Origin of the sequence: Streptococcus sp. BS35b (assembly GCF_000286475.1) — a bacterium.
Classification (GTDB): domain Bacteria; phylum Bacillota; class Bacilli; order Lactobacillales; family Streptococcaceae; genus Streptococcus; species Streptococcus oralis_W.
The window spans coordinates 1-56,162 of the sequence record NZ_ALKH01000011.1 but is presented as its reverse complement, the minus strand read 5'-3'; the positions used below and the strand labels follow the sequence as shown (position 1 = coordinate 56,162).

General features: G+C 41.5%; 57 protein-coding genes, 2 tRNA genes and 1 other RNA gene (1 of these 60 running past the window's edge). 45 read left to right on the top strand and 15 right to left on the bottom strand.

Annotated features, from left to right (window positions below):
* The 3 genes in view from HMPREF1149_RS08820 to HMPREF1149_RS08810 are tightly spaced (at most 18 nt apart) and all read right to left on the bottom strand, a layout consistent with a single transcriptional unit that may run on beyond the window.
* Window positions 1-650 carry the 5' portion of an NAD(P)H-dependent oxidoreductase gene (locus HMPREF1149_RS08820; protein ID WP_000673667.1) on the bottom strand. The gene continues 595 nt to the left of window position 1, outside the view, so only the first 650 of its 1,245 coding nucleotides appear in the window; its start codon is at window positions 648-650; the stop codon falls past the left edge of the window.
* A 17-nt stretch (window positions 651-667) separates the two neighbouring features.
* Window positions 668-1,273: an NADPH-dependent FMN reductase gene (locus HMPREF1149_RS08815; protein ID WP_000915933.1), complete on the bottom strand. Its 606-nt coding sequence runs from the start codon at window positions 1,271-1,273 to the stop codon at window positions 668-670.
* Window positions 1,274-1,291: 18 nt separating this feature from the next.
* A complete protein-coding gene (locus tag HMPREF1149_RS08810; RefSeq protein ID WP_025170456.1) occupies window positions 1,292-2,221 on the bottom strand; it encodes an FAD:protein FMN transferase in 930 nt (309 codons plus the stop codon).
* Window positions 2,222-2,528: 307 nt separating this feature from the next.
* On the opposite strand from HMPREF1149_RS08810, the gene nox reads away from it, so the two are divergent.
* The 3 genes from nox to pdxT all read left to right on the top strand — a co-directional run bounded on the left by nox (window position 2,529) and on the right by pdxT (window position 5,518).
* Entirely contained in the window at window positions 2,529-3,908 is a 1,380-nt protein-coding gene (nox, locus tag HMPREF1149_RS08805) for a H2O-forming NADH oxidase (protein WP_000036759.1), read from the top strand.
* Between the two features lie 152 nt (window positions 3,909-4,060).
* A complete protein-coding gene (gene pdxS, locus HMPREF1149_RS08800; RefSeq protein WP_000138521.1) occupies window positions 4,061-4,936 on the top strand; it encodes a pyridoxal 5'-phosphate synthase lyase subunit PdxS in 876 nt (291 codons plus the stop codon).
* Entirely contained in the window at window positions 4,937-5,518 is a 582-nt protein-coding gene (pdxT, locus tag HMPREF1149_RS08795; RefSeq protein ID WP_000689960.1) for a pyridoxal 5'-phosphate synthase glutaminase subunit PdxT, read from the top strand.
* Between the two features lie 19 nt (window positions 5,519-5,537).
* On the opposite strand, the gene trhA is transcribed toward pdxT, so the two are convergent.
* A complete protein-coding gene (gene trhA / locus HMPREF1149_RS08790; protein WP_001097970.1) occupies window positions 5,538-6,185 on the bottom strand; it encodes a PAQR family membrane homeostasis protein TrhA in 648 nt (215 codons plus the stop codon).
* Window positions 6,182-6,628 (bottom strand): DUF1836 domain-containing protein, encoded by a 447-nt coding sequence (locus tag HMPREF1149_RS08785; protein WP_001087584.1) that lies wholly within the window; start codon window positions 6,626-6,628, stop codon window positions 6,182-6,184. The genes trhA and HMPREF1149_RS08785 overlap by 4 nt, the downstream gene beginning before the upstream one ends.
* A 134-nt stretch (window positions 6,629-6,762) precedes the next feature.
* Between HMPREF1149_RS08785 and HMPREF1149_RS08780 the strand changes: the two genes are divergently transcribed.
* The 7 genes from HMPREF1149_RS08780 (at window position 6,763) to trxB (ending at window position 11,117) form a co-directional block, all read left to right on the top strand.
* Window positions 6,763-7,257, top strand: coding sequence for a GNAT family N-acetyltransferase (locus tag HMPREF1149_RS08780; protein ID WP_000405857.1), 495 nt, complete (start codon window positions 6,763-6,765; stop codon window positions 7,255-7,257).
* Complete coding sequence (locus HMPREF1149_RS08775) at window positions 7,254-7,769, top strand: methylated-DNA--[protein]-cysteine S-methyltransferase (protein ID WP_000810631.1); 516 nt, start codon at window positions 7,254-7,256, stop codon at window positions 7,767-7,769. The genes HMPREF1149_RS08780 and HMPREF1149_RS08775 overlap by 4 nt, the downstream gene beginning before the upstream one ends.
* 12 nt (window positions 7,770-7,781) lie before the next feature.
* Window positions 7,782-8,138, top strand: a complete 357-nt coding sequence (locus HMPREF1149_RS08770; protein WP_000889085.1) for an arsenate reductase family protein — start codon at window positions 7,782-7,784, stop codon at window positions 8,136-8,138.
* Window positions 8,139-8,294: 156 nt separating this feature from the next.
* Window positions 8,295-9,095 carry an amino acid ABC transporter permease gene (locus tag HMPREF1149_RS08765; protein WP_000219164.1) on the top strand — a complete coding sequence of 267 codons (801 nt, stop codon included), beginning with the start codon at window positions 8,295-8,297 and terminating at the stop codon, window positions 9,093-9,095.
* Complete coding sequence (locus HMPREF1149_RS08760) at window positions 9,095-9,838, top strand: amino acid ABC transporter ATP-binding protein (RefSeq protein WP_000590972.1); 744 nt, start codon at window positions 9,095-9,097, stop codon at window positions 9,836-9,838. Before HMPREF1149_RS08765 ends, HMPREF1149_RS08760 begins: the two co-directional genes overlap by 1 nt.
* Before the next feature lie 77 nt (window positions 9,839-9,915).
* Window positions 9,916-10,140, top strand: a complete 225-nt coding sequence (locus HMPREF1149_RS0102155) for a DUF4059 family protein (protein WP_000926603.1) — start codon at window positions 9,916-9,918, stop codon at window positions 10,138-10,140.
* A 65-nt stretch (window positions 10,141-10,205) separates the two neighbouring features.
* The gene (gene trxB, locus HMPREF1149_RS08755; RefSeq protein ID WP_000272331.1) at window positions 10,206-11,117 is read left to right on the top strand and encodes a thioredoxin-disulfide reductase; all 912 of its coding nucleotides are present in this window, start codon (window positions 10,206-10,208) and stop codon (window positions 11,115-11,117) included.
* 38 nt (window positions 11,118-11,155) lie between these two features.
* Here the strand turns inward: trxB and rlmB are convergent, their stop codons facing one another.
* Together rlmB and def are read right to left on the bottom strand one after the other, a co-directional pair.
* Window positions 11,156-11,884 carry a 23S rRNA (guanosine(2251)-2'-O)-methyltransferase RlmB gene (gene rlmB, locus HMPREF1149_RS08750; protein WP_000855725.1) on the bottom strand — a complete coding sequence of 243 codons (729 nt, stop codon included), beginning with the start codon at window positions 11,882-11,884 and terminating at the stop codon, window positions 11,156-11,158.
* A 44-nt stretch (window positions 11,885-11,928) separates the two neighbouring features.
* A complete protein-coding gene (gene def / locus HMPREF1149_RS08745) occupies window positions 11,929-12,540 on the bottom strand; it encodes a peptide deformylase (RefSeq protein WP_001272962.1) in 612 nt (203 codons plus the stop codon).
* 155 nt (window positions 12,541-12,695) lie between these two features.
* Here def and HMPREF1149_RS11395 point away from each other — a divergent pair, with 155 nt between their 5' ends.
* From HMPREF1149_RS11395 to ssrA, 4 genes are all read left to right on the top strand, one after another.
* On the top strand, window positions 12,696-14,015 hold the full coding sequence (locus tag HMPREF1149_RS11395) for a CapA family protein (protein WP_000415543.1): 1,320 nt from the start codon (window positions 12,696-12,698) through the stop codon (window positions 14,013-14,015).
* 23 nt (window positions 14,016-14,038) lie between these two features.
* Window positions 14,039-14,866, top strand: coding sequence for an HAD family hydrolase (locus HMPREF1149_RS08730; RefSeq protein WP_000152914.1), 828 nt, complete (start codon window positions 14,039-14,041; stop codon window positions 14,864-14,866).
* 1 nt (window position 14,867) lies between these two features.
* On the top strand, window positions 14,868-15,503 hold the full coding sequence (locus HMPREF1149_RS08725) for an SGNH/GDSL hydrolase family protein (RefSeq protein WP_000290630.1): 636 nt from the start codon (window positions 14,868-14,870) through the stop codon (window positions 15,501-15,503).
* Window positions 15,504-15,561: 58 nt separating this feature from the next.
* Window positions 15,562-15,909: a transfer-messenger RNA gene (gene ssrA / locus HMPREF1149_RS11390) on the top strand.
* Between the two features lie 230 nt (window positions 15,910-16,139).
* On the opposite strand, the gene HMPREF1149_RS08720 is transcribed toward ssrA, so the two are convergent.
* Window positions 16,140-16,227 (bottom strand) — tRNA-Ser (locus tag HMPREF1149_RS08720).
* 161 nt (window positions 16,228-16,388) lie between these two features.
* Here HMPREF1149_RS08720 and HMPREF1149_RS08715 point away from each other — a divergent pair.
* From HMPREF1149_RS08715 to HMPREF1149_RS08695, 5 genes are all read left to right on the top strand, one after another.
* Window positions 16,389-17,129: a DeoR/GlpR family DNA-binding transcription regulator gene (locus tag HMPREF1149_RS08715; RefSeq protein ID WP_000920630.1), complete on the top strand. Its 741-nt coding sequence runs from the start codon at window positions 16,389-16,391 to the stop codon at window positions 17,127-17,129.
* Entirely contained in the window at window positions 17,126-18,037 is a 912-nt protein-coding gene (gene pfkB, locus HMPREF1149_RS08710) for a 1-phosphofructokinase (protein WP_000640800.1), read from the top strand. Before HMPREF1149_RS08715 ends, pfkB begins: the two co-directional genes overlap by 4 nt.
* Entirely contained in the window at window positions 18,034-19,989 is a 1,956-nt protein-coding gene (locus HMPREF1149_RS08705; RefSeq protein WP_000701415.1) for a PTS fructose transporter subunit IIABC, read from the top strand. Before pfkB ends, HMPREF1149_RS08705 begins: the two co-directional genes overlap by 4 nt.
* Before the next feature lie 160 nt (window positions 19,990-20,149).
* Entirely contained in the window at window positions 20,150-20,938 is a 789-nt protein-coding gene (locus HMPREF1149_RS08700; RefSeq protein WP_001285302.1) for a HEAT repeat domain-containing protein, read from the top strand.
* Window positions 20,939-21,069: 131 nt separating this feature from the next.
* The gene (locus HMPREF1149_RS08695) at window positions 21,070-23,376 is read left to right on the top strand and encodes a DNA translocase FtsK (protein WP_002879063.1); all 2,307 of its coding nucleotides are present in this window, start codon (window positions 21,070-21,072) and stop codon (window positions 23,374-23,376) included.
* 43 nt (window positions 23,377-23,419) lie between these two features.
* On the opposite strand, the gene HMPREF1149_RS08690 is transcribed toward HMPREF1149_RS08695, so the two are convergent.
* On the bottom strand, window positions 23,420-23,845 hold the full coding sequence (locus HMPREF1149_RS08690) for a DUF6556 family protein (RefSeq protein WP_000073839.1): 426 nt from the start codon (window positions 23,843-23,845) through the stop codon (window positions 23,420-23,422).
* A gap of 137 nt (window positions 23,846-23,982) precedes the next feature.
* Here HMPREF1149_RS08690 and HMPREF1149_RS08685 point away from each other — a divergent pair, with 137 nt between their 5' ends.
* The 9 genes from HMPREF1149_RS08685 (at window position 23,983) to HMPREF1149_RS08645 (ending at window position 32,958) form a co-directional block, all read left to right on the top strand.
* On the top strand, window positions 23,983-25,125 hold the full coding sequence (locus tag HMPREF1149_RS08685; protein ID WP_000638950.1) for a cysteine desulfurase family protein: 1,143 nt from the start codon (window positions 23,983-23,985) through the stop codon (window positions 25,123-25,125).
* Between the two features lie 8 nt (window positions 25,126-25,133).
* On the top strand, window positions 25,134-26,348 hold the full coding sequence (thiI, locus tag HMPREF1149_RS08680; protein WP_001200086.1) for a tRNA uracil 4-sulfurtransferase ThiI: 1,215 nt from the start codon (window positions 25,134-25,136) through the stop codon (window positions 26,346-26,348).
* A 136-nt stretch (window positions 26,349-26,484) separates the two neighbouring features.
* Window positions 26,485-27,309, top strand: a complete 825-nt coding sequence (locus HMPREF1149_RS08675) for an alpha/beta hydrolase (protein ID WP_001016821.1) — start codon at window positions 26,485-26,487, stop codon at window positions 27,307-27,309.
* Between the two features lie 20 nt (window positions 27,310-27,329).
* Complete coding sequence (locus HMPREF1149_RS08670; RefSeq protein WP_000546815.1) at window positions 27,330-28,070, top strand: esterase family protein; 741 nt, start codon at window positions 27,330-27,332, stop codon at window positions 28,068-28,070.
* Between the two features lie 12 nt (window positions 28,071-28,082).
* Window positions 28,083-29,249: an ATP-grasp domain-containing protein gene (locus HMPREF1149_RS08665; protein ID WP_001108618.1), complete on the top strand. Its 1,167-nt coding sequence runs from the start codon at window positions 28,083-28,085 to the stop codon at window positions 29,247-29,249.
* Window positions 29,250-29,405: 156 nt separating this feature from the next.
* Window positions 29,406-30,275, top strand: a complete 870-nt coding sequence (gene gla / locus HMPREF1149_RS08660) for an aquaglyceroporin Gla (protein WP_000348119.1) — start codon at window positions 29,406-29,408, stop codon at window positions 30,273-30,275.
* A gap of 111 nt (window positions 30,276-30,386) precedes the next feature.
* Window positions 30,387-31,112 (top strand): CppA N-terminal domain-containing protein, encoded by a 726-nt coding sequence (locus tag HMPREF1149_RS08655; protein ID WP_000382987.1) that lies wholly within the window; start codon window positions 30,387-30,389, stop codon window positions 31,110-31,112.
* Window positions 31,109-32,044 (top strand): serine hydrolase domain-containing protein, encoded by a 936-nt coding sequence (locus HMPREF1149_RS08650; protein WP_000870778.1) that lies wholly within the window; start codon window positions 31,109-31,111, stop codon window positions 32,042-32,044. The genes HMPREF1149_RS08655 and HMPREF1149_RS08650 overlap by 4 nt, the downstream gene beginning before the upstream one ends.
* Before the next feature lie 8 nt (window positions 32,045-32,052).
* Complete coding sequence (locus HMPREF1149_RS08645) at window positions 32,053-32,958, top strand: DMT family transporter (RefSeq protein ID WP_000048004.1); 906 nt, start codon at window positions 32,053-32,055, stop codon at window positions 32,956-32,958.
* A gap of 44 nt (window positions 32,959-33,002) precedes the next feature.
* On the opposite strand, the gene HMPREF1149_RS08640 is transcribed toward HMPREF1149_RS08645, so the two are convergent.
* Both HMPREF1149_RS08640 and rsmG read right to left on the bottom strand, forming a co-directional pair.
* Window positions 33,003-34,286, bottom strand: a complete 1,284-nt coding sequence (locus HMPREF1149_RS08640; protein ID WP_000808281.1) for a uracil-xanthine permease family protein — start codon at window positions 34,284-34,286, stop codon at window positions 33,003-33,005.
* A gap of 273 nt (window positions 34,287-34,559) precedes the next feature.
* Complete coding sequence (gene rsmG / locus HMPREF1149_RS08635) at window positions 34,560-35,273, bottom strand: 16S rRNA (guanine(527)-N(7))-methyltransferase RsmG (RefSeq protein WP_000801953.1); 714 nt, start codon at window positions 35,271-35,273, stop codon at window positions 34,560-34,562.
* A gap of 93 nt (window positions 35,274-35,366) precedes the next feature.
* On the opposite strand from rsmG, the gene HMPREF1149_RS08630 reads away from it, so the two are divergent.
* The 3 genes from HMPREF1149_RS08630 (at window position 35,367) to HMPREF1149_RS08620 (ending at window position 37,536) form a co-directional block, all read left to right on the top strand.
* On the top strand, window positions 35,367-35,927 hold the full coding sequence (locus HMPREF1149_RS08630; protein ID WP_000219839.1) for a LemA family protein: 561 nt from the start codon (window positions 35,367-35,369) through the stop codon (window positions 35,925-35,927).
* Window position 35,928: 1 nt separating this feature from the next.
* The gene (gene htpX, locus HMPREF1149_RS08625; RefSeq protein ID WP_000895755.1) at window positions 35,929-36,828 is read left to right on the top strand and encodes a zinc metalloprotease HtpX; all 900 of its coding nucleotides are present in this window, start codon (window positions 35,929-35,931) and stop codon (window positions 36,826-36,828) included.
* 108 nt (window positions 36,829-36,936) lie between these two features.
* A complete protein-coding gene (locus tag HMPREF1149_RS08620; protein ID WP_229050626.1) occupies window positions 36,937-37,536 on the top strand; it encodes a CPBP family intramembrane glutamic endopeptidase in 600 nt (199 codons plus the stop codon).
* A gap of 190 nt (window positions 37,537-37,726) precedes the next feature.
* Here HMPREF1149_RS08620 and HMPREF1149_RS08615 read toward each other — a convergent pair whose 3' ends face one another.
* Both HMPREF1149_RS08615 and HMPREF1149_RS0102150 read right to left on the bottom strand, forming a co-directional pair.
* On the bottom strand, window positions 37,727-39,286 hold the full coding sequence (locus HMPREF1149_RS08615; RefSeq protein WP_025170455.1) for an ATP-binding cassette domain-containing protein: 1,560 nt from the start codon (window positions 39,284-39,286) through the stop codon (window positions 37,727-37,729).
* A gap of 330 nt (window positions 39,287-39,616) precedes the next feature.
* Window positions 39,617-39,946, bottom strand: a complete 330-nt coding sequence (locus tag HMPREF1149_RS0102150) for a hypothetical protein (RefSeq protein ID WP_000389541.1) — start codon at window positions 39,944-39,946, stop codon at window positions 39,617-39,619.
* A gap of 168 nt (window positions 39,947-40,114) precedes the next feature.
* Here HMPREF1149_RS0102150 and HMPREF1149_RS08610 point away from each other — a divergent pair, with 168 nt between their 5' ends.
* From HMPREF1149_RS08610 to HMPREF1149_RS08580, 7 genes are all read left to right on the top strand, one after another.
* A complete protein-coding gene (locus HMPREF1149_RS08610) occupies window positions 40,115-40,657 on the top strand; it encodes a YceD family protein (RefSeq protein ID WP_000773196.1) in 543 nt (180 codons plus the stop codon).
* A complete protein-coding gene (gene nth, locus HMPREF1149_RS08605) occupies window positions 40,658-41,287 on the top strand; it encodes an endonuclease III (RefSeq protein WP_000244434.1) in 630 nt (209 codons plus the stop codon).
* A 210-nt stretch (window positions 41,288-41,497) separates the two neighbouring features.
* The gene (pyrR, locus tag HMPREF1149_RS08600) at window positions 41,498-42,019 is read left to right on the top strand and encodes a bifunctional pyr operon transcriptional regulator/uracil phosphoribosyltransferase PyrR (protein ID WP_000850018.1); all 522 of its coding nucleotides are present in this window, start codon (window positions 41,498-41,500) and stop codon (window positions 42,017-42,019) included.
* A gap of 18 nt (window positions 42,020-42,037) precedes the next feature.
* Window positions 42,038-42,961 carry an aspartate carbamoyltransferase catalytic subunit gene (locus HMPREF1149_RS08595; protein ID WP_001293828.1) on the top strand — a complete coding sequence of 308 codons (924 nt, stop codon included), beginning with the start codon at window positions 42,038-42,040 and terminating at the stop codon, window positions 42,959-42,961.
* A 49-nt stretch (window positions 42,962-43,010) separates the two neighbouring features.
* Window positions 43,011-44,090, top strand: coding sequence for a carbamoyl phosphate synthase small subunit (locus tag HMPREF1149_RS08590; protein WP_000166844.1), 1,080 nt, complete (start codon window positions 43,011-43,013; stop codon window positions 44,088-44,090).
* A gap of 448 nt (window positions 44,091-44,538) precedes the next feature.
* The gene (gene carB, locus HMPREF1149_RS08585) at window positions 44,539-47,715 is read left to right on the top strand and encodes a carbamoyl-phosphate synthase large subunit (protein ID WP_001126415.1); all 3,177 of its coding nucleotides are present in this window, start codon (window positions 44,539-44,541) and stop codon (window positions 47,713-47,715) included.
* 220 nt (window positions 47,716-47,935) lie between these two features.
* Window positions 47,936-49,270 (top strand): Nramp family divalent metal transporter, encoded by a 1,335-nt coding sequence (locus tag HMPREF1149_RS08580; protein ID WP_000100450.1) that lies wholly within the window; start codon window positions 47,936-47,938, stop codon window positions 49,268-49,270.
* Window positions 49,271-49,385: 115 nt separating this feature from the next.
* On the opposite strand, the gene HMPREF1149_RS08575 is transcribed toward HMPREF1149_RS08580, so the two are convergent.
* Together HMPREF1149_RS08575 and HMPREF1149_RS08570 are read right to left on the bottom strand one after the other, a co-directional pair.
* Window positions 49,386-49,628 (bottom strand): type B 50S ribosomal protein L31, encoded by a 243-nt coding sequence (locus HMPREF1149_RS08575; RefSeq protein ID WP_000710762.1) that lies wholly within the window; start codon window positions 49,626-49,628, stop codon window positions 49,386-49,388.
* Window positions 49,629-49,723: 95 nt separating this feature from the next.
* Complete coding sequence (locus HMPREF1149_RS08570; RefSeq protein WP_000401793.1) at window positions 49,724-50,659, bottom strand: DHH family phosphoesterase; 936 nt, start codon at window positions 50,657-50,659, stop codon at window positions 49,724-49,726.
* A 103-nt stretch (window positions 50,660-50,762) separates the two neighbouring features.
* On the opposite strand from HMPREF1149_RS08570, the gene HMPREF1149_RS08565 reads away from it, so the two are divergent.
* The 7 genes from HMPREF1149_RS08565 to cas9 all read left to right on the top strand — a co-directional run.
* On the top strand, window positions 50,763-51,206 hold the full coding sequence (locus HMPREF1149_RS08565) for a flavodoxin (protein ID WP_001162125.1): 444 nt from the start codon (window positions 50,763-50,765) through the stop codon (window positions 51,204-51,206).
* Between the two features lie 117 nt (window positions 51,207-51,323).
* Window positions 51,324-51,590, top strand: a complete 267-nt coding sequence (locus HMPREF1149_RS08560) for a chorismate mutase (RefSeq protein ID WP_001046953.1) — start codon at window positions 51,324-51,326, stop codon at window positions 51,588-51,590.
* A complete protein-coding gene (crcB, locus tag HMPREF1149_RS08555; RefSeq protein WP_000712117.1) occupies window positions 51,587-51,961 on the top strand; it encodes a fluoride efflux transporter CrcB in 375 nt (124 codons plus the stop codon). The genes HMPREF1149_RS08560 and crcB (HMPREF1149_RS08555) overlap by 4 nt, the downstream gene beginning before the upstream one ends.
* Window positions 51,955-52,284, top strand: a complete 330-nt coding sequence (gene crcB, locus HMPREF1149_RS08550) for a fluoride efflux transporter CrcB (protein ID WP_000237391.1) — start codon at window positions 51,955-51,957, stop codon at window positions 52,282-52,284. Before crcB (HMPREF1149_RS08555) ends, crcB (HMPREF1149_RS08550) begins: the two co-directional genes overlap by 7 nt.
* 118 nt (window positions 52,285-52,402) lie before the next feature.
* A complete protein-coding gene (gene rplS / locus HMPREF1149_RS08545) occupies window positions 52,403-52,750 on the top strand; it encodes a 50S ribosomal protein L19 (protein ID WP_001068669.1) in 348 nt (115 codons plus the stop codon).
* A gap of 42 nt (window positions 52,751-52,792) precedes the next feature.
* Window positions 52,793-52,864 (top strand) — tRNA-Arg (locus HMPREF1149_RS08540).
* A gap of 218 nt (window positions 52,865-53,082) precedes the next feature.
* Window positions 53,083-56,162: type II CRISPR RNA-guided endonuclease Cas9 (gene cas9 / locus HMPREF1149_RS08535; protein ID WP_001013911.1), on the top strand; the 3,080-nt coding region annotated here is incomplete at its 3' end.

The following is a 56,162-nucleotide window of genomic DNA, read 5'->3' as shown; positions in this document are numbered from 1 at the left end:
ACTTTTTCTACCCATTCTGGATCGTCAGGATCAACTTCTGTAATGGTTGTAGCAATTGGTTTTCCACAATCCAAGTCTTCTGGTTCGATTGGTTTTGGTTTTTTCAATTTCGAAACGACTCCTACGTATTTTACAAAGTTATCTAAGCAAGTTTCAAGGAATTTAACAGTGCCTTCGTTGGTGATATTTCCGTCGTTATCAAAAGCTTCCTTAGCTTTACCAAGAAGGAATTCGTTACCTGGAAGCGTGTAGGCATTGACACCTGGAGCATCAAGGATTTTACGAAGGTGAACTTGGGCACGTGATGTTCCTTGGTCATAGTATGATGCACCCACAATCATAACAGGCTTGTTTTCAAATGGATGAACTTCGTATGAAAGCCATTCGAGCACAGATTTGAGTGAAGCTGAGATAGTGTGGTTGTGCTCAGGAGTAGCGATAATAACACCATCAGCACGCGTAATCTTGTTATACAAGAAGCGTAATTGGAAGCTTTCGTCCCATTTTTCGTCTTGGTTAAACATTGGAACTTCGTCGATTTCAAGGACTTCTAATTCAAATTTGAATTTGAAATTGCGACGAATAAATTCCAAGAGTTTGCGGTTATATGATTGATCGTAGTTTGATCCAACAAGTCCAACAAATTTCATTCTTTCGGTCTCCTATCTTACAAATTTTCCCAGTCAAATTCTTCTGCATCTTTACGAAGCAATTCTTGTGCGTTGCGCAATTTTTCAGTAATTTTCACGAAGATACGGAAGTCATCAAAAATGGCATCCAATTTCTTGATGACATCAAGGTCAACCAAGTCACCACTTGGGTTAAATGCTTGAAGAGAGTGTGAGAGCAAGAATTCATCTGGAAGAACATTTGCCTTAATTTCAGGAGCGTTCAAGATTTGACGAAGTTGCAATTGGGCACGAGATGAACCAAGTGTGCCGTATGAAGCACCAGTAATCATGATTGGTTTGTTCAAAAGTGGGTAGATACCGTAAGATAGCCAAGCAAGAGCGCTCATCAAAACTGCAGGGATAGAGTGGTCGTACTCAGGAGTACCGATGATGACACCATCAGAGGCTTCAATTTTAGCTGCAATCTCAAGAATTTCAGCTGGAAGTTGCTTATCTGCTGGTTTGTTGAAAACAGGGATGTCCTTGATTTCAACGAGTTCAATTTCAGCTTTATCAGCGAAGTGTTTTTGCATGTATTGGAGCAATTGGCGGTTTGTAGAACGTTTAGAGTTCGTTCCAACAATGGCAATAAGTTTTAGCATGAGATTTCCTTTCTCTTTTTACATAATACAATTTTGAAGGCCTGAAGAACATGCAAGGCGTCCCTCTTTGTCGATGAGAATGGCTTCGATACCATCTAAACTTTCGACTTGCCAGAGGATAGAAGCGCTACGTTCTCCGAAAAGGCGCGTTGTCCAAATCTCACCATCAACGGATTTATCAGAGACAATCGTTAGGCTAGCAAGATTGGTATCGACAGGGAATCCTGTCTCACTATCAAAGATATGGTGATAGTCTTTTCCATCTACTGTCAGGTGGCGTTCATAAATACCTGAAGTGACAACGGATTTGTTAGAAGCAGGAATGGTTAGGAGATGATTGCCACGAGGATTTCGCGGATCTTGAATCCCAATCTGCCAGGCTTTCCCTTCTTTGGCTTGGTTATTCCCGATGGTGAGGATATTTCCTCCGAGATTGATCAGGGCAGAGGTGACACCGTGTGCTTTTAAATACTGGGCAACCTTATCTGCACTATAGCCTTTGGCTAAGCAACCTAGATCAAGCTTCATTCCTTTCTTCTCTAAAAAAACAGTAGAGCTAGTCGGATCCAACTTGATAAAATGCGGGTCAACTAGGGGCAAGACAGCTTCGATTTCGTTTAACTCTGGAAGTCGTGCATCTGCAAATCCGATTCGCCAGGTTTGAATCAAGGGACCGATACTGATATTGAGATGGCTAGAGGGAGCTAGGCTGTGCTCCAGTCCAAGAGCAATCAGTTCAAATAGGTCAGGATGAACCTTAACAGGTGCGATTCCAGCCTGGTAGTTGATTTCCATCAGTTCGGATTCTTGACTGTTGGCGTTGAAGCGGTATTCGAGCTCTTTGAGCAAGTCAAAAGCACCCTGAAGTAGGCAATCAGCCTGTTCATCTACTAATGAAATCGTGATAGTTGTTCCCATTAGCCGTTCAGAACGTGAATGAAGAGGCAAGCTACCAGCTCCTTTCTTTTCATAGGAAATCATTCAATATAAGTTGGTTAAAGAAAAATTAAACCCCTTACATTTTCTTTCCATGTAACTAGCATACCATAAAGTCAGCGTTTTCACAAATGGATTTTGACAAAAAGTCAAGAAATATGCTCAAAATTAGCATGAAAACGATAGAAAAATAATGTTTGTTAATATTAAGTGTATTTTTTTCTGAAAAAAAGAGAATTCTGAGCAAATACCTTGTAAACGCTAACAGTAAATGATATACTAGAAAAGTAAATCAAAAATTAAAGGTAGGAATTTTTCTATGAGTAAAATCGTTGTAGTTGGTGCTAACCACGCTGGTACAGCTTGTATTAATACGATGTTGGATAACTTTGGTCATGAGAACGAAATCGTTGTATTTGACCAAAACTCAAATATTTCATTCCTTGGTTGTGGAATGGCGCTTTGGATCGGGGAACAAATTGATGGCCCAGAAGGTCTCTTCTACTCTGATAAAGAAAAATTGGAAGCAAAAGGTGCTAAAATTTACATGAACTCACCAGTTCTTTCAATTGACTACGATAACAAATTTGTGACTGCAGAAGTTGAAGGTAAAGAACACAAAGAGTCTTATGATAAATTGATCTTTGCGACAGGTTCAACTCCTATTTTGCCTCCAATCGAAGGTGTAGAAATCGTTAAAGGTAACCGCGAATTCAAAGCAACACTTGAAAATGTTCAATTTGTTAAGTTGTACCAAAATGCAGAAGAAGTTATCGAAAAACTTGCTGACAAGAGCAAACACCTTGAGCGCATTGCCGTTGTTGGTGGTGGTTACATCGGTGTTGAGCTGGCTGAAGCTTTCGAACGTCTTGGAAAAGAAGTGGTGCTTGTTGATATCGTAGACACTGTTTTGAACGGCTACTATGACAAAGACTTCACCCAAATGATGGCGAAGAACTTGGAAGACCACAACATCCGCTTGGCGCTTGGTCAAACAGTTAAAGCCATCCAAGGTGACGGTAAAGTTGAACGCTTGGTAACAGATAAAGAAACATTTGATGTGGATATGGTGGTTCTTGCAGTTGGTTTCCGTCCAAACACAGCTCTTGCTGACGGTAAGATTGAACTCTTCCGTAACGGTGCCTTCCTTGTAGATAAGAAACAAGAAACATCTATCCCAGGTGTATACGCTGTTGGTGACTGTGCGACTGTTTATGACAATGCTCGTAAAGACACTAGCTACATCGCTCTTGCATCTAACGCTGTACGTACTGGTATCGTTGGTGCTTACAATGCTTGTGGACATGAATTGGAAGGAATCGGAGTTCAAGGATCGAACGGTATCTCTATCTACGGTCTTCACATGGTTTCGACTGGTTTGACTCTTGAAAAAGCAAAAGCAGCAGGTTACAATGCAACTGAAACTGGCTTTAACGATCTTCAAAAACCAGAATTTATGAAGCATGACAACCACGAAGTTGCCATCAAGATTGTCTTTGATAAAGACAGTCGCGAAATCCTTGGTGCACAAATGGTTTCACATGATGCTGCTATCAGTATGGGAATCCACATGTTCTCACTTGCTATCCAAGAGCATGTAACGATTGATAAATTGGCATTGACAGACCTATTCTTCTTGCCACATTTCAACAAACCATACAACTACATTACAATGGCTGCACTTACAGCTGAAAAATAACAATAGCTGAACTATCTGACCTTAAATTAAGGTCAGATAGTTTTTTTAATCCATCTGTACCCAGACAATTATTGTTTTTCTATCTTGTGATTCCTTCTAATCTGGCTTAAAATGAAATGGTAGCTACCAATACAAATGATGAGGATTAAGAAATGACTGAAAATCGTTATGAACTAAATAAAAACTTGGCACAGATGCTCAAAGGTGGGGTTATCATGGACGTTCAGAACCCTGAACAGGCTCGTATCGCAGAGGCTGCTGGTGCGGCAGCTGTTATGGCCTTGGAGCGGATTCCAGCTGATATTCGTGCAGCTGGTGGAGTTTCTCGTATGAGTGATCCAAAGATGATTAAGGAAATCCAAGAAGCGGTCAGTATTCCAGTGATGGCCAAGGTCAGAATCGGGCATTTTGTTGAAGCTCAGATTTTAGAGGCTATTGAGATTGACTATATCGATGAGAGTGAAGTGCTGTCTCCAGCAGACGATCGTTTCCATGTGGACAAGAAAGAATTCCAAGTTCCTTTTGTCTGTGGAGCTAAGGATTTGGGTGAAGCCTTGCGTCGTATCGCTGAGGGAGCTTCCATGATTCGGACAAAAGGAGAACCCGGTACAGGAGACATTGTTCAAGCCGTTCGCCATATGCGCATGATGAATCAAGAAATTCGCCGTATTCAAAATTTACGCGAAGATGAACTTTATGTGGCTGCCAAGGACTTGCAAGTCCCTGTTGAATTGGTCCAATACGTTCATGAACATGGAAAATTACCAGTTGTCAACTTTGCAGCCGGAGGTGTTGCAACACCAGCAGATGCTGCGCTAATGATGCAACTGGGTGCAGAGGGCGTCTTTGTCGGTTCAGGTATTTTCAAATCAGGCGACCCTGTTAAACGAGCAAGTGCTATTGTTAAGGCCGTAACCAACTACCAAAATCCTCAAATTCTGGCTCAAATCTCTGAAGACCTAGGGGAAGCCATGGTTGGTATCAATGAGAGTGAAATTCAAATTCTCATGGCAGAGCGAGGGAAATAGATGAAAATCGGAATATTGGCCTTGCAAGGTGCCTTTGCAGAACATGCAAAAGTGCTAGAAAAGTTAGGTGTTGTTAGTGTCGAAATCAGAAATTTAGAGGATTTTCAACACCATCAGAGAGATTTGGCTGGTTTGATATTACCTGGCGGTGAGTCTACAACCATGGGCAAGCTCTTGCGCGACCAGAACATGCTGCTTCCCATCCGAGAAGCCATTCTATCTAGATTACCAGTCTTTGGAACTTGTGCGGGCTTGATTTTGCTGGCTAAGGAAATCACTTCTCAGGAAGAAAGTCATCTTGGAACCATGGATATAGTGGTTGAGCGCAATGCTTATGGACGCCAACTAGGAAGCTTCTATACAGAGGCAGAATGTAAGGGAGTCGGTCAGATTCCCATGACTTTTATCCGTGGACCGATTATCAGTAGTGTTGGAGAGGGTGTAGAAATTTTAGCAACAGTAGACGATCAAATCGTTGCAGCTCAAGAAGAGAATATGCTGGTGACCTCTTTTCATCCTGAGTTAACAGATGATGTTCGCTTGCACCAGTATTTTATCAATATGTGTAAAGAAAAAAGTTGAGAAAAGATTCTCAACTTTTTTATATGAAATAAACAATAGCAATGTACTGAAGTGCAGATGCTGCTAGGATAAAGAGATGCCAAATCATGTGGAAATAAGGTTTTTTCTTAGCGTAAAATCCAGCTCCAACTGTATAACAGAGCCCACCAGTTACCATGAGACTCCAGAAAATTGGTGTTGTTTGACTGATAATGGCAGGAATGATAGCCAGAACCAACCAGCCCATGATCAGGTAAAGGGCAAGGCTGAATTTCTCATTGACCTTTTTAGCAAAGATTTTATAAAGGATGCCAAAGATGGTCGTTCCCCACTGAATGGCAATGATCAGATAGCCAAACCAGTTATTCATCAAAGTCAATACGACCGGCGTATAAGAGCCCGCGATAGCCACGTAAATCATAGAATGGTCGATGATTCGCAAGACGTATTTGTGGGTCGAACCATAGGCCATAGAGTGGTAAATGGTTGACGAGAGGAACATGAGAAAGAGACTGATAACAAAGATTGAAACACCAAAAGATGATAAAAATCCGTGTGCTTCATAACTATAGGTGGATGAAATAGGGAGCAAGATGAGCATGATAACGGCACCCACAGCATGGGTCACACTATTAGCAATTTCCTCTCCAAAACTGAGTTTTTTACTGAGTTTTAGACTGGTATTCATTGGATTTCCTCCTCTTCTTTGATAAGGATTAAGTCTAGAGTTTGATGATAGAGTTTAACCGTTTGACAGCTAGTTTGGATAATAGGATTTTCTGGATCAATCCCATGGTTCATGTAGTCCACAAAAGCGTCGTAGAGCTGGTCTGAGCTTGCTTGAGTTTGCAGAGTATTCAGTGTTTGAGCGATTTCTTGGATCGAAAAGACAGACTTGAGAGTAGTAATAGCAATCAAACGTGCAATCTGTTTGCGTTGGTATTTTTTCTTGTCTGGCTTTGTCAGGTAACCATGTTTGACATAGTTATTGACCATAGATGCTGTTAACCCCTTGTCCTTATCTGGAGAGATAGGGGCACAGACTTGATTGACATAAAGCAAAACCTGATCCAGATAGAGGTCAATGTTTGGAATTTCTTCCCATTTTGGGTAGGAAAAGTTAGAATTCATTTCCAACTCCTTTTTATCTAGTTTCGATAACTAGATTATAAAATAATAAAAAACAAAAGTCAAGTTTCAACTGCTTGTAGAAAGCTTTAAATTATGCTATGATGAGAGAAATTAGTTAGAAATGAGGGGAAGAGATGGAGATTCGTTTAGCTTTTCCAAACGAAGTAGATGTGATTATGCAGGTGATGGAGGATGCCAAAAAGTGTTTAGCTAAGTCTGGTAGTGGCCAGTGGCAAAATGGCTATCCAAATGCTGACATCATTATTGATGATATTATCTCAGGCCAAGCTTATGTGGCCTTGGAAGAGGGAGAACTGCTAGCCTATGCTGCTGTGACCAAGAGCCCAGAGGAAGCCTATGAAGCCATTTATGAAGGAAGTTGGCAAGGGGGAGAGTCAGAATATCTGGTCTTTCACCGTATCGCTGTGGCAGCAGATGTACAAGGACAAGGTGTTGCTCAGACTTTCCTAGAAGGCTTGATTGAAGGTTTTGATTATCTAGATTTTCGTTCAGATACGCATGCACAAAACAAGGCCATACAGCATATCTTTGAAAAGCTAGGCTTCCAACAGGTTGGTAAGGTTCCAGTTGATGGGGAACGTTTGGCCTATCAGAAATTAAAAAAATGAAGCAGAAAAAGTACGCAAAAATGCTCTACTCGTCGCCAATTGGAACCTTGTCCTTGGTTGCTGACGAGCAATATCTGTATGGAATTTGGGTGCAGGACCAAACTCATTTTGAGAGGGGATTAGGGGATGAAACGATAGAAGAAGTTGCTAGCCATCCTGTATTAGAGCAAGTTATTTCCTATTTAGATACCTATTTCGAAGGCAGTGTTCAGGACCTATCAGACTTACCTTTGGCTCCCATTGGAACAGATTTTGAAAAGCGAGTCTGGACTTACTTACAGGCCATTCCTTATGGTCAAACAGTAACTTACGGACAAATAGCTCAAGATCTGCAAGTGGCTTCTGCTCAAGCGATTGGCGGAGCAGTGGGGCGTAATCCTTGGTCCATCTTCGTACCCTGTCACCGTGTGCTGGGATCAGGCAATCGTCTGACAGGCTATGCATCTGGAGTCGAAAAGAAAGCCTGGCTCTTGCAACATGAAGGTGCAGCATTTCAAGAAAATAAAAAATAGAAAGAAAAGCAAATGTTAGAATTTATCGAATACCCAAAATGTTCAACTTGTAAGAAAGCAAAACAAGAATTAAACCAACTCGGTGTGGACTACAAAGCTGTCCATATCGTAGAAGAAACCCCAAGTGAAGACGTGATTTTGAACTGGTTGGAAACTTCTGGTTTTGAAGTGAAACAATTTTTTAATACCAGCGGAATCAAATACCGTGAACTAGGCTTGAAAGGTAAGGTGGGAAGCTTATCAAAACAAGAAGCAGCTAAGCTTCTGGCTAGTGATGGCATGTTGTTAAAACGTCCAATTTTGGTGGAGAATGGTGCTGTTAAACAAATCGGCTATAGAAAAAACTATGAGGACTTAGGTTTGAGATAGTTTTTATTTATCTCCTTGATAGGTAAAATATATAGCCTCCCTGTTTTAAAGTGTGATAAACTAGAAGGTAGACAAAGTCTGCTTTTCCCGTAGCAAATAATTTGCTTGCGAGCAGAAGTATGATAGAATGAATCATTATCAGGAGAGGATGTTTTTATGACTGTTACAACATTTTTAGCATCAGATTGGTATCAAAGTTTGATGCAACTCATTCCGGATGGTAAACTCTTTAGTTTGCGTTCGGTCTTTGATGGAATTCCAAGGATTGTCCAACAACTGCCTACAACCTTGATGTTGACGCTTGGAGGTGCACTCTTTGGTTTGCTACTTGCCCTGATTTTTGCCATTGTTAAGATCAATCGTGTTAAGATTCTATATCCCTTGCAGGCCTTTTTCGTCAGCTTCTTAAAAGGTACTCCAATCCTAGTTCAACTTATGTTGACCTACTACGGAATTCCTTTAGCACTGAAAGCTATCAACCAACAATGGGGAACTGGTCTCAATATCAATGCGATTCCAGCGGCACTTTTTGCGATTGTGGCCTTTGCTTTTAATGAGGCGGCTTATGCAAGTGAAACGATTCGTGCAGCTATTCTTTCTGTTAATCCAGGTGAAATTGAGGCGGCGCGTAGTTTGGGTATGACGCGAGCACAAGTTTACCGTCGTGTGATTATTCCAAATGCGGCGGTGGTAGCGACGCCGACTTTGATTAACTCCCTTATCGGTTTGACCAAGGGAACTTCTCTAGCCTTTAGTGCAGGTGTTGTGGAGGTCTTTGCCCAAGCTCAGATTTTGGGTGGAGCCGATTATCGCTATTTTGAGCGCTTTATCTCTGTTGCTCTTGTTTATTGGGTAGTCAATATCGGAATTGAAAGCCTCGGTCGTTTCATTGAAAAGAAAATGGCTATTTCAGCCCCAGACACAGTGTCTACAGATGTGAAAGGAGACCTTCGTTAATGATTAAGATTTCGAATTTAAGCAAATCCTTTTCAGGACAGACTGTCTTGGATCATCTGGACTTGGATATCCAAAAGGGAGAAGTAGTAGCCTTGATTGGTTCATCTGGAGCTGGGAAGTCAACCTTTCTTCGTAGTTTGAACTACCTTGAAACTCCAGATAGTGGAACGATTCAGATTGACAATTTTAAAGTTGATTTTTCTAAGATTAGCCAAGAAGAGATCCTAACCCTTCGCCGCAAGTTATCTATGGTTTTCCAACAGTTTAATTTGTTTGAACGCCGAACTGCTCTTGACAATGTCAAGGAAGGTTTGGTTATCGTTAAAAAATTATCGGACGATGAAGCAACAAAAATCGCTAAGGAAGAGTTGGCCAAGGTTGGTCTTTCTGACCGTGAAAACCATTATCCTCGCCATTTATCAGGTGGACAAAAGCAACGGGTTGCCCTCGCGCGTGCGCTTGCTATGAAACCAGATGTCTTGCTCTTGGACGAGCCCACTTCAGCCCTTGACCCAGAGTTGGTCGGTGAGGTAGAAAAATCTATTGCAGATGCTGCCAAGTCAGGTCAGACCATGATTTTGGTCAGTCACGATATGTCTTTTGTAACCCAAGTGGCAGACAAGGTTTTATTCCTAGATAAAGGGAAAATCATCGAGTCTGGCACACCGGATGAAATCATCAATCATCCGAAAGAAGAACGGACAAAAGAATTCTTTGCTAGTTACAAACGGACTTATATTTGATATAATAGAAAAAGGAAAACTCAGTTAGTTGGACTAGCTGAGTTTACTCTTTAAAAAAGATAGAAACGAGAGAGATCATGCTGCTGCAACTGTTTTCCTTATATTTCGAGAGTTTGATCTTAACGACTATCCTTGTCGTGATTTTTCTGGGGATTTGGATTGGATTGAGAGCCATGTCTGGTGTGGACAAGACAGCCAAAGCTCGCCAAGCTCATCTCTATGATATGATTATGATTGGAGTTTTGGTCGTTCCGGTGTTATCCTTTGCCGTCATGAGTTTGCTCTTGGTTTTCAAGGCATAATCCTTGCGTGACTAGCAAGAATGAGTTAGAATAAAGATAGTTACAACAAGAAAGAAGGAATCAAAATGTACGATACGATTATTATCGGTGCTGGACCTGCGGGAATGACCGCTGCCTTATATGCTGCTCGCAGCAATCTGAAAGTGGCTTTGATTGAAGGTGGTCTGCCAGGCGGGCAGATGAATAACACATCTGATATTGAAAACTATCCAGGTTATGCCAATATCAGTGGACCTGAATTGGCTGAAAAGATGTTTGAACCACTTGAAAACCTTGGAGTGGAGCATCTTTATGGCTATGTTGAAAATATTGAAGACCAGGGTGACTATAAGAAGGTAATCACTGATGATCAAGTTTACGAAACCCGTACTGTCATTGTGGCAACTGGGTCAAAACACCGTCTTTTGGGGGTTCCTGGAGAAGAAGAACTGAACAGTCGTGGTGTTTCTTACTGTGCAGTCTGTGATGGAGCTTTCTTCCGTGACCAAGACTTGCTCGTAGTCGGTGGTGGAGATTCAGCGGTAGAAGAAGCCCTCTTCTTAACTCGCTTTGCCAAGACTGTTACCATTGTTCACCGTCGTGACCAACTTCGTGCTCAAAAGGTTTTGCAAGACCGTGCCTTTGCAAATGAGAAAGTCAACTTTATCTGGGACTCTGTAGTCAAGGAAATCAAGGGTGAAAACCGAGTAGAATCTGTCGTATTTGAAAATGTGAAAACAGGTCAAGTAACAGAACAAGCCTTCGGTGGTGTCTTTATCTATGTTGGTTTGGATCCTGTTAGCGATTTTGTTAAAGAATTGAATATCCAAGACCAGGCAGGCTGGATTGTGACAGATAATCACATGAAAACTGCCGTTGACGGTATCTTTGCGGTTGGGGATGTTCGCCAAAAAGATCTTCGCCAAGTAACAACAGCAGTTGGTGATGGGGCGATTGCTGGTCAAGAAGCCTATAAATTTATCACAGAACATAGTTAAGCAAAAAAGTTTCCAATCAACTTGATTGGAAACTTTTTTTATAGTCGGTTTCGGAAAACTTCGTACATGAGAATGGCTGCAGCCACACTTGCATTGAGGCTTTGAACATGTCCATTCATCGGAATGGTAATCATTTCATCGACCTGTTTTTTGATGTTGCTGGAGATGCCTCTTCCTTCATTTCCGATGATGAGGGCTATTTTCCCTTTTGTATTCCACTTGTGGCAAGGGGTACCGTTCATATCCGTTCCAAAGGTCCAGAAGCCTTCATCCTTGAGTTTGTCTAGGGTTTGACTGAGGTTGGTCACTCGGGCAATCGGTACATGCTCAATAGCACCTGTGGCCGTTTTGGCAACGACAGGAGTCACTCCGACAGCACGGTGCTTGGGAATGATGACACCTGAAACATTGGTCGCATCAGCAGTTCTTAAGATAGAACCTAGATTATGGGGGTCAGTTAGACCATCCAGAATCAATAGAAGTGGATTTTCCTCTTGACGTGTTTTTGCAAGGATGTGATCCAGCTCGCTATAGGCAAATTCGGACACTCGTAGAACAAAACCTTGGTGGACAGCGCCTTTGGTCATTTCAGAGAGGGATTTTTTTGGAGTCCAAGAGATGGAGACCTTTTTCTCAGCAGCCAGTTCCTTGACCTTCTCAACATTTTTACCTCGGAGATCATCTTGGAGGTAGAGTTTGTTTCCAGTATTTGCAAGGAGGGCTTCTGTAACGGCGTGGACGCCATAGACAATATCATTTGTTTTCATGCCTCTATTATAACACAAAACCCCGTCTTGCAACGGGATTTTCTTTATTCGAGGATGAGGAGTCCATCTTTGATAGCAAATGGGTCTTTCTCATTGATACGATCGTAGAACATGATTCCGTTGATGTGGTCAATTTCATGTTGGACAACGATAGAGTTGTATCCTTTAAGCTTGATGCGGTGTTTTTCTCCGTCCTTGTCAAAGTAATCAACAGTGACGCGAGCATGACGAACAACATAGCCGGGAACTACACGGTCGACAGATAGGCACCCTTCTCCTTCGCCAAGAGCAGCGTCCTGAACAGAGTGAGAGACGATTTTTGGATTGTACATAATAGCTTGTAAGTCGTAGGCTTCCTGTGGAGTTTCACCTTCTTCCACAATATTTGGCACTAAAACAGCGATAACACGTTTTGAGATATCGAGTTGGGGAGCAGCCAATCCAACACCACCGCGGAGCCCCATTTTCTCAGCCATAACAGGATCTTGGGAATGTTTGAGGAATTGCATCATCTTTTCTCCAAGGATGATTTCCTGGTCAGACAGTGGGAAAGTGACCTCCTCAGCAACCGCGCGTAAAGTTGGGTTCCCCTCACGGATAATATCGTTCATATTAATTAAATGAGCAGCTTTTGTAATACGTTCTATAGCAGACATTTTCTCTCCTTTCATTACCTCTACATGATAACACAAAATAGGCGAGAAAGAAAGTCACAGAAGTTCCTAAAAAATAATATAATAAACGGTATTCCTCTTTTGTCTGTGGTATAATAAAAGAAAAGACTTGCAGTAAAAGCAAGGGGGGAATAAAGATGGAAAAGCGACAAGATAGACGGTCTCATGGTCCTATTTTTGGATTGTTGAAGAGTAGTATTGGTTTCTTTAGGAATTATAAATCTTGGACAAATGCCCAGTTTATTACGGTGCTGTTGCTTGCAGTTTCCTTGTCTATGGGGCTGAACTTGTTGATCCAAGCAGTACAAGGTAACAAGGGAACAAGTCCGAGTGGTCAAACTCTTGATTCTGCTCAGATGTCTGGTCAGTCTAAGGAAAATCAGTCTGCCGAAACGACAGCTCGTATCATGGCAAATGGTGACCTTCTCTACCATATTCCTATCTACCGAACAGCTCTGAAAGAAGATGGAACCTATGATTTCCATGAAAATTTTGAGTATGTAAAACCCTGGCTCAAACAAGCGGATTTAGTGCTTGGTGACTTTGAAGGAACGGTGAACAAGGACCACTACTTGGCAGGTTACCCTCTCTTTAATGCACCTGTAGAAGTCATGGATGCTATCAAGGATGCAGGCTATCAAGTTCTAGACTTGGCTCATAATCACATCTTGGATTCTCAGATAGAGGGAGTGGTTTCGACAGCAGAAGCTATTGAAAAGGCAGGGATGACACCCATAGGAGTCTACACACATGAATCCCGTGACCAAGCTCCGCTAGTTATCAAGGAAGTCAATGGTATCAAGGTAGCTCTCCTAGCCTATTCTTACGGTTTTAATGGCATTGAGCAGTATATCTCTCAAGAGGATTATAATCGCTATCTTTCTGACCTGAATGAAGATAAGATGAAGGCAGAAATTGAGCGTGCAGAGAAGGAAGCGGATATTACTGTCATCATGCCTCAGATGGGAATTGAGTACCAGCTAGAACCAACGGAAGAACAGAAAACACTGTACCATAAGATGATTGACTGGGGAGCAGATATTATCTTTGGAGGGCATCCTCACGTCGTTGAACCTGCTGAAACAGTTGAAAAAGATGGTGACAAAAAACTGATCATCTACTCCATGGGGAATTTTCTCTCAAATCAGCGCATTGAAACCATGCAAGATGAGGAAAATGCCAAGTGGACGGAGCGCGGTGTTCTCATGGATGTGACCATTAAGAAAAAAGATGGCAAGACTAGGATTGAAACGGCCAAAGCGCATCCTACTTGGGTCAATCGAACACCCAAAGGGACTTACTCTCCAGAAGGCTATCCGCTCTTCCTCTATCAGACCTATATCCTAGAGGACTTCATTGAGGGAGGCAGTCACCGTGACAAGTTGGACGAGGCGACCAAGGAACGAATTGACACGGCCTATAAAGAAATGAATGAACATGTAGGGTTGAAGTGGTAGGTGCTCACCCTAAAGGAGATAGGATGACGATTAAATTAATTGCAACAGACATGGATGGAACCTTGCTAGACCCGAGGGGGCAGCTAGATCTGCCCCGCTTGGAAAAGATTTTAGATCAGCTGGATCAAAGGGATATCCGTTTTGTCATTGCGACAGGGAATGAAGTTCACCGTATGAGGCAATTACTGGAGCACTTGGCGAGTAGAGTAGTTCTAGTCGTTGCCAATGGGGCGCGTATTTTTGAAAACAACGAACTGATTCAAGCACAGACTTGGGATGATGCTATGGTTGACAAGGCTTTAGTTCATTTTAAAGGGAGGGAGTGTCGAGATCAATTTGTTGTCACTAGTATGAATGGGAGTTTTGTCAAGAAAGGAACTGTTTTTACAGAACTTGATAAATTTATGACTCCTGAGATGATTGAAAAACTCTATCGGCATACAAACTTTGTTGAAGAGCTCAGATCGGACCTCTTCGGTGGAGTGTTAAAGATGAGCATGGTCGTCGGTGAAGAACGTTCTAGTTCTGTTTTGCAGGAAATCAATGACCTCTTTGATGGGCATGTAAGAGCCGTTTCCAGTGGTTATGGTTGTATCGATATCCTACAGGCTGGTGTTCACAAGGCTTGGGGATTGGAAGAATTACTCAAGCGCTGGGATTTGAAATCGGAACAAATCATGGCTTTCGGTGATAGCGAAAATGATGTCGAAATGTTAGAACTGGCTGGAATTGCCTATGCTATGGGAAACGCAGCTGATGAGGTCAAGGCCGTTGCGACTGCCCTAGCTCCAGCTAACAGCCAGGCGGGCGTTTATCAAGTCCTAGAAAATTGGTTAGAGAAAGAGGGATAAGGTGGCAGTACAGTTATTAGAGAATTGGCTCTTAAAAGAGCAGGAAAAAATTCAAACCAAGTATCGTGAATTGAATCAAATTTCTGTCCTAGAGCCAGATATCATTTTTATTGGTGATTCGATTGTGGAATATTACCCTCTTCAAGAGTTGTTGGGAACTGCCAAGACGATTGTCAATCGTGGCATTCGAGGCTACCAGACGAGACTTTTATTAGAGAATTTGGATGCCCATCTTTATGGTGATGCTATCGATCAAATTGTTCTCTTAATTGGGACAAACGATATCGGAAAAGATATTCCCATGAATGAAGCCTTGGATAATCTTGAAGGTGTGATTCAATCGCTTAACCGAGATTATCCGCTATCACAAATAAAGCTTGTTTCTATTTTGCCAGTCAATGAAGGAGAAGAATACAAGCAGACAGTATATATTCGTACCAATGAAAAGATCAGAGAATGGAATCAAGCCTATGAGGCTCTAGCTTCCGCCTATATGCAAGTAGATTTTGTGTCGATTTATGATAGTTTGACAGATTCAGAAGGACAACTTAAATCAGCCTATACAACGGATGGTCTCCATCTAAGTGTAGCTGGTTATCAAGCCTTATCAGATGCTTTGAAAACGTATCTTTTCTAAAGAATTGGCTTGATTTTGCATTTTTTATGAAGATAGGTTATAATAGTTCTAACATCCTGGGGTCGTTACGGATTCGACAGGCATTATGAGGCATATTTTGCAACCCGTGTGGCGACGTAAACGCTCAGTTAAATATAACTGCAAAAAATAACACTTCTTACGCTCTAGCTGCCTAAAAACCAGCAGGCGTGACCTGATTTGGATTGCTCGTGTTCAATGACAGGTCTTATGATTAGCGAGATACGATTAAGCCTTGTCTAGTGGTTTGATAAGAGATTGATAGACTCGCAGTTCCTAGGCTTGAGTTATGTGTCGAGGAGCTGTTAAAACAATACATAACCTATGGTTGTAGACAAATATGTTGGCAGGTGTTTGGACGTGGGTTCGACTCCCACCGGCTCCATATATATTTTGCATTCTTTCGCAAACCTTTCTAAAACGTTGATAAATCAGCGTTTTTTGTTTTTGCCTTTTGTATTCCTTGGTATTCTTTTGCTAAAAAAGGATACAACATTTTTGTCGTATCCTAGAAATCTATATCCTTTTGTTTTATGAAATCATATAGTGTTTGTATTATTTGATTTTTAAATACTTGTGATAAAAAAACTGCACCGAAATGCAGTTTTTGTTTTTCTACGGAAGACATGGGATTCGAACCCACGCACGCTGTTACACGCCTACCGCGTTTCCAACACGGCCTCTTAAGCCTCTTGAGTAATCTTCCAATACTTACTCAAATAGTCTACCATAAAGGACTTTATCTTGCAATAAAAATTTTGGAAATAAGAAAAATGATAGAATTTGAAAGAAAATGATAAAAAATGCTTGACTTTGGTAGATAATGTGCTAGAATGAATAGTGTAAACGATAACAGGAGGTGGTTTGGTGTTAAAAACTGAGCGGAAGCAACTGATTTTAGAGGAGTTAAATCAACATCATGTAGTTTCCCTAGAAAAATTGGTCAGTATATTAGAAACATCAGAATCAACGGTACGAAGAGATTTAGATGAGTTGGAGGCGGAAAACAAGCTTCGCCGTGTGCATGGAGGAGCAGAATTGCCCCACTCCTTGCGGGAAGAAGAAACCATCCAAGAAAAATCTGTCAAAAACCTTCAAGAGAAGAAGTTGCTAGCTCAGAAGGCGGCCTCTCTCATCAAGGAGAAAGATGTTATCTTTATCGATGCTGGCACAGCAACTGCTTTTTTAATCAAGGAATTGGTTGATAAGAATATCACAGTTGTGACCAACTCCATTCACCATGCGGCTCAGTTGGTTGAAAAACAGATTCCAACAGTCATGGTTGGAGGAAGTGTCAAAATGGCAACAGATGCATGTATCGGTGGTGTTGCTCTTAACCAAATCAATCAATTGCACTTTGACCGTGCCTTTATCGGGATGAATGGTGTAGATGATGGCTATTATACGACTCCTGATATGGAGGAGGGAGCCGTTAAGCGTGCTATTTTAGAGAATGCCAAACAAACCTATGTCTTGGCCGATTCGTCTAAGATTGGTCAGACTTGCTTTGCCAAGGTAGCACCTCTCAAACGCGCTATTGTCATCACAAGTCAAGGGCATGAGCTCTTGCAGGCTATTAAGAAGAAAACGGAGGTAATAGAAGTATGATTTATACAGTCACACTCAATCCATCTATTGACTATATCGTGCGCTTGGACCAAGTTCAAGTCGGTAGTGTCAATCGTATGGACAGTGATGATAAGTTTGCCGGTGGGAAAGGAATCAATGTCAGTCGTGTCTTGAAACGCTTGGATATTCCTAATACTGCGACTGGATTTATCGGAGGCTTTACTGGTAAATTTATCACAGATACTCTGGCAGAAGAGGAAATCGAAACACGTTTTGTCCAAGTAGCAGAAGATACTCGTATCAATGTTAAAATCAAAGCAGACCAAGAAACAGAAATCAATGGAACGGGTCCAAATGTGGAACCAGCTCAGCTAGAAGAATTGAAAGCTATTTTGTCTAGTCTGACAGCAGATGATACGGTTGTGTTTGCGGGTTCGAGTGCTAAGAACCTAGGCAATGTTATCTATAAGGATTTGATTGCATTGACACGCCAGACTGGTGCGCAAGTGGTTTGTGACTTTGAAGGACAGACCTTGATTGATAGTTTAGACTACCAGCCACTTTTGGTTAAACCAAACAATCACGAACTTGGAGCTATCTTTGGAGTGAAACTTGAAAGTTTAGATGAAATCGAGAAATATGCTCGAGAATTGTTAGCTAAAGGTGCTCAAAACGTTATCATCTCCATGGCTGGGGACGGTGCCCTCCTTGTCACATCTGAAGGAGCTTACTTCGCAAAACCTATCAAGGGAACGGTCAAAAATTCAGTTGGTGCTGGTGACTCTATGGTTGCTGGATTTACCGGCGAATTTGTCAAATCAAAAGACGCAGTAGAGGCCTTCAAATGGGGAGTGGCTTGTGGGACAGCAACTACTTTCTCTGATGACTTGGCAACTGCAGCATTTATAAAAGAAACTTATGAAAAAGTTGAGGTAGAAAAACGATGAAAATTCAAGACCTATTGAGAAAAGATGTCATGTTGCTGGATTTGCAGGCGACTGAAAAAACAGCAGCTATTGAAGAGATGATTCATAGCTTGGTAGATCACGGTTATGTGACGGATTTTGAAACCTTTAAAGAAGGAATCTTAGCGCGTGAAGCTCTAACTTCCACTGGATTGGGTGATGGAATCGCTATGCCTCACAGTAAAAATTCTGCTGTCAAAGAAGCAACGGTTCTCTTTGCTAAGTCAAACAAGGGTGTTGACTACGAAAGCTTGGATGGGCAACCAACAGACCTCTTCTTCATGATTGCTGCTCCAGAAGGTGCCAATGATACTCACTTGGCAGCATTGGCAGAATTGTCTCAATACTTGATGAAAGATGGTTTCGCTGACAAACTTCGTCAAGTAACATCTGCAGATCAAGTTATCGAACTTTTTGACCAAGCTTCAGAAAAAGCTGAGGAACCTATCCCAGTACCTGCTAATGACTCTGGCGACTTTATCGTAGCTGTTACAGCTTGTACGACAGGGATTGCCCACACTTACATGGCTCAAGAAGCCCTTCAAAAAGTAGCTGCTGAAATGGGTGTTGGGATCAAGGTTGAAACCAATGGTGCTAGCGGTGTTGGAAATCAACTTACTGCAGAGGACATCCGCAAGGCTAAAGCTGTTATCATCGCTGCTGACAAGGCTGTTGAGATGGATCGTTTCGATGGCAAACCATTGGTTAATCGTCCAGTTGCAGACGGTATCCGTAAGACAGAAGAATTGATCAACTTGGCTCTTTCTGGGGATGCTGAAGTTTACCATGCTGCTAACGGAGCAAAAACTGCAACAGCATCTAATGAAAAACAAGGCCTTGGTGCTGCCTTCTACAAACATTTGATGAGTGGTGTATCCCAAATGTTGCCATTCGTTATCGGTGGTGGTATCATGATTGCCCTTGCTTTCTTGATTGATGGTGCTTTGGGTGTGCCACAAGATAGTCTTAGCAATCTCGGATCCTACCATGAGCTAGCTTCTATGTTCATGAAAATCGGTGGTGCTGCCTTTGGCTTGATGCTTCCAGTTTTTGCAGGTTATGTTGCCTACTCTATCGCTGAAAAACCAGGTTTGGTAGCTGGTTTTGTGGCTGGTGCTATTGCTAAAGAAGGTTTTGCCTTTGGTAAAATCCCTTATGCAGCTGGTGGTGAAGCAACTTCAACTCTTGCAGGTGTCTCATCTGGTTTCCTAGGTGCCCTTGTTGGTGGATTTATCGCAGGTGCCTTGGTTCTTGCTATCAAGAAGTATGTTAAAGTTCCTCGTTCACTTGAAGGTGCTAAATCAATCCTTCTCTTGCCACTTCTTGGAACAATCTTGACTGGATTTGTCATGCTAGCTGTTAACATCCCAATGGCAGCAATTAACACTGCTATGAATGACTTCCTTGGCGGTCTTGGAGGTGGATCAGCTGTCCTTCTCGGTATCGTTCTTGGTGGTATGATGGCTGTTGATATGGGTGGACCAGTCAACAAAGCTGCTTATGTCTTTGGTACAGGTACGCTTGCAGCAACTGTTTCTTCAGGTGGTTCTGTAGCCATGGCAGCAGTTATGGCTGGGGGAATGGTTCCACCACTTGCTATCTTTGTCGCAACCCTTCTTTTCAAAGATAAATTCACCAAGGAAGAACGCAACTCTGGTTTGACAAACATCATCATGGGCTTGTCATTTATCACTGAGGGAGCGATTCCATTTGGTGCCGCTGACCCAGCTCGTGCGATCCCAAGCTTCATCCTTGGTTCTGCAGTAGCAGGCGGACTCGTTGGTCTTACTGGAATTAAACTCATGGCGCCACACGGAGGAATCTTCGTTATCGCCCTCACTTCAAATGCTCTTCTTTACCTTGCTTCAGTCTTGGTAGGAGCAATCGTAAGTGGTGTGGTTTATGGTTACTTACGTAAACCATTAGAAAAATAATCACAAATACTCAAATGACTGAACACGAAAGTGGGCAGTCATTTTTTGATGATGGAGTTAAGGAGAACGGTCTTCAAAGTGATATAATAGAGGTAAATCTTAGAGAATTTAAATGATAGAATGCTGAAGTTCTACAAATATCTTAGAGGAGATAAGTGTCATGAGTGATTCTAGAAAAGAAGGAATCGACAAACTAGAAAAGGAACAGTTCGGTCGCAAAAGTCTTACAAAAGAAGCGTTACAAGGAACCTATGCTAGCTTGGTGGAGGAAGATTTTCCTGATTCTAAACGAATTCATTTTATAGCTGATTTAGGTAGGAGCCCAGAAATTGCCTTTCATTTTGAACTCATTTGCAACGATTGGGAGGAAGGAACTGACCTAAATTTTGAAGCAAGTTTTGACCAGCATGGGCAGGAGGGAATAGACTATCTTTTGGAAACTCTCAATCAAGAGGAAGATGAGAGTCAACGCATTTTGATTGTTTATTTCCTAGCGAAAATCCTTTCCAAAGTAAGACATAGAGATTTTTATGCATCTTCTTGCAAGCAAGTACTTCCTGTTCTAATCTCTCTTTTACCTAGTTCAGAAGCTTCGAATCGTAGAAAGCTAATCATTGCCCTAGGTTGGATTGGTTCAATAAGTGAGATAGAAATCTTAGGGCAACATCTCTTGACTGACCAAGATGCACTTTGTCGTGCCTGGTCTGCCAGTAGTTTGATACAATTATCTTTTCATCAAGTTGAAAAAGAAGTCTTGATGGAGAAAACGAAGGATTTGTTTCGAGAGGCGATTCCAGAAGAAAAGGACTTTCGGGCTTGTGCTCTGATGATAGAAGCAGCTCAAGTTTTATTTGGGAAAAAATGGATTCCTACATCTGCTGTAGAAAAGTTGGAAATCGAGAAGATTGAGAAGGCAAGAAAATCAGCAATTAGATTTTTGAAGAAGTAGTGAGACAAGGTTGTTGAAAAATCATATAGAATAGAAAATTCAGAAATATCAACGAAAGATGATTGTGTCTAGTAGATGCAGTCATTTTTTTGATTTCTCTAGATGTTTCTGAAATATGGTATAATAGAAACATGGCAAACAAAAATACAAGTAAAACAAGACGGAGACCGTCTAAAGCAGAACTCGAAAGAAAACAGGCTATCCAGAGGATGTTGATTTCCTTAGGAATTGCCTTATTGTTGATTATTGCAGCCCTCAAGCTTGGTGCTGCGGGTGTCACCCTTTATAATCTCATTCGACTGGTGGTTGGAAGTTTGGCCTATGTGGCCATAGGTGGCCTCCTCATCTATCTTTTTCTTTTTAAATGGATCCGCAAGCAAGAGGGACTTCTGTCAGGATTTCTCTGTATCTTTGCTGGCTTACTCTTGATTTTTGAGGCCTACTTGGTATGGAAATATGGCTTGGAGCAGTCAGTCCTAAAAGGGACCCTGTCTCAAGTTATGACGGACCTGACTGGTATGCGAGTGACTAGCTTCGCTGGTGGAGGCTTGCTTGGTGTTGGACTCTATATCCCCATATCCTTTCTTTTCTCCAATATCGGGTCGTACTTTATTGGAGTTCTCTTGATTCTAGTTGGGGCACTCTTGGTTAGTCCTTGGTCTATTTATGATGTTGCAGCCTTTATTGGAGCTCAGTTCAGATCCTTCATGGAAAAACAGGAACAGAGAAAACAGGAACGCTTCATCAAGAAAGAAGAAGAGAAGGCTCGTCAAGAAGCTGAAGAAGCAGCCAGAATTCAGAGAGAACAAGAAGAACAGGATGCATTACCGCTTCCTCCTGTAGATCCTGAAACGGGAGAAATCTTATCAGAGGTACCAGACTACGATTTCCCCCCAATTCCTGAGGAAGAGTGGATCGAACCGGAGATTATCCTCCCTCAAACTGATTTTGACGTTCCAGATGTGGAAGAAGATTTTGAGGATGAAGAGGTGCAGGTTGATTTTTCTGCTAAGGAAGCCCTTGAATACAAGCTACCAAGCTTGCAACTCTTTGCGCCAGATAAACCCAAAGATCAGTCCAAGGAAAAGAAGATTGTTCGAGAAAATATCAAAATCCTAGAAGAAACCTTTGCTAGCTTTGGTATCAAGGTGACGGTGGAACGGGCTGAAATTGGACCATCAGTAACCAAGTATGAAGTCAAGCCAGCAGTCGGTGTACGGGTTAACCGCATTTCCAATCTGGCAGACGACTTAGCGTTGGCTCTAGCAGCCAAGGATGTTCGGATTGAAGCTCCGATCCCTGGGAAATCCCTAGTTGGAATTGAAGTGCCAAACTCTGAGATTGCGACCGTTTCCTTCCGTGAACTCTGGGAACAGTCTCAAACAAAACCAGAAAATCTCCTTGAAATCCCTCTAGGTAAGGCTGTCAATGGAACGGCTCGCACCTTTGACCTTTCCAAAATGCCCCACTTACTTGTTGCAGGTTCGACAGGCTCAGGGAAGTCAGTCGCAGTTAACGGTATCATTGCCAGCATTCTCATGAAAGCAAGACCCGATCAGGTCAAGTTTATGATGGTGGATCCAAAGATGGTTGAGTTATCGGTGTACAATGACATTCCTCACCTTTTGATTCCAGTTGTGACAAACCCACGCAAGGCCAGCAAGGCCCTGCAAAAGGTTGTAGATGAGATGGAAAATCGTTATGAACTCTTTGCTAAGGTTGGTGTGCGAAATATCGCTGGCTACAATGCCAAGGTCGAGGAATTTAATAGCCAGTCTGAGTACAAACAAGTACCACTGCCTTTGATTGTTGTCATTGTAGATGAGTTGGCTGACCTCATGATGGTGGCTAGCAAGGAAGTGGAAGATGCCATCATTCGTCTCGGACAGAAGGCGCGTGCTGCAGGGATTCATATGATTCTCGCAACGCAACGTCCATCGGTTGATGTCATCTCTGGTCTCATCAAGGCCAATGTCCCATCTCGTGTGGCGTTTGCAGTTTCATCAGGTACAGATTCACGAACCATCTTGGATGAAAATGGAGCAGAAAAACTGCTTGGTCGAGGAGACATGCTCTTTAAACCAATCGATGAAAATCACCCAGTCCGTCTACAAGGATCCTTCATCTCAGATGATGATGTCGAACGCATTGTAAACTTCATCAAGGCTCAGGCGGATGCGGACTACGATGAGAGTTTTGATCCAGGTGAGGTTTCTGAAAATGAAGGAGAATTTTCAGATGGTGAAGCTGGCGGCGATCCGCTTTTTGAAGAAGCTAAGGCTTTGGTTATCGAAACTCAGAAAGCTAGTGCTTCTATGATTCAGCGTCGTCTGTCAGTTGGATTTAACCGTGCGACCCGCCTTATGGAAGAACTCGAAATGGCGGGTGTTATCGGTCCAGCTGAAGGAACCAAACCACGAAAAGTATTGCAACAATAAAAAATAGCTTCTTTCCAAAGCTGGAAGGAAGCTATTTTAGTAGTTATTGATTGCTTTTGTTTTCGGAACTAGTCGTTTTGGACGAGTTTCCACTATCAGTTGTTTCTTTTGTTGAGGAAGGTGTAGAAGAATCCTGAGTTGTTGTTTTCTTCTCTTCTTTTTGCTCTTCCTTTTTATTGGATTGAGGAGTTTCTTCCTGCGAGGTATTTTCTTTAGTAGAAGTGTTGTCCTTGTTAGGAGTAGTATTCTCCTGAGGGGATTCCTTTTGAATTTCCTTGACAACAGTTGTTTGGGTTGTCGTTGGTTCTTTTTTATTATTTTTGCTATTATCCATGGCGTTCATGATGGTGATAGTAGCGGTGATTAGGCCAAGGATACTACCGATGGTAGCAATCGTTTTTTGAAAGACAGTAAACCCTTTTTTGATATGCTCAGTTTTTGGTTTTGAAGTTCTATGATAGTTAGACATGATACTCTCCTTTAATTATGATTTATTATACCTCATTTCTTTAAAAAAATCTTAAAAAAAGAGGACTTGCCCTTTCTTGTCGCAAGCTTCGTTTCATGATACAATAGAAGAAGTGATTTTAGAAAGCGTGAGAAAACATGATCTACTTTGATAATTCGGCAACGACCAAGCCTTATCCTGAAGCACTTGAAACCTATACGCAGGTCGCTTCGAAAATTGTAGGAAATCCTTCTAGCCTCCATCGTTTGGGAGGCCAGGCGACACGAATTTTAGATGCTTCCCGGCAGCAAATTGCAGATTTGATTGGCAAGAAGAGTGATGAAATCTTCTTTACTTCTGGTGGAACAGAAGGGGATAACTGGGTTATCAAGGGTGTGGCCTTTGAAAAAGTACAGTTTGGCAAGCACATCATCGTGTCAGCCATTGAACATCCAGCAGTCAAGGAATCAGCCCTCTGGCTGAAAAGTCAGGGTTTTGAGGTGGATTTTGCTCCAGTTGATAGCAGAGGGTTTGTGGATGTTGAGGCTCTAGGAGCTTTGATACGACCTGATACGACCCTCGTCTCCATTATGGCAGTAAACAACGAAATTGGGTCTATTCAACCTATTGAGGCCATCTCAGAACTGTTGGCAGACAAGCCAACTATTTCCTTCCACGTTGATGCAGTTCAGGCACTCGCTAAGATTCCGACTGAAAAATATCTGACAGATCGTGTAGATTTTGCGACCTTCTCAAGTCATAAATTTCATGGTGTCCGAGGTGTTGGCTTTGTCTATATCAAGTCTGGTAAGAAAATTACGCCTCTTTTGACAGGTGGTGGTCAAGAGCGTGATTATCGTTCGACAACTGAAAATGTAGCAGGGATTGCAGCGACAGCCAAGGCCCTCCGTTTGTCTATGGAAAAGTTAGATATCTTTGTTAGTAAGACTAGGCAGATGAAATCAGTCATTTGCCAAGCACTTTTGGACTATCCAGATATTTTTGTCTTTTCAGATGAGAAAGACTTTGCACCTCATATCCTGACTTTTGGAATCAAGGGTGTTCGTGGTGAAGTCATTGTTCACGCATTTGAAGACTATGATATTTTCATCTCCACAACCTCGGCTTGTTCATCCAAGGCTGGAAAACCTGCGGGAACCTTGATTGCCAGGGGAGTGGACAAAGATAAGGCCCAGTCAGCTGTGCGTCTTAGCCTAGACCTTGAAAATGATATGAGTCAGGTGGAGCAGTTTTTGACCAAACTAAAATTAATTTACAATCAAACTAGAAAAGTAAGATAGGAGCATTCATGCAGTATTCAGAAATTATGATTCGCTACGGAGAGTTGTCAACCAAGGGTAAAAACCGTATGCGTTTCATCAATAAACTTCGCAATAATATTTCGGGCGTTTTGTCCATTTATCCCCAAGTTAAGGTAACCGCTGATCGCGACCGTGCCCACGTTTACCTCAATGGAGCCGACTACACAGCAGTTGCAGAATCTCTCAAACAAGTCTTTGGGATTCAAAATTTTTCTCCAGTATATAAGGTTGAAAAATCTGTAGAAGTTCTGAAGTCTTCTGTCCAAGAGATTATGACAGATATCTACAAGGAAGGCATGACCTTTAAGATTTCTAGTAAGCGTAGCGATCACAACTTTGAGCTCGATAGTCGTGAACTCAACCAAACACTTGGTGGAGCTGTATTTGAGGCAATTCCAAATGTCCAAGCTCAAATGAAAAATCCTGATATCAATCTTCAGGTGGAGATTCGTGAGGAAGCAGCTTATCTTTCTTATGAAACTATTCGTGGAGCAGGTGGCTTGCCTGTGGGGACTTCTGGTAAGGGGATGCTCATGTTGTCAGGAGGGATTGACTCGCCTGTAGCAGGTTATCTAGCCCTTAAACGTGGAGTAGATATTGAGGCCGTTCACTTTGCCAGCCCACCTTACACTAGTCCAGGTGCTCTCAAAAAAGCCCAAGATTTGACTCGTAAATTGACCAAGTTCGGTGGCAATATCCAGTTTATCGAAGTACCTTTCACAGAGATTCAAGAGGAAATCAAGGCTAAGGCGCCAGAAGCCTATCTCATGACTCTGACTCGTCGTTTTATGATGCGCATTACCGACCGTATCCGTGAGGTACGAAATGGTTTAGTTATCATCAATGGGGAAAGTCTAGGTCAGGTGGCTAGCCAAACCCTGGAGAGCATGCAGGCTATCAACGCTGTGACCAACACTCCTATCATCCGCCCTGTGGTTACTATGGACAAGTTGGAAATCATTGACATCGCCCAGGAAATCGATACCTTTGACATTTCTATCCAACCGTTTGAAGACTGCTGTACTATTTTTGCGCCTGATCGTCCTAAGACCAATCCTAAGATTAAGAATGCAGAGCAGTATGAAGCACGCATGGATGTCGAAGGCTTGGTTGAGCGAGCAGTGGCAGGAATAATGATTACTGAGATTACACCTCAAGCTGAAAAAGATGAAGTTGATAACTTGATTGACAATCTCCTCTAATCAGAAAATCCAGAAGAATTCAGAAAAACAAATGAAAAAAGTTAGTTATTTATCCTTAAAATGGACATTTACTGACTTTTTTTCTATTTTTATGGTATAATGAGATAAAATTTTGAATATAGAGAGTTTTCTGACAATGAATCATTCCTACTTTTACTTAAAAATGAAAGAACACAAACTTAAAGTTCCTTATACTGGAAAAGAGCGTCGTGTGCGTGTTCTTCTGCCTAAGGACTACGAGAAAGACACAGACCGTTTTTACCCTGTTGTTTACTTTCATGACGGGCAAAATGTCTTTTATAGCAAGGAGTCTTATATCGGACACTCTTGGAAAATTATTCCGACAATTAAGCGGAATCCTGACATCAGTCGCATGATTGTCGTTGCTATAGATAATGACGGCATGGGGCGGATGAATGAGTATGCGGCTTGGAAGTTTCAAGAATCTCCTATCCCAGGCCAGCAGTTTGGCGGTAAGGGTGTGGAGTATGCCGAGTTTGTCATGGAGGTGGTCAAGCCTTTTATCGATGAAACCTACCGAACCAAAGCTGATCGCCAGCACACGGCTATGATTGGTTCGTCACTAGGAGGCAATATTACTCAGTTTATTGGACTAGAGTACCAAGATCGAATTGGTTGTCTAGGTGTCTTCTCATCTGCCAACTGGCTTCACCAAGAAGCCTTTAACCGCTATATCGAGCGCAAGAAATTGTCGCCTGAACAGCGCATTTTCATCTATGTTGGAACAGAAGAAGCAGATGATACGGACAAGACCTTGATGGCTGGCAATATCAAACAAGCCTATATCGACTCGTCGCTTCGCTATTACCGTGATTTGATTGCAAGTGGAGTACACTTGGATAATCTTGTCTTGAAAGTTCAGTCTGGTGCCATCCATAGTGAAATACCTTGGTCGGAAAATTTGCCAGACTGTCTCCGATTTTTTGCAGAGAAATGGTAAGTTAGGAAAGGAGAAAGCCAATGCATATTGAAAACCTCAGCCACTGGAGTGGCAATCTCAACCGTGAAATGTATCTCAACCGTTATGGACATGCTGGGATTCCAGTTGTTGTTTTTGCTTCATCTGGTGGCAGTCACAACGAATACTATGATTTTGGCATGATTGATGCCTGTGCTTCCTTTATCGAAGAAGGGCGCGTCCAGTTCTTTACTCTCTCCAGTGTGGACAGTGAGAGCTGGTTGGCCACTTGGAAAAATGGTCATGACCAGGCGGAGATGCATCGTGCTTACGAACGTTACGTGATTGAGGAGGCCATTCCTTTTATCAAGCATAAGACAGGTTGGTTTGATGGCATGATGACGACAGGTTGCTCGATGGGGGCCTATCATGCACTCAATTTCTTTCTCCAGCATCCAGATGTCTTTACCAAGGTGATTGCCCTCAGCGGTGTTTACGACGCACGTTTCTTCGTTGGCGATTACTACAATGATGATGCTATTTACCAAAACTCACCTGTAGATTATATCTGGAATCAAAACGACGGATGGTTTATCGATCGTTACCGTCAGGCAGAAATCGTCGTTTGTACGGGCCTTGGTGCCTGGGAACAAGATGGTCTGCCATCCTTCTACAAGCTCAAAGAAGCCTTTGACCAGAAACAAATTCCAGCCTGGTTTGCTGAATGGGGACACGATGTCGCCCACGACTGGGATTGGTGGCGCAAACAAATGCCCTATTTTCTTGGACACCTGTATCTATAAAAGGAGTTGCCTATGAATTACCTTGTTATTTCTCCCTACTATCCGCAAAACTTTCAACAGTTTACCATCGAGCTAGCCAATAAAGGCATCACAGTCTTGGGAATTGGTCAGGAGCCCTACGAACAACTAGATGAACCTTTGCGAAATAGCCTAACTGAGTATTTCCGTGTGGACAATCTTGAGAACATAGATGAAGTCAAGCGTGCAGTAGCTTTTCTTTTCTACAAGCATGGACCAATCGACCGCATCGAGTCCCACAATGAATACTGGCTTGAACTGGACGCAACACTTCGTGAGCAATTCAATGTCTTTGGAGCCAAACCGGAGGATCTCAAAAAGACCAAATATAAGTCTGAGATGAAGAAACTTTTCAAAAAAGCAGGTGTCCCTGTGGTACCTGGAGCTGTTATCCAGACGGAAGCAGATGTGGACCAAGCAGTTGAGACGATTGGCCTACCAATGATTGCCAAACCTGACAATGGAGTGGGAGCGGCAGCCACCTTTAAGTTGGAAAGTCAGGAAGATGTGGACCGGTTCAAAGAAGAATGGGACCATTCAACCGTTTATTTCTTTGAGAAATTTGTCACTTCTAGCGAAATCTGTACCTTTGACGGACTTGTGGACAAGGATGGCAACATCGTCTTTTCAACGACTTTTGATTATGCCCATACACCGCTTGATCTCATGATTTACAAGATGGACAATTCCTACTATGTGCTTAAGGATATGGATCCCAAACTGCGCAAGTATGGTGAGGCCATAGTCAAGGAATTTGGAATGAGAGAACGCTTTTTCCATATCGAGTTCTTCCGTGACGGGGACGACTACATTGCCATTGAGTACAATAACCGTCCTGCAGGTGGTTTTACCATTGACGTTTATAACTTTGCTCATTCCATGGACCTTTATCGTGGCTATGCAGCTATTGTCGCAGGTGAGGAGTTTCCAGCATCAGAGTTTGAACCTCAATACTGTTTAGCTACATCACGCCGTGCCAATGCCAACTATGTTTATTCAGAGGAGGACCTTCTCGCCAAATACAGCCAGCAATTCAAGGTCAAGAAAATCATGCCAGCAGCCTTTGCAGAGCTACAAGGGGACTACCTTTATATGCTGACTACTCCGAGTCGCCAAGAGATGGAGCAGATGATTGCGGACTTTGGTCAGCGTCAAGAGTAACGAAAAGGATGAAAGGAGTTTGACTTCTTTTGCCCTTTTCTTAAAGATAAGTTAAATAAAGCGTTTTCCATAGATTCTTTTAGAAAATCTGTTGCTAAAAGGTTTAAAAATTGATAGAATAAGGATTGTCTAAAAAAATTAAGGAGAATCTATCAAATGGATTTTACATGGGCTATTAAATATGCCACTGAATTTTTGGGAACTGCCATTTTGGTCATTCTTGGTAATGGTGCAGTTGCTAACGTTGAACTTAAAGGTACGAAAGGTCACCAAAGTGGCTGGCTCGTTATTGCGGTTGGTTATGGTATGGGGGTTATGATCCCGGCCTTGATGTTCGGTAATGTATCTGGTAACCACATCAACCCAGCCTTCACGCTTGGACTTGCTGTGAGTGGACTTTTCCCTTGGGAACAAGTACCATATTACATCCTTGTGCAAGTTTTAGGAGCGATTTTTGGTCAAGCTATGGTCGTTGCAACTCACCGTCCTTACTACTTGAAAACAGAGAATTCTAATAACATTTTGGGTACTTTCTCAACGATTTCAAATGTTGATCACGGTACAAAAGAATCACGTTTCGCAGCAAGTGTAAATGGTTTTATCAATGAGTTTGTCGGTTCGTTTATTTTGTTCTTTGCAGCCCTAGGAATGACTAAAAACTTTTTTGGTGCAGAAGTAATGCAATACATGAAGCAAATGGCAACGCAGGCTAATCAAACAGTTGACTTCTCTGAATTAGCTATCAAAGCTCAAATAGCACCACACACAGCAGCAGGTCTTTCAGTAGCTCATTTAGGACTTGGTTTCCTAGTAATGGCCTTGGTAACTTCACTCGGTGGACCTACTGGACCTGGTTTGAACCCAGCTCGTGACTTTGGACCACGTCTTCTTCACGAACTTCTTCCAAAATCAGTTCTTGGTCAACACAAGGGTGATTCAAAATGGTGGTATGCATGGGTTCCAGTTGTAGCTCCAATTGCAGCGGGTATTGCAGCAGTAGCACTATTCAAACTACTTTACCTATAAGAAACGAAACTGGGGAAACCCAGTTTTTTTCTTGGAAAATTTTCTAATTTAAACAAATATGGCTTGTAAAATATTCTAAAATCCTTTAAAATAAAAGAGTTGGAGGAATTTATGGATGTGAATGAGATTGTTCGGATCATTCCGACTTTGAAAGTTAATAATCGAAAATTAAATGAGATATTTTACATTGAAACTCTGGGGATGAAACCCTTATTAGAAGAGTCTGCCTTTCTTTCATTAGGCGACCAGACGGGTACGGAGAGATTGATTTTAGAAGAAGCTCCAAGTATGCGAACTCGTAGAGTTGAAGGACTTAAGAAGCTAGCTAGACTCTTGATAAAGGTTGAGAATCCTTCTGAAATCGAGGCCCTTCTTTCTCAGATGAGGTCTCTTCCTCGCCTGTTTAAAGGAAGCCGTGGATATGCTTTTGAGATTGTTTCACCTGAAGAGGATGTGATCCTTGTTCATGCAGAAAATGATGTAAGAGATTTGGTTCCACTGGAAACTGTTCCTGAATTTTATTCAAATACAAGTATAAAATACGTGAGTCAATTTGAGGTTTCTATGGAGTTGCGTTTACCTGAAGGGACAGAGAGTTTACTTGATCCTGAAGGAGTAGCACCAGCAATCACCTTTACGAAAGGGCAAGGACCAGATTTGGCTGTTGAAAACAATGTCACTTGGGACCTGACGATGTTGAAATTTTTAGTAAGAAATTTTGATCGAACCAGTCTTCGTCAGAAATTTGAAAAGACAGGCTACTTTGTCCCTAAGTCTGAAAAATTCTTCCTTGGTAAAGATACCAATAACATTGAATTGTGGTTTGAAGAAGCATGAAGTGGGAAAAAATTCTAAGAAAAATAGAAAATCAAATCGAGGCAGGGATTTATCCCGGGGCCTCTTTTGCGTATTATAAGGATGGTGAATGGAAAGAGTCTTATCTAGGATTGAGTGATCCAGAAAGGGGCTTGAAGACAGAAACCGGTTTGGTTTATGATTTGGCCAGTGTGAGTAAAGTCGTGGGAGTGGGGACGGTTCTTATCTTCTTGTGGCAGCAGGGCAAATTAGATATTGATCGACCGGTAACGGATTTTTTACCGGAGTGTGATTATTCTGATATCACTATTCGTCAACTCTTGACCCACGCAACAGACTTGGATCCCTTTATTCCCAATCGAGACAAGTTAAGTGCAGAGGAATTGAGAGAAACCATGTTTCACCTCAATAGACGAAATCAGCCGGCCATCCTATACTCGGACGTTCACTTTTTACTCTTGGGCTTTCTTTTGGAAAAAATCTTTAACCAAGACTTGGATCAGATTATGGAAGAACAAGTTTTGGAACCATGGGGGATGACGGGAACCAAGTTTGGCCCCGTTGAGCAAGCTGTCCCAACAGTGAGAGGGGTGGAGGCCGGAATCATTCATGATCCCAAAGCTCGTCTATTAGGGAAACACGCTGGAAGTGCTGGTTTGTTTTCGACTGTTAAGGATCTGCAAATCTTTCTGGAACATTACTTGAAAGATGATTTTGCAGCAGAATTGAGCCGAAATTTTTCTCCCTTAGATGATAAGGAGCGTTCTCTAGCCTGGAATCTGGAAGGGGCTTGGCTCGACCATACGGGTTATACAGGTACCTTCATTATGTGGAATCGGGAGAAGCAGGAAGCGGCTATCTTTCTATCCAATCGAACGTATGAGAAGGATGAGCGTGCCCAGTGGATAGTCGATCGAAACCAAGTGATGGAAATGATTCGTCAAGAGGAGTAGGGTGAAGCATGTCAAAAACCGTAAAAGGAACACTGTATACAGTAGTGGCAGGGATTGCTTGGGGCTTGTCTGGAACCAGTGGTCAATACCTGATGGCACACGGGATTTCCGCTCTAGTCTTGACCAATTTACGACTTATCATTGCAGGCTTGGCACTAGTAATCTTATCCTATGCGACTTCAAAGGATAAACTCTATGCTTTTTTAAAAGACAGAAAAAGTCTACTATCTCTGTTGCTATTTGCAGTTTTTGGACTCTTCTTAAACCAGTTTGCCTATCTTTCTGCCATTCAGGAAACCAATGCTGGAACGGCGACAGTTCTCCAGTATGTATGCCCCGTTGGGATCTTGATTTATACTTGTATCAAGGACAAGGTAGCTCCGACTCTAGCTGAGATTATTTCGATTGGATTGGCTATAGGAGGAACTTTTCTGATCGCGACGCACGGGAAAGTTGACCAGTTGTCTGTCACACCTGCTGGACTTTTCTGGGGCCTCTTTTCTGCCCTAACCTATGCCCTCTATATCATCCTTCCTATTGCTTTGATTAAGAAGTGGGGCAGTTTTTCGGTGATTGGTGTCGGGATGGTTATTTCTGGTGTAGTGGCTATTCCTTTCACAGGAGTTTTGCAAGCCAGCATACCGACTAGTCTAGATTTTCTCTTTGCATTTGCTGGGATTATCATCATCGGAACGATCTTTGCCTATACAGCTTTCCTAAAGGGAACTAGTCTGATAGGCCCTGTTAAGTCTAGTTTATTGGCTTCCATAGAGCCAATTTCTGCCGTTTTCTTTGCCTTTCTGATTATGAAGGAACAGTTTTATGCGATTGATTTTGTCGGTATGGCTATGATTTTACTAGCCGTAACCATTATTTCATTGAAAGATTTACTGTTGGAAATAAAGAGTAAGTAATTAAAAAATCCACTCAATCGAGTGGATTTTGTTTGTATAGATGATTAGTCTTTATTTTCGTGTGGCAAAATCAAGTTTAAGATGATTCCTGTCATGGCTGATAGAGCAGTACCTGAAAGTGTAACGGGGCCAAGTTTGAGGATAGCCCCACCAAGTCCAAGTACTAACATGGCACTTGCGATGATGAGGTTACGCATTTGACTGAAGTCAACGCGTTCCTTAATCAAAACTTTCAAACCGTTGCTGGCGATAACTCCGTAGAGAAGGATGGACATTCCACCAAGCACAGCATTTGGAATGGTTGAAATCAAGGCAGTGAATTTACCTAGGAAGCTAAGAGCAATGGCGATAAAGGCTGCGTTACGGATAACAGAGACAGAAGCGATACGAGTCATCCCGATAACCCCTGTATTTTCTCCGTAGGTCGTATTAGCTGGTCCACCAAGGAAGGCAGATACAGATGTCGCGATACCGTCACCGAGAAGCGTACGGTGAAGTCCTGGTTCTTTTAGGAATTGACGGCCACAGATTTGGCTTAAAACTGTGTGGTCTCCGATGTGTTCTGAAATGGTTACAATAGCGATTGGCAAGATGGCGATTGTTTCAGGACCGAAGTACAAGTTGTACTCTTTAAAGGCTCCACCTGTACTAAATGGCAAGTAGAAACCAGGAATTTCAAACCAATTAGCTTCTAGAACGGGTGTAAAGTTAACCAAACCAAGCATCATAGCGAAGATATATCCACCGATGATGGCAAAGAGGAAAGGAATGATACGAAGGAAACCTTTTCCTTTTGTATTGATAAAGGCGGCAATCAAGAACGTCACGACAGCTACAAGAGCGTTTTTCCAGTTTCCGTCTGCTACGAGTCCAGCATTCGTTACAGCAGAACCAGCAAGACCAAGACCGATAACGATGATCATAGGTCCGATAATGATTGGTGGCAAGAGTTTGTCAATCCATTTCGTACCTGCAAAACGAACACTTGCTGCTACAAGGACATAGACAAAACCAGTCAGGATAACTCCAGTTTGAGCAGCAGAGACATCGCCTCCCATTTCTTTCATGGCTAGAGACATAGCTGTGATAAAGGCGAATGAAGAACCTAGATAAACTGGAACCTTAAAGCCAGTAGAAATCATGTAGATAAGTGTTCCAATACCGGAAGCAAAGAGAGCAACCGATACGGGCATTCCCAAAATTAAGGGAACGAGAATGGTTGCACCAAACATAGCAAACACGTGCTGAAAGCTTAGAAGAATACCTTTACCAGCAGAAGGACGTTGATCAACGTCTAGTAACAAGTCAACAGTTGATTCCTGTTTCATAAAAACCTCACTTTTGGGCACCAAAAAAGAGCCCATTATTTTGCAGCAATAGGCCCTCAGAGTAAGACTTTTTAAAAAATAGCTATCTTTTAAAAATTTATATAAATCTGCGCCTTCGTCACCTCACAGGATGACATTAAAAACCTTTGCTTGTGATAGTATAGCAGAAAAAAATGATTTTGTAAATCATTTTTTCCCGAGCCTAGAAATGCGAGAGCGAGGTATGATTTTGTAAATCATTTTCTGAACTTTAAACAAAGGGTGCACCATTGTTTAAAGTGGGCGTTTGTTGGGCATGCCAGCCTTTCTTGGGTACTTGTTAGGTGTTTCCTTTTTCTTTTCGACGACAGTGATGTAGCGCGGATCTCCATTTGGTAGGGCGTAGCTGAGATTGTCTTCGACCTTGCTGAAGAGGAGGTTGAGGGCATTCTTGGCTTCTAGCAATTCCTCAGGAGCATTGCTGGCCTTGAGTGCCAATAGTTTGCCACCGACTTTAAGATAGGGAATGGTCAGCTCAGACAAAACCTGCATACGGGCAACCGCACGAGCCGTCACCACATCAAACTGGGCACGGAAGTTCTTGTCTTGGGCAAAGTCTTCTGCCCGTCCATGGTAGAAGTGAACACCATCCAAATCCAACTCCTGAGCCAAAAGCTGAAGGAAGTTAATGCGCTTATTGAGTGAATCAATGATGGTCACATCTAACTGAGGATAGAGGATTTTCATGGGTAGACTAGGAAATCCTGCCCCAGCCCCGATATCAAGAAGTTTGATAGTTTCATTTGAAATCAAGCCTTGCAGAATAGGTGCAATCGAATCATAAAAGTGCTTAAGGTAGACTTCTTCTTTGTCTGTAATAGCGGTCAGGTTAATCTTTTCATTCCACTCGACCAAGAGTTCAAAATAGCGTTCAAATTGATTCTTTTGCTGGTCAGAAAGTGGAAGATTTTGCTCAGCTAGTAGGCTGTAAAATGTTTCTGGTTTCATAGTAGTTTCCTTCTCTAGTATCATCTTATTTTACCATATTCATTAAAATTTTGATATACTGGTAGTAATCTAAAAGCAGAAAGGAATAAGATTATGACTTGGATTATTCTTGGAGTTTTGGCTCTGATTGTTATTTTTGTGATTGTTAGCTATAACGGTTTGGTTAAAAATCGTATGCAAACCAAGGAGGCTTGGAGCCAGATCGATGTTCAGTTGAAGCGTCGTAATGATCTCCTCCCAAACTTGATTGAAACAGTCAAAGGCTATGCGAAATATGAAGGTTCTACCTTGGAAAAAGTGACAGAACTTCGTAGACAAGTAGCCGCAGCAACATCACCAGCTGAAGCTATGAAGGCCAGTGATGCCCTTACCCGCCAGATTTCTGGTATCTTTGCAGTAGCAGAGAATTACCCAGACTTGAAAGCTAGTGCTAACTTTATCAAATTACAAGAAGAGTTGACCAATACAGAAAATAAAATTTCTTACTCACGCCAACTCTACAACAGTGTTGTCAGCAACTACAATGTAAAACTTGAAAGTTTCCCAAGCAACCTCATCGCAGGACTATTTGGATTTAAAGCTGCAGACTTCCTTCAAACACCTGAAGAGGAAAAGGCTGTTCCTAAAGTTGACTTTAGCGGATTAGGTGACTAAGATGTTGTTTGATCAAATTGCGAGCAATAAACGAAAAACCTGGATTTTGTTGCTGGTTTTCTTCCTACTCTTGGCCTTGGTTGGTTATGCGGTTGGCTATCTCTTCATGCGCTCAGGTCTTGGTGGCATGATTATTGCCTTGATTATTGGTCTTATCTACGCTCTGACCATGATCTTTCAATCAACAGAGATTGTCATGTCTATGAATGGGGCGCGTGAGGTTGATGAGCAAACGGCACCAGACCTCTACCATGTAGTAGAAGATATGGCTATGGTGGCTCAGATTCCCATGCCGCGTGTTTTCATCATTGAGGATTCTTCTTTAAATGCCTTTGCAACAGGTTCAAACCCGCAGAATGCAGCAGTAGCGGCCACTTCGGGTCTTCTGGCTATCATGAATCGTGAGGAGCTAGAAGCTGTTATGGGTCATGAAGTCAGTCATATCCGAAACTACGATATCCGCATTTCGACCATTGCTGTCGCCCTCGCCAGTGCCATTACCCTTCTGTCTAGTATGGCAGGACGGATGATGTGGTGGGGAGGCGCTGGTCGCAGACGGAGTGATAATGATCGCGATGGAAATGGTTTGGAGATTATCATGCTTGTTATCTCTCTCTTAGCCATTGTTCTAGCACCTCTCGCAGCAACCTTGGTGCAATTAGCCATTTCCCGTCAGAGGGAATTTCTGGCGGATGCATCCAGTGTGGAGCTGACTCGTAATCCTCAAGGGATGATCAATGCCTTGCGTAAGTTGGAAAATAGCGAGCCGATGCATCACCATGTTGACGATGCCAGCAGCGCTCTTTATATCAATGATCCTAAGAAAGGTGGTGGACTTCAAAAACTCTTTTATACCCACCCACCTATCTCAGAACGAATCGAACGCTTGAAACACATGTAAAAAAAATCCAGAGGTCGTCTCTGGATTTTTGCTTTTAGTATCTCGCTTTTAACTTGTTATCTCACCAAAAAATAGTATAATATATGTAATTCTATATAATTGAGGTGAATGATGTATAAGCGCTGGATGACGTTTTTCTTGATTTTGATTTTTATGCCGATTCATTTGAGTATAGCAGAGAAAATCATGCGAATAAATTCATTACCGCTATCAATCCTTTTTACCCTTGTTGAACTTGCATTATTTTTATATGTAGGAAAAAAGTATGACTTGTTTCACATTCGGCAAATCCGCCTAAAAGATATTCTTAAATGTTTTCTTTCATACGCCTTGCTTTTCCTGTTTTATATTATGGTCAATTTTTTAGGCCCTACCCAATCAGACACAACTCAAACTGTGCAAAGTTTATCACTTTCATGGTCTGTACTTTTTGTGGATCTCTGTGTTTTGGCACCTGTCACGGAAGAAATCTTTATGCGAGGTATGTTACAGGGGATAGTATTTAAGAATACCTATTTTGGATTGTTTGCCACATCGCTTCTTTTTGCTTATCTGCATGGTCCCTATACTATTCCTAGCTTTATCAGCTATTTAGGTATGGGATTTGCATTTGGGGTAAGGTTTAAGACTTCTGACAACCTATGGAATTCCATTCTTTTGCATGTTCTCAATAATCTGGTTGCATTTTGCTTTTTGTATATGAGATAATGCTACATTAGAATGCTTTGAGCTGTAAAATAGTAAAAAATGATTTCTAGCTTATACAATTTAAACAAAAGTCAGGGCATAATCTGTCACGTAGATGATGCCAGCAGCGCTCTGTGCATCAATGATTCTAAGAAAGACGTGTGTAAACAAAATCCAGAGACGATCTCTGGATTTTTGCTATGTTCAACATTTATAAATCTTGTAAAGCGACGACTTCCAAACCATGATCTGTCAAACGATAGATATTCGTACAGACCTCTTTTAAGAAGCGTCTGTCATGCGAAACAGTGATTAGACCGCCGGGATAGGAGGCAAAGAGTTTTCTGATTTCGGGTTGAGAAGTGGGAGAAAAATTACGTGTAGGCTCATCCAGAAGGAGAAAGTTTGGTTTGCGCAACACTAAATCCAAAAGTAGGAGTTTACCTTGTTGCCCACCAGATAGGGAGCGGATTTGGTGGTGCATCTCTGGATAGCTAAAATTGAGACTGGCTAGGTGAGATTGGATTTTCTGTAGTTCTTCTTTTTGTCCAGTGTGGCTGAGGTAGGCTACTGGAGATAAATCCAATTGCAGTTTTTTATGGTAATATTGTGGCATAAAACCAAGCGAAATCTCTCTTTTGGCGCTGAGCAGTTGTTGCAACTTGGCTAACAGAGTTGATTTCCCAGCACCATTTGGCCCGATGATACCGATTTTATCTTGGCCACGAACAGTTAGTTGTAACTCCTGAGCTAAAATGCGCTTGCCAATGGATAAATTTTCTTTTTCCAGTTGGATTAAGACTTTAGAAGCCGGTAATGGTTGGATGTCTGAAAAGAAAAGTTGGATTTGTTCCTCTTCAAGTGGTTTTTGGATCATGGACTGAGCTTCCTTTTCAAAGCGTTTTTCTTGAGAGAGAACAGTTTTCATCTTTTTAGCCAATAGGCGACCAGCAGTACTGTCTTGGGTAGCTCGAAGTGCAGTTTCTACATTTTGCTTAACTCGGCGATGCTTTTCCATGGTTTTGTCATAGGCTCTCTGGTCGTTAGCAGCTTGCTGGATTTGTCTGGCAAAACTAGCCTTTCTCTGCTCACTATAGCGATCATAGTCTAAATGCTCGACTAGCGTTTCCGCTTCTTTTCGGTGCTTGACCAGTCGCAAGTGGACAATAGTATCTGCCGTATGAGAAAGAAAGTCTTCATCATGGGAAATGAAAATAACAGTTTGCCTAATCTTTTGAATCTGCCTTTTTAGCCAATCAACCGTTTCAAGGTCTAGGTCATTTGAAGGTTCATCTAAAAATAGAATCTCAAAAGGTTTTGCTAACTCGTGGATGAGCTGAATTTTCAAAGCTTCGCCCCCTGATAGACTGCCAATTTCTTGGTCGCTAGCAAAACGGTCGCTATCAAAGTGCAATTCCTCAGCCAAACGATAAAGAATGCTGTAGTCTAAATCAGCAGAATCCAAAAAGAAGTAGTCGTGTAGAGTCCTATTTTTCAGGATTTCAGGGAGTTTTTGAGGAATGTAGGCCAGTGATTGAAGGTCAGACTGGATGTCGCCCTTGATAGTAAAATCAGGTAATGCTTCCCTCATTAAAGCTCGTAGTAAAGTTGATTTACCATTTCCTTCTTCACCAATAATAGCAACCTTTTCTCCGTCTTGGATAGTCATGGTTAGGTCAGATACAAGGTCCCGCAAATCTTTGTTTTGCGTGATGGTTAGATGATTGATTTTTATCATATTATTGCCCTTTCTAGAATGTCCATAGTGCATAACAAAAAGCTCTACTTTACCTAGTAGAGCCCAAAGTCACTGTCAAAACTCTATTATCCTCGTTGAAAAACTCGTCAAACTAGCTTGGAGCTGCCTAACCCAACCCAAGAGGAGCATAGCTTTCTAGTTTTTTGATTTTCAATAGGGACAAGATACTAGAAAATCTAGTATGAAAAGAGCACACAAAAAGAGACAAAAACAAGATCTACTAAATAAAGGTTCTTTATTTGATAGATTAGTTGTTCATGTCTCCCTTACCTCCGAGTATTAGTATCTCTATCCTATACCTTTCAGGAAATTTTGTCAATAGAAAACAAGTAATTCCATGCTCTAAAATCCAAAAACAGGTCCATAGAGAGTCAGTACGTGTTTGACATGTTCGTAATGGAACTTATCATAGTTGCGCCAAGCAGTACGAGCTTGATCGTTTAGTTTTAGGCTACCCAGTCCAATCAGTAGACTGGTACGTTGGTAAAATTTTTCAAGGTAGATTAAGATACTGTTGTCCAGCATTTCCGCTTTTTTTAGTTCCTTGAGAGTGGTATTCAGCACCTCTTGCAGTCTAAGATCATCGGCTGTGCTTTGTTTACAGCTTTGGTAGCTTTTATTTAACTCGGAAAGGAGTTTGTAAGCTTCATTGATGAGTGCTTTGTCTTCCATATGAGCATCCTCCTTGTTCTGATGTATTCTTGCCTATAGTATAGCACTAATAGGAAAGTTTGTCATAGTAAATATGTTAAAAAATGAGATTTTAATATCAAAGTTTGGAAAGCTGACTTATAGCCTTTTCATGGTATAATCAAGTGAGTACATCTTTATGGAGGAAATATGAAGTTAAATATTCAAGAAATTCGTAAGCAACCTGAAGGCCTGCATTTTGAACAAGCTTTAGACCTTGCCGCAGAGCTGCGTGCACGTAATCAAGAGATTTTAGATGTCAAAGATATCCTTGCTGTTGGGAAGGTGCAGTACGAAGACCGTCTGTATTTCTTAGACTATCAGTTGTCTTATACTATTGTTCTAGCTTCAAGTCGCAGTATGGAGCCAGTTGAGTTAGTTGAATCTTATCCAGTAACGGAAGTTTTCATGGAAGGAGCGACCAACCAACTGGACCAGGAAGTTCTAGACGATGACTTAGTTTTGCCTATCGAAAATGGGGAAATCGACCTTGCTGAGAGCGTAGCAGATAATATCTTGCTCAATATTCCAATCAAGGTCTTGACGGCAGAAGAAGAGGCGGGCCAAGGTTTTGTGTCAGGGAATGACTGGCAAATCATGACTGAGGAAGAATACCAGGCCCAACAAGCAGTCAAGAAAGAAGAAAATAGTCCTTTTGCAGGTTTACAAGGACTATTTAATGGAGACGAGTAGATGGTTTTATCCAAGAAACGTGCCCGTCATGTCATAGAGGAAATCATTGCCCTCTTCCCAGACGCCAAACCCAGCCTTGATTTTACTAATCATTTTGAACTCTTGGTTGCAGTGATGTTGTCAGCTCAGACAACAGATGCCGCAGTCAACAAGGCTACGCCAGCTCTCTTTGCAGCCTTTCCAACGCCTCAAGCCATGTCTGTCGCGACTGAAAGTGAAATTGCCTCACACATTTCCCGCCTAGGACTTTATCGAAATAAGGCTAAATTTCTTAAAAAATGTGCCCAACAGTTACTAGACGATTTTGATGGTCAAGTGCCTCAGACTCGAGAGGAATTAGAAAGTCTAGCTGGTGTTGGTCGTAAAACAGCAAATGTAGTACTGAGTGTGGGCTTTGGAATTCCAGCTTTTGCAGTGGACACTCATGTGGAGCGTATCTGTAAGCATCACGATATCGTTAAAAAATCAGCTACGCCACTTGAAGTAGAAAAACGTGTCATGGACGTTCTGCCACCAGAAGAATGGTTAGCAGCCCACCAGGCCATGATTTACTTTGGACGAGCTATCTGCCATCCCAAAAATCCAGAATGTGCCCACTATCCCCAATTATATGATTTTAGTAATGTTTAAGGGGACTCTGAAAAAGTTTTTGCTTGATTTTAAGGGTGCTTTGTGCTATAGTAAATGATAACTAAATAGTCCTTTAAACCTGTCCCGTGAGGCAGGCAAGGAGCGCGATAAAGTAGAAGGGTGAAGTCTATACTGTTTACAGTAGGGCTCGCTTGGCTATACATTTCAAGTCTCCTTGTAGAAGGAGACTTTTCTTTTTGGAGGTTTGTCATGAAGACAAAAGAAGTTGTAGATGAATTGACTGTCAAACGAGCGATTACGCGAATTACTTATGAGATTATTGAGCGCAATAAAGATTTGAATAAAATTATCCTAGCTGGGATAAAAACGCGAGGTGTTTTCATCGCTCATCGTATCAAAGAACGCTTGGAGCAGTTGGAAAATATCACTGTTCCTGTTGTGGAATTGGACACCAAACCTTTCCGTGATGATGTTAAAAGCGGAGAAGATACTTCTTTGATTTCTGTTGATGTGACAGACCGTGAAGTTATCTTGGTGGATGATGTGCTTTATACAGGTCGTACCATCCGTGCTGCTATCGATAACATTGTCGGACATGGTCGTCCTGCGCGCGTGAGTCTTGCGGTGCTAGTAGATCGTGGACATAGAGAATTGCCAATCCGTCCAGATTACGTTGGGAAAAATATCCCAACCAGTCGTTCTGAAGAAATCATCGTAGAGATGACAGAACTTGATGGCCAAGACAGAGTTCTGATTACTGAAGAAGCTTAGAAAGCTGAAGGAGTAGCCATGTCAGAAAATCAACAAGCATTGAACCATGTGGTGTCCATGGAAGACCTCACTGTCGATCAAGTGATGAAATTGATTAAGCGAGGAATTGAGTTTAAAAATGGAGCCCAGCTTCCTTATGAAGACCATCCGATTGTTTCAAATCTTTTCTTTGAGGATTCTACACGGACACATAAGTCCTTTGAAGTGGCAGAGATTAAGCTAGGGCTGGAGCGACTGGACTTTGATGTGAAGACCAGCTCAGTAAACAAGGGTGAGACACTGTATGACACAATCCTAACCTTGTCTGCGCTTGGTGTAGATGTCTGCGTGATTCGCCACCCAGAGGTCGATTATTACAAAGAATTGATTACGAGTCCAACCATTACGACTTCCATCATCAATGGTGGAGATGGTTCAGGTCAACATCCTAGTCAGAGCTTGCTTGATTTGATGACCATTTATGAGGAATTTGGTCACTTTGAGGGTCTCAAGGTTGCTATTGCAGGTGACTTGGATCATTCACGTGTTGCCAAATCCAATATGCAAATTTTGAAACGCTTGGGAGCTGAACTTTTCTTTGCAGGACCTGAGGAATGGAGAAGTCAAGAGTTTGCGGACTATGGACAGTTTGTAACTATTGATGAGATTGTTGATCAGGTGGATGTTTTGATGTTGCTCCGCGTTCAACATGAACGCCATGATAGTGGTGCAGTCTTTTCAAAAGAAGACTACCATGCCCAACATGGTTTGACTCAAGAACGTTATGATCGCTTAAAAGAAACAGCAATAATCATGCACCCAGCTCCAGTTAATCGAGATGTGGAAATTGCTGACCACTTGGTTGAAGCGCCAAAATCACGCATTGTCCAACAAATGACCAACGGTGTCTTTGTTCGAATGGCAATCTTAGAATCCGTATTGGCGAGTAGAAACGCCAATTAAAACACAAGACGTTAAAAGACGCCAGTGAGCGTCCACGAGAGGTGAAAATATGACAAAAAGACTTCTAGTATTAGAAGATGGCACAGTTTTTGAAGGCAAGGCCTTCGGAGCAGATATTGATGTAACAGGCGAAATCGTCTTTAACACAGGTATGACCGGCTACCAAGAGTCCATTACAGACCAGTCTTATAATGGACAAATCTTGACCTTTACTTATCCTTTGGTGGGAAATTATGGAATTAATCGTGATGATTACGAATCCATTATTCCGACTTGTAAGGGAGTTGTCGTTTTTGAAGAAGCACGTCGAGCTAGCAACTGGCGCAACCAAATGACGTTGGATGAATTTTTGAAAGCCAAGAAAATTCCAGGGATTTCAGGAATTGATACGCGTGCACTTACCAAGATTATCCGTAAGCATGGTACTATGCGTGCAACCTTGACCCATGTTGGGGACAGTATGGACCATGTGACGGACCAGCTGCAAGCAACAGTCTTGCCGACAGACAATATCAAACAGGTTTCCACTAAAACATCATATCCAGCTCCTGGAGTTGGTTTGAGTGTGGTCTTAGTAGACTTTGGTCTCAAGCACTCAATCCTACGTGAACTTTCCAAACGCAACTGTAACGTGACCGTCGTTCCATATTCAACAACAGCGGAAGAAATTCTCCACCTCAATCCTGACGGAGTTATGTTGTCAAATGGTCCAGGTAACCCAGAAGATGTTCCAGAAGCACTGGACATGATTCGTGGTGTGCAAGGGAAAATTCCAATTTTCGGTATTTGTATGGGGCACCAACTTTTTGCTATGGCAAACGGGGCTAAGACTTACAAGATGAAATTTGGTCACCGCGGATTTAACCACGCGGTACGTGAGATTGCTACAGGCCGTATAGACTTCACCAGCCAGAACCACGGTTATGCAGTTAGCCGTGAGGACTTGCCAGATCATTTGATCATTACCCACGAAGAAATCAATGATAAATCAGTTGAAGGAGTTCGCCACAGATACCAACCAGGTTTTTCTGTACAATTCCACCCAGACGCAGCTCCTGGTCCACACGACGCAAGCTACCTATTTGATGAATTTATCGAGATGATGGAAGCCTTTAAACAAGCAAACTAAGAACGAGTAAAAAATCGTCGGAGAATTTATGTAACTGAACACGGACGGAAAGCTCGGAATTTAGAGAAACCAACTTGGATTGTCAATCCTTCCTTGGTTTCCTAAAATTCAATCGCTTTCTATTCGTCCTTTGTATCTTATTTAATGTCGCTCTGTGAGGCGACGAATAGAAAGACAGGTCGTTTCTTTTAGTCGCTATTGGGCGAACTAAAAACTCCCTGCACTAGATTTTTTATCGAAAAATATCGTTTCTCTAAAAAATCGTCGGAGAATTTATTTAATGGCAACCAGAGAGTTGCCGAATAGAAAGGAGAAGGGTGGCCCGTATTTGCTGAACTGAATACGGGCTACGGACGGCGCTAAAAAGATAGTTATTCCTAGAACTGATAGTTCTTCGTCATAACTCCTATTTTAGCTTTGTCCGCTTGACGCCCTTAATATCTTAAAAATGCCTAAACGTACTGATATTCAAAAAATTATGGTGATTGGTTCTGGTCCGATTATTATTGGTCAGGCTGCTGAGTTTGACTACGCTGGGACCCAGGCCTGCTTGTCTTTGAAAGAGGAAGGTTATGAAGTTGTCTTGGTGAACTCAAACCCTGCCACTATCATGACGGACAAGGAGATTGCGGACAAGGTCTACATCGAACCGATTACACTGGAGTTTGTGACACGTATTCTCCGTAAGGAACGCCCAGATGCTTTACTTCCAACTCTTGGAGGTCAGACAGGGCTCAATATGGCCATGGAATTATCTAAAAATGGTATCCTAGATGAGCTCGGAGTAGAGCTTCTGGGTACTAAACTGTCTGCTATTGACCAAGCTGAGGACCGTGACCTCTTTAAACAATTGATGGAAGAGCTTGAGCAACCAATTCCAGAATCTGAAATTGTCAACACAGTGGAAGAAGCAGTTGCTTTTGCGGCATCAATCGGCTATCCAGTCATTGTCCGTCCAGCCTTTACCCTAGGTGGTACTGGTGGTGGTATGTGTTCCAACGAGGAAGAATTGCGTGAAATCGCTGAAAATGGGTTGAAACTGTCACCTGTTACCCAATGTTTGATTGAACGTTCAATCGCAGGTTTCAAAGAAATCGAATACGAAGTCATGCGCGATTCAGCTGACAATGCTTTGGTTGTTTGTAACATGGAAAACTTTGACCCAGTTGGGATTCATACAGGGGATTCTATCGTATTTGCTCCTGCGCAAACCATGTCAGACTATGAAAACCAAATGCTACGTGACGCGAGCTTGAGCATTATCCGCGCACTCAAGATTGAAGGTGGGTGTAACGTTCAGCTGGCCCTTGATCCGCATAGCTTCAAGTACTATGTTATCGAAGTAAACCCTCGTGTATCGCGTTCGTCAGCTCTTGCTTCTAAGGCGACGGGTTATCCGATTGCCAAATTGGCTGCCAAGATTGCCGTTGGTTTGACTCTGGATGAGGTCATCAACCCAGTTACAGGTTCAACTTATGCTATGTTTGAACCAGCTCTTGACTACGTCGTTGCTAAGATTCCACGTTTCCCATTTGACAAGTTTGAAAAAGGTGAGCGTCGTCTCGGAACTCAGATGAAAGCGACTGGGGAAGTCATGGCCATTGGTCGTAACATCGAGGAATCTCTTCTAAAAGCCTGTCGTTCACTTGAAATTGGGGTTCACCACAATGAAATGCCTGAATTGGCAACCGTTTCTGATGATGCCTTGATTGAAAAGGTTGTCAAGGCCCAAGATGACCGTCTCTTCTACGTATCAGAAGCTATTCGCCGTGGTTACACACCAGAAGAAATCGCTGAGCTTACGAAAATTGATATCTTTTATCTTGATAAACTCTTGCACATCTTTGAAATTGAGCAAGAATTAGGTGCCCATCCACAAGATCTAGAAGTCTTGAAAACAGCTAAACTCAATGGATTTTCAGACCGCAAGATTGCGGAGCTTTGGGAAACGACTGCCGACCAAGTTCGCCAACTTCGCTTGGAAAACAAGATTATCCCAGTTTACAAGATGGTCGATACTTGTGCGGCAGAATTTGACTCTGAAACACCATATTTCTATTCAACTTATGGATGGGAAAATGAGTCTATCAAGTCTGATAAGGAATCCGTCCTAGTCTTAGGTTCAGGTCCAATCCGTATCGGACAAGGGGTTGAGTTTGACTACGCAACAGTTCACTCGGTGAAGGCTATCCAGGCAGCTGGTTATGAGGCCATCATCATGAACTCAAACCCAGAGACTGTTTCAACCGACTTCTCGGTATCTGATAAGCTCTACTTTGAGCCATTAACTTTTGAAGATGTTATGAATGTTATTGACTTGGAGCAACCAAAAGGGGTTATCGTTCAGTTCGGTGGTCAAACAGCCATCAACCTTGCGGAGCCATTGGCAAAAGCAGGGGTGACTATCCTTGGTACGCAAGTCGCTGACTTAGACCGTGCCGAAGACCGCGACCTCTTCGAGCAAGCTCTTAAAGACTTGGATATTCCACAGCCACCAGGACAAACGGCTACCAATGAAGAAGAAGCAGTGCTTGCAGCTCGCAAGATTGGCTTCCCAGTCTTAGTTCGCCCATCTTATGTTTTAGGTGGACGTGCTATGGAAATCGTTGAAAACGAAGAAGATCTTCGTTCTTACATGCGTACCGCTGTTAAGGCTAGTCCAGACCATCCAGTCCTTGTTGACTCTTACATCGTTGGGCAAGAGTGCGAAGTCGATGCTATTTCAGACGGAGAAAATGTCCTTATCCCTGGTATCATGGAGCACATCGAACGTGCTGGTGTCCACTCAGGTGACTCAATGGCTGTTTACCCTCCACAAACCTTGTCTCAAAAGGTGCAAGACACGATTGCAGATTATACTAAGCGTCTGGCAATTGGCCTCAACTGTCTTGGTATGATGAACATTCAGTTTGTTATCAAGGATGAGAAAGTCTATGTTATCGAGGTCAACCCACGTGCCAGCCGTACGGTTCCATTCCTTTCTAAGGTAACCAATATCCCTATGGCTCAGGTAGCGACTAAGTTGATTCTTGGTCAAAGTCTCGAAGAACTTGGTTACCAAGATGGACTTTACCCTGAAAGCACACGAGTTCATATCAAAGCGCCAGTCTTCTCCTTTACCAAGCTAGCGAAAGTAGACAGCTTGCTCGGTCCTGAAATGAAATCGACAGGGGAAGTCATGGGTTCTGATACAACTCTTGAAAAAGCGCTCTATAAAGCTTTTGAAGCTTCATACCTTCACTTGCCTACTTTTGGTAATGTTGTCTTTACCATCGCTGATGATGCAAAAGAAGAAGCTTTAGATTTAGCTCGTCGTTTCCAAAACATTGGTTACGGAATCCTTGCAACTGCAGGAACAGCGGAGTTCTTTGCAAATCATGGACTTCAAGCTCAACTAGTTGGGAAAATCGGTGATGACGAACATGATATTCCTAGCTACGTCCGTAAAGGAAAAATCCAAGCTATCATCAATACTGTCGGAACCAAACGAACTGCTGACGAAGATGGTGAGCAAATCCGTCGTTCAGCCATTGAACACGGAGTGCCACTCTTTACAGCTCTAGATACAGCTAATGCCATGCTCAAGGTGCTAGAAAGCCGTAGTTTTGTCACAGAAGCGATCTAGTTGAGAAAGAATTTTTACAGTTTTAAAGCCAGCGTTTTCTGACGCTGGCTTTTATAATACTGATATTGTTTATTTCAACTATCATTTCTTTTATTAGGAATCATTCCAAAATGTGATATAATAAGGGTGAATTGGAAATAGGTAAACTATTTTCATCATTCTTTCAAAAAATATTCTATTAAGAAGTATGTAAAGACAGATTAGAAAGTGGGAAATCCCTATGTCCTCTTATGAAAAAGTCTCTCTTTCTGAGATCAATCAATCTATTGAGACTCCAAATAACAATCATTTTTGGCAAAATCTAAAAGCATTCTTAGGACCTGGTGCACTTGTGGCAGTTGGCTACATGGATCCTGGAAATTGGATCACCAGTGTGGTTGGTGGTGCCTCCTACAAGTACAGCCTTTTATTTGTTATTTTAATTTCATCCATCATTGCTATGCAGCTACAACAGATGGCTGGGAAGCTCGGTATCGTGACTAGGATGGACCTAGCACAGGCAACAGCTCATCATGCTCCCAAGTGGCTTCGCTATAGTTTGTGGGTGATTTTAGAATTAGCTTTAATGGCGACAGACTTGGCTGAGGTTCTAGGTTCAGCGATTGCCTTAAATCTTTTGTTTAAAATACCGATTATGATTGCTATCCTCTTAACCGTTTTAGATGTGTTTCTTTTGTTGTTGTTGATGAAATTTGGTTTCAAAAAAATTGAAGCTATTGTTACGACCCTTATTTTAACCATATTAGCCATCTTTACCTATCTTGTGGCCTTATCCAATCCAAGTATCCAGGGGATCATTGGTGGTTATTTGCCAACTTCAACTTTATTTGAAACACCGTTACCAGGTCATGAAAGTCAATTGACCTTGGCTCTGGGGATTGTAGGAGCGACAGTCATGCCCCATAATCTCTATCTCCATTCCTCTCTATCCCAAACAAGGAAAATCAATCACAAAGATAAGAAGGATGTTCGAAAAGCAGTTCGCTTTATGACCTGGGATTCAAATCTTCAGTTATCCCTAGCCTTCATTGTCAATTCCTTGCTTCTCATTTTAGGTGCCTCCCTCTTTTTTGGTCATGCATCTGAAATTTCAGCTTTTTCTCAAATGTACAATGCTTTACAGGATTCGACAATAGCAGGAGCAATAGCCAGCTCAACCTTGTCAACTTTATTTGCTCTAGCCCTCCTAGCAAGCGGCCAAAATTCGACTATTACAGGCACTTTGACAGGACAGATTGTCATGGAAGGCTTCTTACATCTAAGATTGCCTCAGTGGCTTATCCGTATCGGTACACGTATTTTTGCCTTGCTACCTGTGATTATAGTCGCCGTTTTGTTTGGATATCAAGAAAAAACCTTGGATCAGTTATTGGTCTATTCACAGGTCTTTCTGTCAATCGCTCTTCCGTTTTCAATCTTTCCCTTAATCTATCTGACCTCTAAGAAGTCACTAATGGGAGAATTCACTAATGCCAAGTGGAACACCATCCTAGGTTACGCAGTTTCAATCATCTTGACCATTCTCAATATCAAGCTTCTTTTCGATATTTTTTAACCTCGTTTGAAATCAATCATAGTGTCAGCTTGAAGCTTGACAAATAGAAAGTAGTAGTGATTGATTTATAAAAAGAAGTACAAAAAAAGAACAGCTGAAACTGTTCTTTTTATCATTATTTGAGACCGTATTTTTTGTTGAAACGATCCACGCGTCCATCTGCTTGAGTGAACTTTTGACGTCCAGTGTAGAATGGGTGTGAGTCTGATGAAATTTCCACACGGATCAATGGGTAAGTTTCGCCTTCAAACTCAACAGTTTCGTTAGAGCGTTTAGTTGAACCGCTAAGGAATTTGTAACCAGTAGTTGTGTCCATGAAGACAACCGGGCGATATTCTGGATGGATATCTTTTTTCATTTTGCAATATTTCCTTTCTGCCATGGTCTCTTTGCGAGCCATAGATTGTTACCATACTAGTCTATCAGATTCTGAAAAGTTTGGCAAGTATTTTATCAGTATTTAAGCAAGTTTTTTAACTTTTGATAGATGATTTCGTTTTCTTCTAGACTATAGGAATTGGCGCCACTGGCTAATGGGTGTCCTCCTCCGTCGTGTTCTTTGGCAATTTCATTGATAGGGGTGATTTTACTACGCATTCGCACGCGGAAGTGGCCATCAGCTTGCTCAACAAAGATAGCCCAAGCCTTAACAGTATCAATTCGGCCAGGTGCTCCGACAATCGCAGCCGTTTCAGCATCCGTAACCTTATATTCTTTCAGGATTTCTTGAGTAAGCAGAACGCGTGCGGCTCCATTCTCATCGACTTCTAAGTGATCATAAACATACCCTTGTAGTTTTGCAATCTTAAAGCTCATGGTATCCATTTGACGAGACAATCCAGCAAAGTCAAAATCAACTTCTCGGAGCTGGCCAGCTATCCTAAAGGTACGAGCACTAGTTGATGGGTAGAGAAAACGTCCCGTGTCCCCGACAATTCCTGCATAGAGAAGTCGTGCCGCTTCACTAGACAAAGCTAGCTGATTTTCTTGAGCAAATAATGCAATCATCTCACTAGCACTGCTTGAACTTGTATCCACCCATGATAGGTCACCATAGATATCATCATTTGGATGGTGATCGATTTTAATGGTGAAAGTAGCTTGTTCGTAGCGTTTGTCATCGATACGAGGGCGATTCGCTGTATCACAAATAATAGCAAGAGCTCCTTGGTAGACACTGTCTTGGACAGTATCCATTTCCGCCATCCAGGTTAGAGTTGGTTCGTTAAAACCGACTACTTTGATGGTCTTTTCTGGAAAATGGTGTGTGAGAAGAGCTTTCAATCCCACTTGACTCCCTAAGGCATCCGGATCTGGTTTCATATGACGATGAATGATAATGGTATCGTATTCTTTGATTTTCTCTAATATTTGCTGGCAAATTTCCATAAATAACCTCAATTCTTTCTCATTTCATTGTAGCACAAGAATTTTTATTTTTAAAATGAAAAAGATATGATATAATGGAGAAAGATAAATTGAGGAGGACGATATGGCATTAGCAAAAATTGTATTTGCCAGTATGACCGGTAATACCGAAGAAATTGCAGATATTGTAGCAGACAAATTACGTGACTTGGGCTTGGATGTCGATGTGGATGAATGTACGACTGTTGACGCTTCAGACTTCTTGGAGGCGGATATCGCAATCGTTGCAACTTATACTTATGGAGACGGAGAATTGCCAGATGAGATGATGGACTTTTACGAAGACCTAGCAGATCTCAACTTGAATGGCAAAATCTACGGAGTGGTCGGTTCAGGAGATACCTTCTACGACGAATTCTGTAAGGCTGTTGATGACTTTGATCGCGTTTTTGTAGCGACAGGAGCAGAAAAAGGTTCAGAGTGTGTTAAAGTGGACCTCTCTGCCGAAGAAGAAGACATCGAACGTTTGGAACAATTCGCAGAAGAATTGGCTGCAAAAGTAGGATAAGAAGCAAACTGCGCTGGCTGGAATAAGTCGGTGTAGTTTTTTATTAGTTATTTTGGGATTTTACTAGCCTATTTATACGCTTTTTGATACAATAATTCAAATAAAGGAGGAGACTGTATGAACTTAGATATTATTCGGCAAGAAATTGATCAAATCGACGACCAAATCGTCAAGCTCCTAGAAGAACGGATGCACTTAGTTGAAGGGGTTGTTGCTTATAAGAAAGCCTCAGGAAAACCTATTTTAGATTCTAAGAGAGAAGCGGTTATTTTTGAAAAGGTTAGAAGTCGTGTAGAGGACAAGCGATATCAGGAGACTATTGTTGCGACTTTTTCTGACATACTCAAACATTCGCGTGATTATCAGGATCAAAATATCAAATGAAAAAAGAACAATTTTATCCGCTCGGAATTTTTCTAGCTGCAATGGTGGGAGGCCTTGTCCGCTACCTGGTTTCCACTTGGTTACCAGCCAGTCCCGACTTTCCTTGGGGCACCCTTCTCGTCAATTATCTGGGAATATTCTGCCTAGTCTATCTGGTGAAAGGCTATTTGGTCTATAAGAGAACTAGTAAAGGCTTAATTTTGGCGCTGGGGACGGGTTTTTGCGGTGGCCTGACAACCTTTTCTAGCCTAATGCTTGATGCAGTAAAACTGCTTGATACCGGGCGTTATCTTAGCTTAATCATCTATCTGCTTTTGAGTATTGGAGGAGGTCTACTCTTGGCTTATGTTCTAGGGAGGAAGAAATGGTAATCGTTTATCTTGCAATCGCCTGCGGGTTCGGAGCCTTGGTGCGTTATTTCTTTTCCCGCTATAATCAAGCTTCAAAATTGCCATTGGGAACTCTCATTGCCAATCTTCTAGGATGTTTTTTAATTGGCCTATTCTACAATCATGTGGAGTCTAAGGAAGTCTATGCTATCCTAGCGACAGGTTTTTGTGGAGGTTTGACGACCTTTTCAACCTTGAATGACGAGCTGCAAAGACTATTCAGTGACAAGAAGGTATTTTATAGCTATTTAGTCATAACTTACATAGGCGGCTTAGTGGCGATTTTTTTAGGAATTCTGCTATAAATTTCTTTACTTTTAGGTAGAAATTTGGTAAACTATATCCTGTGTGTAATGGACGCACAAAAATACAGTTTATCCGCTGAGGAAGGTTCCTCAAGATTGACAAAGATAGGAGAATAAAATGAATCCATTAATCCAAAGCTTGACTGAAGGTCAACTTCGTACAGATATCCCATCATTCCGTCCTGGTGACACTGTTCGTGTACACGCGAAAGTTGTCGAAGGTAACCGTGAACGTATCCAGATTTTTGAAGGTGTTGTTATCGCACGTAAAGGTGCTGGTATCTCAGAAAACTACACAGTTCGTAAAATCTCTAACGGTGTAGGTGTTGAGCGTATCTTCCCAATCCACACTCCACGTGTTGAAAAGATCGAAGTTGTTCGCTACGGTAAAGTACGTCGTGCGAAATTGTACTACTTGCGTGCTCTTCAAGGTAAAGCAGCTCGTATCAAAGAAATCCGTCGTTAATTCGACAAAAAAACTCTGCTTATTCAGCAGAGTTTTTCTCTAGCTCCCTTAGTTCAATGGATATAACAACTCCCTCCTAAGGAGTAGTTGCAGGTTCGATTCCTGCAGGGGGCATATAAACTATTGATTTTTATGTAGAAATCACTCAAGTTAAATACAACTCCAAAGCGTGAGATCACGCTTTTTTGTTTTTTATCAATGATGAAAACGTGAGAATTTGCATATAATTATAAAAAGACAGGATATTTTAGTTAATTGCATATAATGATTTGATTTTTTAGGAAGCAAGGAGTAAAATTTAATTAATATGATGATTAGTTAGGAGTATAATTATGAATGGTTTAGTTTTAGGATTAGATATTGGTATTGCATCCGTAGGAGTGGGAATTCTAGAAAAAAATTCTGGAAAGATTATTCATGCGAATTCACGACTTTTTCCAGCTGCAACAGCTGATAATAATGTTGAAAGAAGAAAAAATAGACAGGCTAGACGATTAAATCGTCGGAAGAAACACCGTGGTGTTCGCTTTCAAGATCTATTTGAAGACTATGGTCTGTTAACTGATTTTTCTAAGGTATCCATTAATCTTAATCCATATCGACTTCGTGTAGATGGCTTGAATCAGCAACTAACAAATGAAGAGCTGTTCATAGCTTTAAAGAATATAGTTAAGAGACGTGGGATTAGCTATTTAGATGATGCTTCTGAGGATGGTGGTGCAGTATCGTCTGATTATGGTAAGGCAGTTGAGGAAAATAGAAAATTACTCGCTGAACAAACACCTGGTCAAATCCAACTAGAACGTTTCGAAAAATATGGTCAGGTAAGAGGAGATTTCACTGTTGTGGAAAATGGTGAGAAACGCCGATTGATCAATGTTTTTTCAACATCTGCTTATAGAAAAGAAGCTGAAAAAATTTTAAGAAAACAGCAAGAATTTAATAATCAGATTACGGATGAATTTATAGAGGATTATCTAAAAATCCTTACAGGTAAAAGAAAATACTATCATGGACCAGGTAATGAAAAATCACGGACGGATTATGGACGTTTTCGAACAGATGGTACTACCTTAGATAATATTTTTGGTGTTTTAATCGGTAAATGTACATTTTATCCTAATGAATACAGAGCTTCTAAATCTTCCTATACTGCTCAAGAGTTTAATTTACTAAATGATTTAAATAATTTAACAGTTCCTACAGAGACCAAGAAACTGAGTGAGGAACAAAAGAAAGTTATTGTTGAATATGCTAAGGAAGCTAAAACCTTAGGAGCCTCAACCTTATTGAAGTACATTGTTAAAATGATTGATGCTTCAGTAGATCAGATAAGTGGTTATCGAGTTGATGTAAACAATAAACCTGAAATGCATACTTTTGAAGTCTATCGAAAAATGCAATCGCTAGAAACAATTTCAGTTGGGGAATTGTCTAGAAATGTTCTAGATGAGCTTGCCCATATTTTAACTCTAAATACTGAACGAGAAGGTATAGAAGAAGCAATTAACTCGAAGTTAATGGGTGTATTTAGTCAAGACCAAGTACTTGAATTGGTTCAATTTAGAAAAAATAATAGCAGTCTATTTAGTAAGGGATGGCATAATTTTTCCCTTAAACTCATGATGGAATTGATACCAGAACTCTATGAAACTTCAGAAGAGCAAATGACAATTCTCACACGATTGGGGAAACAAAAATCTAAAGAAACATCAAAAAGAACCAAATATATTGATGAAAAAGAATTAACAGAAGAAATTTATAACCCTGTAGTAGCAAAATCTGTCAGACAAGCTATAAAAATAATCAACGAAGCAACTAAAAAACATGGTATCTTTGACAATATCGTTATCGAAATGGCGCGTGAAAATAACGAAGAAGACGCTAAGAAAGATTATATAAAACGTCAAAAGGCAAATCAAGATGAGAAAAATGCGGCTATGGAAAAAGCGGCGTTTCAATACAATGGGAAAAAAGAGTTGCCGGGTAACATTTTTAATGGGCATAAGGAATTAGCTACTAAGATTCGTTTATGGCATCAACAGGGAGAAAAGTGTCTCTATACTGGGAAGACCATTCCAATTTCAGATTTAATTCACAATCAGTACAAGTACGAAATTGACCATATTTTACCTCTTTCTTTATCGTTTGATGATAGTCTATCTAATAAAGTATTGGTTCATGCCACAGCAAACCAAGAAAAGGGACAACGTACACCGTTTCAGGCTTTAGATAGTATGGATGATGCCTGGTCCTACCGTGAGTTTAAATCATATGTAAAAGATTTAAAATCACTAAGTAATAAAAAGAAAGATTATCTTTTGACAGAAGAAGACATTAGTAAAATTGAAGTAAAACAGAAATTTATCGAACGAAACTTGGTTGACACTCGATATTCCTCTCGCGTTGTTTTAAATGCCTTACAAGATTTTTATAAGAGCCATCAATTTGATACAACTATTTCGGTGGTACGTGGACAATTTACTTCTCAGCTAAGAAGAAAGTGGGGGCTTGAAAAGTCTCGTGAAACCTACCATCATCATGCTGTGGATGCCTTAATTATTGCCGCTTCTAGTCAATTAAGATTATGGAAAAAACAGAATAATCCTCTGATTACTTATAAAGAAGGACAGTTTATTGATTCACAGACTGGAGAAATTATTTCGTTAACTGATGATGAATATAAAGAGTTAGTGTTTAAAGCGCCTTATGACCATTTTGTTGATACATTGCATAGCAAGACATTTGAGGATGGTATACTGTTTTCTTATCAGGTAGATTCAAAATACAATCGAAAAATTTCAGATGCAACCATTTACGCAACAAGAAAAGCGAAATTGGATAAAGATAAATCCGAAGAAACTTATGTTTTAGGTAAGATTAAAGATATTTATAGTCAAGCAGGGTATGATGCTTTTATTAAAATTTACAATAAAGATAAGAGAAAATTCTTGATGTATCATAAAGACCCACAAACATTTGAAAAAGTGATTGAAGAAATTTTAAGAACCTATCCATCTAAAGAACGGAACGATAAAAATAAGGAAGTTCCTTGCAATCCTTTTGAGAAATATCGACAAGAAAATGGGCCAATCCGTAAGTACAGCAAAAAAGGTAATGGACCAGAAATTAAATGTCTGAAATACTACGATAATAAACTAGGTAATTACATTGATATCTCACCAGATGGTAGTGATAATCAAGTGGTTCTTCAGTCACTTAAGCCTTGGAGGACGGATGTTTATTTTAATCATCAGACTAAAAAATATGAATTGATGGGTTTGAAATATTCTGATTTATCTTTTGAAAAAGGTAGTGGGAAATATAGTATTTCTAATGAGAAGTATAATTCTATAAAGAGAATTGAAGGCGTTAATGAGCAGTCTGAATTTAAATTTACTCTCTATAAAAA

Bases quoted from the DNA above. Each gene is read 5' to 3' on its own strand.
- HMPREF1149_RS08815 (WP_000915933.1), bottom strand. From the start codon at position 1,273: ATGCTAAAACTTATTGCCATTGTTGGAACGAACTCTAAACGTTCTACA.
- nox (WP_000036759.1), top strand. From the start codon at position 2,529: ATGAGTAAAATCGTTGTAGTTGGTGCTAACCACGCTGGTACAGCTTGT.
- pdxS (WP_000138521.1), top strand. From the start codon at position 4,061: ATGACTGAAAATCGTTATGAACTAAATAAAAACTTGGCACAGATGCTC.
- pdxT (WP_000689960.1), top strand. From the start codon at position 4,937: ATGAAAATCGGAATATTGGCCTTGCAAGGTGCCTTTGCAGAACATGCA.
- trhA (WP_001097970.1), bottom strand. From the start codon at position 6,185: ATGAATACCAGTCTAAAACTCAGTAAAAAACTCAGTTTTGGAGAGGAA.
- HMPREF1149_RS08785 (WP_001087584.1), bottom strand. From the start codon at position 6,628: ATGAATTCTAACTTTTCCTACCCAAAATGGGAAGAAATTCCAAACATT.
- HMPREF1149_RS08780 (WP_000405857.1), top strand. From the start codon at position 6,763: ATGGAGATTCGTTTAGCTTTTCCAAACGAAGTAGATGTGATTATGCAG.
- HMPREF1149_RS08775 (WP_000810631.1), top strand. From the start codon at position 7,254: ATGAAGCAGAAAAAGTACGCAAAAATGCTCTACTCGTCGCCAATTGGA.
- HMPREF1149_RS08770 (WP_000889085.1), top strand. From the start codon at position 7,782: ATGTTAGAATTTATCGAATACCCAAAATGTTCAACTTGTAAGAAAGCA.
- HMPREF1149_RS08765 (WP_000219164.1), top strand. From the start codon at position 8,295: ATGACTGTTACAACATTTTTAGCATCAGATTGGTATCAAAGTTTGATG.
- HMPREF1149_RS08760 (WP_000590972.1), top strand. From the start codon at position 9,095: ATGATTAAGATTTCGAATTTAAGCAAATCCTTTTCAGGACAGACTGTC.
- HMPREF1149_RS0102155 (WP_000926603.1), top strand. From the start codon at position 9,916: ATGCTGCTGCAACTGTTTTCCTTATATTTCGAGAGTTTGATCTTAACG.
- trxB (WP_000272331.1), top strand. From the start codon at position 10,206: ATGTACGATACGATTATTATCGGTGCTGGACCTGCGGGAATGACCGCT.
- rlmB (WP_000855725.1), bottom strand. From the start codon at position 11,884: ATGAAAACAAATGATATTGTCTATGGCGTCCACGCCGTTACAGAAGCC.
- def (WP_001272962.1), bottom strand. From the start codon at position 12,540: ATGTCTGCTATAGAACGTATTACAAAAGCTGCTCATTTAATTAATATG.
- HMPREF1149_RS11395 (WP_000415543.1), top strand. From the start codon at position 12,696: ATGGAAAAGCGACAAGATAGACGGTCTCATGGTCCTATTTTTGGATTG.
- HMPREF1149_RS08730 (WP_000152914.1), top strand. From the start codon at position 14,039: ATGACGATTAAATTAATTGCAACAGACATGGATGGAACCTTGCTAGAC.
- pfkB (WP_000640800.1), top strand. From the start codon at position 17,126: ATGATTTATACAGTCACACTCAATCCATCTATTGACTATATCGTGCGC.
- HMPREF1149_RS08705 (WP_000701415.1), top strand. From the start codon at position 18,034: ATGAAAATTCAAGACCTATTGAGAAAAGATGTCATGTTGCTGGATTTG.
- HMPREF1149_RS08700 (WP_001285302.1), top strand. From the start codon at position 20,150: ATGAGTGATTCTAGAAAAGAAGGAATCGACAAACTAGAAAAGGAACAG.
- HMPREF1149_RS08695 (WP_002879063.1), top strand. From the start codon at position 21,070: ATGGCAAACAAAAATACAAGTAAAACAAGACGGAGACCGTCTAAAGCA.
- HMPREF1149_RS08690 (WP_000073839.1), bottom strand. From the start codon at position 23,845: ATGTCTAACTATCATAGAACTTCAAAACCAAAAACTGAGCATATCAAA.
- HMPREF1149_RS08685 (WP_000638950.1), top strand. From the start codon at position 23,983: ATGATCTACTTTGATAATTCGGCAACGACCAAGCCTTATCCTGAAGCA.
- thiI (WP_001200086.1), top strand. From the start codon at position 25,134: ATGCAGTATTCAGAAATTATGATTCGCTACGGAGAGTTGTCAACCAAG.
- HMPREF1149_RS08675 (WP_001016821.1), top strand. From the start codon at position 26,485: ATGAATCATTCCTACTTTTACTTAAAAATGAAAGAACACAAACTTAAA.
- HMPREF1149_RS08670 (WP_000546815.1), top strand. From the start codon at position 27,330: ATGCATATTGAAAACCTCAGCCACTGGAGTGGCAATCTCAACCGTGAA.
- HMPREF1149_RS08665 (WP_001108618.1), top strand. From the start codon at position 28,083: ATGAATTACCTTGTTATTTCTCCCTACTATCCGCAAAACTTTCAACAG.
- gla (WP_000348119.1), top strand. From the start codon at position 29,406: ATGGATTTTACATGGGCTATTAAATATGCCACTGAATTTTTGGGAACT.
- HMPREF1149_RS08655 (WP_000382987.1), top strand. From the start codon at position 30,387: ATGGATGTGAATGAGATTGTTCGGATCATTCCGACTTTGAAAGTTAAT.
- HMPREF1149_RS08650 (WP_000870778.1), top strand. From the start codon at position 31,109: ATGAAGTGGGAAAAAATTCTAAGAAAAATAGAAAATCAAATCGAGGCA.
- HMPREF1149_RS08645 (WP_000048004.1), top strand. From the start codon at position 32,053: ATGTCAAAAACCGTAAAAGGAACACTGTATACAGTAGTGGCAGGGATT.
- HMPREF1149_RS08640 (WP_000808281.1), bottom strand. From the start codon at position 34,286: ATGAAACAGGAATCAACTGTTGACTTGTTACTAGACGTTGATCAACGT.
- rsmG (WP_000801953.1), bottom strand. From the start codon at position 35,273: ATGAAACCAGAAACATTTTACAGCCTACTAGCTGAGCAAAATCTTCCA.
- HMPREF1149_RS08630 (WP_000219839.1), top strand. From the start codon at position 35,367: ATGACTTGGATTATTCTTGGAGTTTTGGCTCTGATTGTTATTTTTGTG.
- htpX (WP_000895755.1), top strand. From the start codon at position 35,929: ATGTTGTTTGATCAAATTGCGAGCAATAAACGAAAAACCTGGATTTTG.
- HMPREF1149_RS08620 (WP_229050626.1), top strand. From the start codon at position 36,937: ATGATGTATAAGCGCTGGATGACGTTTTTCTTGATTTTGATTTTTATG.
- HMPREF1149_RS08615 (WP_025170455.1), bottom strand. From the start codon at position 39,286: ATGCACTATGGACATTCTAGAAAGGGCAATAATATGATAAAAATCAAT.
- HMPREF1149_RS0102150 (WP_000389541.1), bottom strand. From the start codon at position 39,946: ATGGAAGACAAAGCACTCATCAATGAAGCTTACAAACTCCTTTCCGAG.
- HMPREF1149_RS08610 (WP_000773196.1), top strand. From the start codon at position 40,115: ATGAAGTTAAATATTCAAGAAATTCGTAAGCAACCTGAAGGCCTGCAT.
- nth (WP_000244434.1), top strand. From the start codon at position 40,658: ATGGTTTTATCCAAGAAACGTGCCCGTCATGTCATAGAGGAAATCATT.
- pyrR (WP_000850018.1), top strand. From the start codon at position 41,498: ATGAAGACAAAAGAAGTTGTAGATGAATTGACTGTCAAACGAGCGATT.
- HMPREF1149_RS08595 (WP_001293828.1), top strand. From the start codon at position 42,038: ATGTCAGAAAATCAACAAGCATTGAACCATGTGGTGTCCATGGAAGAC.
- HMPREF1149_RS08590 (WP_000166844.1), top strand. From the start codon at position 43,011: ATGACAAAAAGACTTCTAGTATTAGAAGATGGCACAGTTTTTGAAGGC.
- carB (WP_001126415.1), top strand. From the start codon at position 44,539: ATGCCTAAACGTACTGATATTCAAAAAATTATGGTGATTGGTTCTGGT.
- HMPREF1149_RS08580 (WP_000100450.1), top strand. From the start codon at position 47,936: ATGTCCTCTTATGAAAAAGTCTCTCTTTCTGAGATCAATCAATCTATT.
- HMPREF1149_RS08575 (WP_000710762.1), bottom strand. From the start codon at position 49,628: ATGAAAAAAGATATCCATCCAGAATATCGCCCGGTTGTCTTCATGGAC.
- HMPREF1149_RS08570 (WP_000401793.1), bottom strand. From the start codon at position 50,659: ATGGAAATTTGCCAGCAAATATTAGAGAAAATCAAAGAATACGATACC.
- HMPREF1149_RS08565 (WP_001162125.1), top strand. From the start codon at position 50,763: ATGGCATTAGCAAAAATTGTATTTGCCAGTATGACCGGTAATACCGAA.
- HMPREF1149_RS08560 (WP_001046953.1), top strand. From the start codon at position 51,324: ATGAACTTAGATATTATTCGGCAAGAAATTGATCAAATCGACGACCAA.
- crcB (WP_000712117.1), top strand. From the start codon at position 51,587: ATGAAAAAAGAACAATTTTATCCGCTCGGAATTTTTCTAGCTGCAATG.
- crcB (WP_000237391.1), top strand. From the start codon at position 51,955: ATGGTAATCGTTTATCTTGCAATCGCCTGCGGGTTCGGAGCCTTGGTG.
- rplS (WP_001068669.1), top strand. From the start codon at position 52,403: ATGAATCCATTAATCCAAAGCTTGACTGAAGGTCAACTTCGTACAGAT.